The sequence below is a fragment of the Streptomyces sp. NPDC001513 genome (genome assembly GCF_042894695.1).
In the GTDB taxonomy this organism is placed as follows: Bacteria; Actinomycetota; Actinomycetes; order Streptomycetales; family Streptomycetaceae; genus Streptomyces.
The window spans coordinates 57672-115132 of the sequence record NZ_JBIAVU010000008.1; the positions used below are offsets into that span (position 1 = coordinate 57672).

General features: G+C 71.6%; 48 protein-coding genes and 1 riboswitch (2 of these 49 cut by a window edge). Of the genes, 24 read left to right on the top strand and 24 right to left on the bottom strand.

Features of this window, described 5'->3' with window-relative positions; genetic code table 11:
* Both ACFYZ4_RS18825 and ACFYZ4_RS18830 read left to right on the top strand, forming a co-directional pair.
* Positions 1-735, top strand: partial view of a DUF1156 domain-containing protein gene (locus ACFYZ4_RS18825; protein WP_390784391.1) — the 3' end only. It extends 2127 nt beyond the left edge of the window; only the last 735 of its 2862 coding nucleotides appear in the window; its start codon lies off the left edge, out of view; its stop codon occupies positions 733-735.
* Positions 735-4145, top strand: a complete 3411-nt coding sequence (locus ACFYZ4_RS18830; protein ID WP_390784392.1) for a Swt1 family HEPN domain-containing protein — start codon at positions 735-737, stop codon at positions 4143-4145. Before ACFYZ4_RS18825 ends, ACFYZ4_RS18830 begins: the two co-directional genes overlap by 1 nt.
* Positions 4146-4225: 80 nt before the next feature.
* Here ACFYZ4_RS18830 and ACFYZ4_RS18835 read toward each other — a convergent pair whose 3' ends face one another.
* The 3 genes from ACFYZ4_RS18835 to ACFYZ4_RS18845 form a co-directional block, all read right to left on the bottom strand.
* The gene (locus ACFYZ4_RS18835) at positions 4226-5671 is read right to left on the bottom strand and encodes an aldehyde dehydrogenase family protein (RefSeq protein WP_351288816.1); all 1446 of its coding nucleotides are present in this window, start codon (positions 5669-5671) and stop codon (positions 4226-4228) included.
* Between the two features lie 170 nt (positions 5672-5841).
* The gene (locus tag ACFYZ4_RS18840) at positions 5842-7422 is read right to left on the bottom strand and encodes a PucR family transcriptional regulator (protein ID WP_390784393.1); all 1581 of its coding nucleotides are present in this window, start codon (positions 7420-7422) and stop codon (positions 5842-5844) included.
* A gap of 220 nt (positions 7423-7642) precedes the next feature.
* A complete protein-coding gene (locus ACFYZ4_RS18845; protein ID WP_390784394.1) occupies positions 7643-10018 on the bottom strand; it encodes an ATP/GTP-binding protein in 2376 nt (791 codons plus the stop codon).
* 237 nt (positions 10019-10255) lie between these two features.
* Between ACFYZ4_RS18845 and gabT the strand changes: the two genes are divergently transcribed.
* From gabT to ACFYZ4_RS18865, 4 genes are all read left to right on the top strand, one after another.
* Complete coding sequence (gene gabT, locus ACFYZ4_RS18850) at positions 10256-11602, top strand: 4-aminobutyrate--2-oxoglutarate transaminase (protein WP_351288822.1); 1347 nt, start codon at positions 10256-10258, stop codon at positions 11600-11602.
* 154 nt (positions 11603-11756) lie between these two features.
* Positions 11757-12611, top strand: coding sequence for a phosphatase PAP2 family protein (locus tag ACFYZ4_RS18855; RefSeq protein ID WP_390784395.1), 855 nt, complete (start codon positions 11757-11759; stop codon positions 12609-12611).
* Entirely contained in the window at positions 12545-14980 is a 2436-nt protein-coding gene (locus tag ACFYZ4_RS18860) for an McrB family protein (protein WP_390784396.1), read from the top strand. Before ACFYZ4_RS18855 ends, ACFYZ4_RS18860 begins: the two co-directional genes overlap by 67 nt.
* Entirely contained in the window at positions 14961-16241 is a 1281-nt protein-coding gene (locus ACFYZ4_RS18865) for an McrC family protein (RefSeq protein WP_390784397.1), read from the top strand. Before ACFYZ4_RS18860 ends, ACFYZ4_RS18865 begins: the two co-directional genes overlap by 20 nt.
* Here ACFYZ4_RS18865 and ACFYZ4_RS18870 read toward each other — a convergent pair.
* The 8 genes from ACFYZ4_RS18870 to ACFYZ4_RS18905 all read right to left on the bottom strand — a co-directional run bounded on the left by ACFYZ4_RS18870 (position 16226) and on the right by ACFYZ4_RS18905 (position 25976).
* Entirely contained in the window at positions 16226-18031 is a 1806-nt protein-coding gene (locus tag ACFYZ4_RS18870; RefSeq protein WP_390784398.1) for a chitinase, read from the bottom strand. The two genes, ACFYZ4_RS18865 and ACFYZ4_RS18870, sit on opposite strands and share 16 nt — an antisense overlap.
* A gap of 85 nt (positions 18032-18116) precedes the next feature.
* Entirely contained in the window at positions 18117-18605 is a 489-nt protein-coding gene (locus ACFYZ4_RS18875; RefSeq protein WP_351288832.1) for a hypothetical protein, read from the bottom strand.
* Positions 18606-18770: 165 nt separating this feature from the next.
* Entirely contained in the window at positions 18771-20189 is a 1419-nt protein-coding gene (locus tag ACFYZ4_RS18880; protein ID WP_390784399.1) for an NAD(P)/FAD-dependent oxidoreductase, read from the bottom strand.
* Between the two features lie 23 nt (positions 20190-20212).
* Positions 20213-21019 (bottom strand): ABC transporter permease, encoded by an 807-nt coding sequence (locus ACFYZ4_RS18885; RefSeq protein WP_351288836.1) that lies wholly within the window; start codon positions 21017-21019, stop codon positions 20213-20215.
* The gene (locus ACFYZ4_RS18890) at positions 21019-21957 is read right to left on the bottom strand and encodes an ABC transporter permease (RefSeq protein ID WP_390784400.1); all 939 of its coding nucleotides are present in this window, start codon (positions 21955-21957) and stop codon (positions 21019-21021) included. Before ACFYZ4_RS18890 ends, ACFYZ4_RS18885 begins: the two co-directional genes overlap by 1 nt.
* Positions 21954-23102 (bottom strand): ABC transporter ATP-binding protein, encoded by a 1149-nt coding sequence (locus ACFYZ4_RS18895; protein ID WP_390784401.1) that lies wholly within the window; start codon positions 23100-23102, stop codon positions 21954-21956. The genes ACFYZ4_RS18890 and ACFYZ4_RS18895 overlap by 4 nt, the downstream gene beginning before the upstream one ends.
* 61 nt (positions 23103-23163) lie before the next feature.
* On the bottom strand, positions 23164-24414 hold the full coding sequence (locus tag ACFYZ4_RS18900; RefSeq protein ID WP_351288840.1) for a spermidine/putrescine ABC transporter substrate-binding protein: 1251 nt from the start codon (positions 24412-24414) through the stop codon (positions 23164-23166).
* A 47-nt stretch (positions 24415-24461) separates the two neighbouring features.
* Positions 24462-25976, bottom strand: a complete 1515-nt coding sequence (locus ACFYZ4_RS18905) for a gamma-aminobutyraldehyde dehydrogenase (RefSeq protein WP_390784512.1) — start codon at positions 25974-25976, stop codon at positions 24462-24464.
* Positions 25977-26170: 194 nt separating this feature from the next.
* Between ACFYZ4_RS18905 and ACFYZ4_RS18910 the strand changes: the two genes are divergently transcribed.
* The 3 genes from ACFYZ4_RS18910 to ACFYZ4_RS18920 all read left to right on the top strand — a co-directional run bounded on the left by ACFYZ4_RS18910 (position 26171) and on the right by ACFYZ4_RS18920 (position 29176).
* Positions 26171-26725 (top strand): NADAR family protein, encoded by a 555-nt coding sequence (locus tag ACFYZ4_RS18910; protein ID WP_390784402.1) that lies wholly within the window; start codon positions 26171-26173, stop codon positions 26723-26725.
* Positions 26722-27153, top strand: coding sequence for an NUDIX hydrolase (locus tag ACFYZ4_RS18915; protein WP_390784403.1), 432 nt, complete (start codon positions 26722-26724; stop codon positions 27151-27153). Before ACFYZ4_RS18910 ends, ACFYZ4_RS18915 begins: the two co-directional genes overlap by 4 nt.
* A 424-nt stretch (positions 27154-27577) precedes the next feature.
* The gene (locus ACFYZ4_RS18920; RefSeq protein ID WP_390784404.1) at positions 27578-29176 is read left to right on the top strand and encodes a TROVE domain-containing protein; all 1599 of its coding nucleotides are present in this window, start codon (positions 27578-27580) and stop codon (positions 29174-29176) included.
* Positions 29177-29192: 16 nt separating this feature from the next.
* Here the strand turns inward: ACFYZ4_RS18920 and ACFYZ4_RS18925 are convergent, their stop codons facing one another.
* A complete protein-coding gene (locus tag ACFYZ4_RS18925) occupies positions 29193-29936 on the bottom strand; it encodes a DUF4190 domain-containing protein (protein WP_390784405.1) in 744 nt (247 codons plus the stop codon).
* Between the two features lie 110 nt (positions 29937-30046).
* On the opposite strand from ACFYZ4_RS18925, the gene ACFYZ4_RS18930 reads away from it, so the two are divergent.
* The 5 genes from ACFYZ4_RS18930 (at position 30047) to ACFYZ4_RS18950 (ending at position 34997) form a co-directional block, all read left to right on the top strand.
* Positions 30047-31072 (top strand): adenosine deaminase, encoded by a 1026-nt coding sequence (locus tag ACFYZ4_RS18930; RefSeq protein WP_351588693.1) that lies wholly within the window; start codon positions 30047-30049, stop codon positions 31070-31072.
* A gap of 36 nt (positions 31073-31108) precedes the next feature.
* The gene (locus ACFYZ4_RS18935; RefSeq protein ID WP_351292916.1) at positions 31109-31798 is read left to right on the top strand and encodes a glycerophosphodiester phosphodiesterase; all 690 of its coding nucleotides are present in this window, start codon (positions 31109-31111) and stop codon (positions 31796-31798) included.
* A gap of 95 nt (positions 31799-31893) precedes the next feature.
* On the top strand, positions 31894-32970 hold the full coding sequence (locus tag ACFYZ4_RS18940; protein ID WP_384340985.1) for a sensor histidine kinase: 1077 nt from the start codon (positions 31894-31896) through the stop codon (positions 32968-32970).
* Entirely contained in the window at positions 32967-33647 is a 681-nt protein-coding gene (locus ACFYZ4_RS18945; RefSeq protein WP_351292914.1) for a response regulator transcription factor, read from the top strand. The genes ACFYZ4_RS18940 and ACFYZ4_RS18945 overlap by 4 nt, the downstream gene beginning before the upstream one ends.
* A gap of 150 nt (positions 33648-33797) precedes the next feature.
* Complete coding sequence (locus ACFYZ4_RS18950; protein WP_390784406.1) at positions 33798-34997, top strand: serine hydrolase domain-containing protein; 1200 nt, start codon at positions 33798-33800, stop codon at positions 34995-34997.
* Positions 34998-35000: 3 nt separating this feature from the next.
* Here the strand turns inward: ACFYZ4_RS18950 and ACFYZ4_RS18955 are convergent, their stop codons facing one another.
* The 3 genes from ACFYZ4_RS18955 to ACFYZ4_RS18965 all read right to left on the bottom strand — a co-directional run bounded on the left by ACFYZ4_RS18955 (position 35001) and on the right by ACFYZ4_RS18965 (position 38253).
* Positions 35001-35465, bottom strand: coding sequence for a hypothetical protein (locus tag ACFYZ4_RS18955; RefSeq protein WP_351292910.1), 465 nt, complete (start codon positions 35463-35465; stop codon positions 35001-35003).
* Positions 35466-35542: 77 nt separating this feature from the next.
* A complete protein-coding gene (locus ACFYZ4_RS18960) occupies positions 35543-36721 on the bottom strand; it encodes a spermidine/putrescine ABC transporter substrate-binding protein (protein ID WP_351292908.1) in 1179 nt (392 codons plus the stop codon).
* Between the two features lie 92 nt (positions 36722-36813).
* Positions 36814-38253: a gamma-aminobutyraldehyde dehydrogenase gene (locus tag ACFYZ4_RS18965; RefSeq protein ID WP_351292906.1), complete on the bottom strand. Its 1440-nt coding sequence runs from the start codon at positions 38251-38253 to the stop codon at positions 36814-36816.
* 168 nt (positions 38254-38421) lie between these two features.
* Here ACFYZ4_RS18965 and ACFYZ4_RS18970 point away from each other — a divergent pair, with 168 nt between their 5' ends.
* The 10 genes from ACFYZ4_RS18970 to ACFYZ4_RS19015 all read left to right on the top strand — a co-directional run bounded on the left by ACFYZ4_RS18970 (position 38422) and on the right by ACFYZ4_RS19015 (position 48281).
* Positions 38422-38925, top strand: coding sequence for an Lrp/AsnC family transcriptional regulator (locus tag ACFYZ4_RS18970; RefSeq protein ID WP_007266859.1), 504 nt, complete (start codon positions 38422-38424; stop codon positions 38923-38925).
* Complete coding sequence (locus tag ACFYZ4_RS18975; RefSeq protein ID WP_351292904.1) at positions 38910-40289, top strand: aspartate aminotransferase family protein; 1380 nt, start codon at positions 38910-38912, stop codon at positions 40287-40289. The genes ACFYZ4_RS18970 and ACFYZ4_RS18975 overlap by 16 nt, the downstream gene beginning before the upstream one ends.
* Before the next feature lie 203 nt (positions 40290-40492).
* Positions 40493-41278 carry an ABC transporter ATP-binding protein gene (locus tag ACFYZ4_RS18980; RefSeq protein WP_390784407.1) on the top strand — a complete coding sequence of 262 codons (786 nt, stop codon included), beginning with the start codon at positions 40493-40495 and terminating at the stop codon, positions 41276-41278.
* Positions 41260-42333 (top strand): hypothetical protein, encoded by a 1074-nt coding sequence (locus ACFYZ4_RS18985; protein ID WP_390784408.1) that lies wholly within the window; start codon positions 41260-41262, stop codon positions 42331-42333. Before ACFYZ4_RS18980 ends, ACFYZ4_RS18985 begins: the two co-directional genes overlap by 19 nt.
* A gap of 26 nt (positions 42334-42359) precedes the next feature.
* Entirely contained in the window at positions 42360-43457 is a 1098-nt protein-coding gene (locus ACFYZ4_RS18990) for an LOG family protein (protein WP_390784409.1), read from the top strand.
* An 80-nt stretch (positions 43458-43537) separates the two neighbouring features.
* Positions 43538-44443, top strand: a complete 906-nt coding sequence (locus ACFYZ4_RS18995) for a hypothetical protein (RefSeq protein ID WP_351588669.1) — start codon at positions 43538-43540, stop codon at positions 44441-44443.
* A 99-nt stretch (positions 44444-44542) separates the two neighbouring features.
* Positions 44543-45175, top strand: a complete 633-nt coding sequence (locus tag ACFYZ4_RS19000) for a hypothetical protein (RefSeq protein ID WP_351292894.1) — start codon at positions 44543-44545, stop codon at positions 45173-45175.
* 131 nt (positions 45176-45306) lie between these two features.
* The gene (locus ACFYZ4_RS19005; protein ID WP_351292892.1) at positions 45307-45570 is read left to right on the top strand and encodes a ferredoxin; all 264 of its coding nucleotides are present in this window, start codon (positions 45307-45309) and stop codon (positions 45568-45570) included.
* Complete coding sequence (locus ACFYZ4_RS19010; RefSeq protein WP_351292890.1) at positions 45567-46970, top strand: FAD-dependent oxidoreductase; 1404 nt, start codon at positions 45567-45569, stop codon at positions 46968-46970. The genes ACFYZ4_RS19005 and ACFYZ4_RS19010 overlap by 4 nt, the downstream gene beginning before the upstream one ends.
* 60 nt (positions 46971-47030) lie before the next feature.
* Positions 47031-48281, top strand: a complete 1251-nt coding sequence (locus ACFYZ4_RS19015; RefSeq protein WP_351292888.1) for a cytochrome P450 — start codon at positions 47031-47033, stop codon at positions 48279-48281.
* On the opposite strand, the gene ACFYZ4_RS19020 is transcribed toward ACFYZ4_RS19015, so the two are convergent.
* From ACFYZ4_RS19020 to rpsB, 9 genes are all read right to left on the bottom strand, one after another.
* Positions 48278-49336 (bottom strand): ABC transporter ATP-binding protein, encoded by a 1059-nt coding sequence (locus tag ACFYZ4_RS19020; protein ID WP_390784410.1) that lies wholly within the window; start codon positions 49334-49336, stop codon positions 48278-48280. The two genes, ACFYZ4_RS19015 and ACFYZ4_RS19020, sit on opposite strands and share 4 nt — an antisense overlap.
* Complete coding sequence (locus ACFYZ4_RS19025; protein WP_384340983.1) at positions 49336-50952, bottom strand: ABC transporter permease; 1617 nt, start codon at positions 50950-50952, stop codon at positions 49336-49338. The genes ACFYZ4_RS19020 and ACFYZ4_RS19025 overlap by 1 nt, the downstream gene beginning before the upstream one ends.
* A 95-nt stretch (positions 50953-51047) precedes the next feature.
* On the bottom strand, positions 51048-52130 hold the full coding sequence (locus tag ACFYZ4_RS19030; RefSeq protein ID WP_351292884.1) for a thiamine ABC transporter substrate-binding protein: 1083 nt from the start codon (positions 52128-52130) through the stop codon (positions 51048-51050).
* 85 nt (positions 52131-52215) lie between these two features.
* A riboswitch (TPP riboswitch) is annotated at positions 52216-52325 on the bottom strand.
* A 58-nt stretch (positions 52326-52383) separates the two neighbouring features.
* Positions 52384-53499: a 23S rRNA (adenine(2503)-C(2))-methyltransferase RlmN gene (gene rlmN, locus ACFYZ4_RS19035; protein ID WP_351292881.1), complete on the bottom strand. Its 1116-nt coding sequence runs from the start codon at positions 53497-53499 to the stop codon at positions 52384-52386.
* 130 nt (positions 53500-53629) lie between these two features.
* Positions 53630-54703, bottom strand: a complete 1074-nt coding sequence (locus ACFYZ4_RS19040) for a phosphatidate cytidylyltransferase (RefSeq protein WP_351292879.1) — start codon at positions 54701-54703, stop codon at positions 53630-53632.
* Complete coding sequence (frr, locus tag ACFYZ4_RS19045) at positions 54703-55260, bottom strand: ribosome recycling factor (RefSeq protein ID WP_031144133.1); 558 nt, start codon at positions 55258-55260, stop codon at positions 54703-54705. The genes ACFYZ4_RS19040 and frr overlap by 1 nt, the downstream gene beginning before the upstream one ends.
* A gap of 85 nt (positions 55261-55345) precedes the next feature.
* Positions 55346-56125 (bottom strand): UMP kinase, encoded by a 780-nt coding sequence (gene pyrH / locus ACFYZ4_RS19050; RefSeq protein WP_030016384.1) that lies wholly within the window; start codon positions 56123-56125, stop codon positions 55346-55348.
* A gap of 162 nt (positions 56126-56287) precedes the next feature.
* Positions 56288-57124, bottom strand: a complete 837-nt coding sequence (gene tsf, locus ACFYZ4_RS19055) for a translation elongation factor Ts (protein ID WP_351292877.1) — start codon at positions 57122-57124, stop codon at positions 56288-56290.
* A 135-nt stretch (positions 57125-57259) separates the two neighbouring features.
* A protein-coding gene (gene rpsB / locus ACFYZ4_RS19060) for a 30S ribosomal protein S2 (protein ID WP_351292875.1) crosses the window boundary here: on the bottom strand, positions 57260-57461 show its 3' portion. It continues 698 nt past the right edge of the window; the window shows 202 of its 900 coding nt (coding positions 699-900); its start codon lies beyond the right edge, outside the window; it ends in the stop codon at positions 57260-57262.

A 57461-nucleotide genomic window follows, 5' to 3' on the forward strand; every position in this document is an offset into this window, starting at 1 on the left:
CCCGCGACGGACCGCACGGGGTTCCTGGCGGCGCTGCACACCGAACTGGACGAGGCGCTGCCCCGGATCCGCGAGGGCGCCATCGCGCCGGCGGACCTGCGGCAGACGATCCTCGGCCCCGGCATGGCCGTGTTCTCCCGGTTCTCCCGGGTGCTGGAGGACGACGGCTCCACGATGTCGGTGAAGACCGCGCTGGCGCTGATCAACCAGACCTTCGACTCGCTGCAGAACGAGCACGACGCCGAGCTGGACGCCGACACCCGTTTCTGCCTGGACTGGTTCCGCTCCTACGGCTGGGACACGCGCCCCTACGGTGACGCCGAGTCGCTGGCCGTACCGCTGGGCCTGTCGGTGGACGGGATCGCCCGCGGCGGCACCCTCACCTCCGGCGCCGGCAAGGTCGCGCTGGTCAAACCGCAGGACATGGACCCGCGGTGGGTGCCGGCCCACGACGACCGGCTGTCGCTGTGGGAGGTCACCTGCCACCTGGCGCGCGCGTACGCGACCGAGGGGCGCGAGGAGGCCGCCCGGCTGATGTCCGAGGTGACGGGCAGGGTGGACCTCGACGAGGTCAACCGCCTGGCCACCCGCCTGTACGAACTGATGGAGTCTCAGGACTCCTCGACCGCCGGCCTGTTCAACGGGCTCGGCGGCGCGTGGGCGGACGTCTCCGCGACGTCGACCACGATCCGCCCGGCCGCTGTGGCCGAGATGCTCTTTGGGGAGGAGATCTGATGGCGCTGACGAACAACGAGAAGGTACTGCGCAGCTTCGAGCAGCTGCTGGAGGGCATGCGTCCGTGGGTCGACATGCGCATGTCGACCCAGGCGCCGGCCGGCAAGGACTGGATCGAGCTGATCTCGGCCGAGGACACGGCGAAGTTCGGTACGGCCAAGACGTACTCGCGGGAGGACGTGCGGTTCCTGCTGCGCGTCGTCACCGAACGCTGGAAGGTCTTCGAGAAGGACCTCTCCCGCCCGCAGTCCGCCCTCGCCTCCGAACTGCGGGAGACGGCGAACGCGGCGCACCACGGCCAGAAGTTCTCCTCGGACGACACCTACCGCGCCCTGGACACGATCGAGCGTCTGCTGACGGTGATCGGCGCCGGTGACGAGGCCGACGCGGTGGCGAAGATGCGCATGGAACACCAGCGGGAGGTCTTCGAGAAGCAGACCCGCAACCGGCTGATGCGCGAGGCGCAGGCGGTCAGGGTGGCCGGCATGCTGGCCGGTACGGCGATCAAGCCGTGGCGCGAGGTCATCCGGCCGCACGCCGACGTGATCCGCGGGCAGTTCTCCGCCGCCGAGTTCGCCGCCGACCTGTACGCGGTGGCCCATGGCCACACCGCGGCGCCGGAGTACCTGAACCCGGCCGAGTTCTTCTCCCGTACCTACCTCACCAGCGGTCTGTCCGACCTGCTGACCCGTGCGCTCAAGCGCCTGTCCGGGGACGCCGGCGCGAGCCCGGTGGTGAACCTGCAGACCCAGTTCGGCGGCGGCAAGACGCACTCGATGCTGGCCCTGTACCACCTGTTCTCCGAGGGGCTGGCCACGAGCGAGCTGTCCCAGGGCGTGCAGGACGTCGTGCACGCCGCCCTGCCCGCGGCCGAGGACGACCCGCTGCGGTCGCTGGACGTCCGTCGGGTCACCCTGGTGGGCACGAAGCTCTCCCCGAGCCAGCCGATCGTCAAGGACGACGGCACCCCGGTCCGCACGATCTGGGGGGAGCTGGCCTGGCAGCTCGGCGGGCGCGCGGCGTACGACCGCGTCGCGATGGCCGATGCCACCGGCACCGATCCGGGTGACGCCCTCGACGCCGTCGTGCGCGACGTCGTCGCCGACGGCAAGAGCGTGCTGATCCTCATCGACGAGTGGGTGGCCTACGCCCGCCAGCTCGTGGGGCGCGACGACCTGCCCGGCGGATCCTTCGCCACCCAGCACACCTTCGCCCAGCACCTGACCGAGATGGCCAAGTCCGTCCCGGGCGTCATGCTCGTGGTCTCCATCCCCGCCTCCGACTCCCTGGACAACGGCGGCGGCGGCTCGGCGCTGGAGGTGGGCGGCCCCAACGGGCACGTCGCCCTGGAGACCCTGCAGCACACCATCGGCCGCAACGCGGACGACTGGCGGCCCGCCAACAACATCGAGTCCTTCGAGATCGTGCGCCGGCGCCTGTTCGAAGAGCCCGATGCCGTGGCCCTGGCGGACATCTCCGCCGTGGCCAAGCAGTACGTGAAGTACTACCAGGAGAACACCGGGTTCTTCCCGCGCGAGACGACCACCGGCGAGTACGAGCAGCGCATCCGCGCGGCGTACCCGATCCATCCCGAGCTGTTCGACCGGCTCTACGAGGACTGGTCGACGCTGCCGAAGTTCCAGCGCACCCGCGGGGTGCTGCGCCTGATGAGCGTGGTCATCAACGCGCTGTGGGCGGCCCACGACACCACGCCGCTCATCACGCCGGGCGCGGTGCCCGTCCACGACACCCAGGTCTTCAGCGAGATCACCAAGTACCTGGACGACAACTGGAAGCCGGTGGTGGACAAGGACGTCGACGGCGAGGGGGCCACCCCGGTCCAGATCGACCGCGAGCGTCCCTCGTTCGGGCAGCGGGCGCTGACCCGGCGCGTCGCGCGGTCGGTGTTCATCGCGACCGTCCCGACGCTGCGTTCGGCGCACAAGGGCGTCGACATGCAGCAGCTCCGCCTGGGCACCGCGGTACCCGGCGACGTCATGACCCACATCGGTGACGCCCGCGCCCTGCTGGGCCAGCGGGCCACGTACTTCTACGAGGACGGCGACCGCTCCTGGTACGACCTGGCGGCCTCGGTCTCCCGGGTGGCGGCCGACCGGGCCGCCGGCTACGGCGAGGCCGACGTGCACGCCACGATCGTCGAACGCCTCAAGGCCATGGGCAAGGCGCCCAAGGCGTCCTTCGGTGCCGTGCACGCCGCGCCCCTCGACACCGGGGACATCCCCGACTCCGAGGTCCTCAAGCTCGTGGTGCTGCACCCGAGGTTCACCTGGGGCAAGGACGCCTCCACCGCCGCGGACTTCGCCGAGCGTCTCCTGAGGGAGTCCGGCAGCGGGCAGCGCCAGCGGCGCAACATGCTGGTCATGGTCGCCGCCGATCGCGAGACCTACCCCGAGCTCGACGGGGTGGTGCGCGAGTACCGGGCCTGGCAGTCCATCGCCGACGAGGCCGAGGAGCTCGAACTCAGCGCCCAGCAGCGCAAGCAGTCCGTCACCCGCGCCCGCCAGCTGGACGCGGCGGTCGACGACCGCATCCGCGCGGCCTTCACCGCGGCGCTGGTCCCGACCGAGGTGCCCGGCCAGAGGCCGACCATCTCCTTCACCCGTGTCGCCAAGGACGGCGGGCCCCTGGCCGAGCGCGTCACCGCGGCGCTCAAGGCCAAGGGGTGGATCACCCCCGTACTGGGGGCCACGCTCGTCCGCATGGCCCTCGAAAACGCCCTGGCCAACGCCTGGGGCAAGGGGCACGTGCGGTTCGGCGACCTGTGGTCCTGGTACACGCAGTACCCGTACCTGAAGCGCCTGCCCAACCGGCAGGTGCTCGAACAGGCCGTGCTCAGCGCCGCCGACGTCCTCCTGTGGCAGCAGGACGCCTTCGCCCTCGCCGACGGCTACGACGAGACCGCCGACGAGTACCGGAACCTGTGGATCCACGGCGACAGGACCGAACCCGGTTTCGTCACGGACGACACGCTCCTCGTCCAGCCGGGACGAGCGGTGGCCCAGCGCGCCCGGGTCGTCGCCACCCCGCCGGCCGAGCCGGTCCTCCCGGCGGAGGGCGCGGCCCACCACGGGACGGGTACCCCGCAGCCGGGCACCGCCGCTCCTCGCCCGGCGGGCACCGGCCCCCAGCCCCCGCTGCCGGCGGCCAGGAAGGCCGCGCGGAGGTTCTGGGGCGTCAAGACCCTCAACCCGAACCGCCCGGCCGCGGACTTCGCCACCATCCAGCAGGAGGTGCTCGCGCACCTCGAAGCGGCAGACGGCGTACGGCTGGAGGTCCGCATCGAGATCACCGCGACCACCGCCGACGGGTTCACGGAACAGCAGGTGCGCACCGTCCGCGAGAACGCCGTCCAGCTGAAGTTCGAGGACAGCGGCTTCGAGGAGAACTGACCGGGAGAACGGACACAAAAAGAGACGGCCGGAGCCCCCGCACAGTGGGCTCCGGCCGTCGGCCTTGTGGCCGTACGAGATCAGATGTCGAGGCCGGTGAGGACCAGGACCCGCTCGTACGTGTAGTCGTCCATCGCGTAGCGGACGCCCTCGCGGCCCACACCGGACTGCTTGACGCCGCCGTACGGCATCTGGTCGGCGCGGTAGGACGGCGCGTCGCCGACGATCACGCCGCCGACCTCGAGCTCGCGGTGGGCGCGGAACGCCGTCTGGATGTTCCGGGTGAAGACGCCGGTCTGCAGACCGAACTTCGAGTCGTTCACCGCGGCGAAGGCCTCGTCGGTGTTCTCGACGCGCCGGAGGGTCAGGACCGGGCCGAAGACCTCTTCGGTCGCCAGCTTGACGCCGTCGGGCACGTTCGCGATCACGGTGGGCTCGTACGAGGCACCCTCGCGCTTGCCACCGGCGAGCAGCTTGGCTCCGGCGGACACGGCCTCGTCGACCCAGGACTCGACACGCTGGGCGGCGGCCTCGGAGACGAGGGGGCCGACGTCGGTGGCGGAGTCGGACGGGTCGCCGGTGACCTGCGCCTGGACCTTCGCGACGACCTTCTCGACGAGGCGGTCGTAGACGGAGGCGTCGGCGATCACGCGCTGCACGGAGATGCAGGACTGGCCGGCCTGGTAGTTCGAGAAGGTCGCGATGCGGGTCGCGGCCCAGTCGAGGTCGGCCTCGGAGGACCAGTCGTCCAGGACCACGGCCGCGGCGTTGCCGCCGAGCTCCAGCGTGCAGTGCTTGTGGGGCACCGACTGCTGGATGGCGTAGCCGACGGTGTCGGAGCCGGTGAAGGAGATGACGGGCAGGCGCTCGTCCTTGACCAGGGCCGGCATCTTGTCGTTCGCGACCGGCAGGACCGACCAGGAACCGGCCGGGAGGTCGGTCTCGGCGAGCAGTTCACCCAGGATCAGGCCGGAGAGCGGGGTGGCCGGGGCCGGCTTCAGGATGATCGGCGCGCCGACGGCGATGGCCGGGGCCACCTTGTGGGCGCACAGGTTCAGCGGGAAGTTGAACGGCGCGATGCCGAGGACCGGACCCTTGACGAAGCGGCGGGTCAGCGCGAGACGGCCGACGCCACCGGCGTCGGTGTCGAGGCGCTGGGCCTCTCCGCCGTTGAAGCGGCGGGCCTCTTCGGCGGCGAAGCGGAACACGGACACCGCACGGCCGACCTCACCGCGGGCCCACTTGATGGGCTTGCCGTTCTCGGCGGAGATCAGCTGGGCGATCTCCTCGGTGCGCTCGGCGAGCCGCTTGGACACGTGGTCCAGGGCGGCGGCCCGTACGTGGGCGGGGGTCGCGGAGAATTCCGCCGTCACGGCGTACGCCGCCGCCACGGCCTCTTCGACCTGCTCGTCGGTGGGCACGCTGACGGTGCCGACGAGCCGGCCGTCCCACGGGGAGTGGACGTCGAAGCTGTCCTCGCCGGTGGCCTGGCGGCCGGCGAGCCAGAAGGCGTGGGTGGAAGTCATGCGAATCCCGGCCCTTCGGAAGTGTGCGGTGGGCTTGTCCCCTCCACCGTAGGACTCCGCCGGCGTTTCGGCGTTTGTCCCTGATGGAGCGGCGGGTCGTCGGGCTTCGCCGCTTTGTCACTGTCGCCCGGCCGGAAGGGGGAGCCGGGCGGTCGGGGTGGGCTGCCGGGCTACGACGGGGCCGAGGTGGCCTTGAGGGCGAGCCAGAGCTCCATGCGGACGTCCGGGTCCTCCAGGGAGCGGCCGAGGATCTCCTCGACCCGCTTCATCCGGTAGCGCAGGGTGTGCCGGTGCACGCCGAGGTCGGCGGCGGCCGCGTCCCACTGGCCGTGGCGCGAGAGCCATGCCTGCAGCGAGGCCACCAGGTCGCCGCGGCCGGTCGCGTCGTGCTCCCGCAGCGCGCGCAGGGTCCCGTCCGCGAAGGCCCGTACCGCGTCGTCGGCCAGCAGCGGCAGGACCGAGCCCGCCGCCATGTCCTCGTGCTCCACCATCGGCCGCCCGCGCCGGCGGGCCACGGCGAGCGCCTGGTCGGCCTGCTTGAGGGCCGCCGCCACGCCTTCCGGGCCGGCCGGGGCGGACAGGCCGACCACCAGTTCGTCCGGCTCGGGCCCGGCAGCGTCCCGGCCGCGCCGGGACTCCAGGGCCTCCGCGTGGTCCACGCACGCCTGTACGGCCGGTCCCGCGTCGGAGGCCAGCACCATCAGCCGCCCCGGTTCCGGGACCACCAGCAGCGCCTCCCCCGTGCGGGCGGCCGCCGACTCCACGGCGTCGGCGAGCAGCGCCAGGCCCTCCGGCTGCGCGGTCCCGGGCAGCGCCGGCTCGGCCACGATCAGCCGGAACGGCGCCTCCAGCAGGGTCCCGTACAGGTCCCCGGCCACCGACCGCGCGTGCTCCGCCTCGCCCGCCAGCAGCATCCGCAGCACCGCCGCCCCGAGCCGGGACTCGGCGTCGTGCAGCGAGCGCGACCGCTCGGTGGTGAGGGTCAGCAGGGCGACCGCGGAGTGGACGGCGTAGCGCTCAGCAGTGCCCAGCGGGGCCCCGGTGCCGACGGCGAGCGCGCCGCGCGCCCGCCGGCCCGTGCCCAGGGACTGGAGTTCGACGCGGTCCTCGGAGCCGCCGACCACGGCACTGGCGGGCGCCGGCCGCTCCCGCAGCCGCTCCACGTCGGGGGTCAGCCGGGCGGCGCGCCGCGCGGCCCAGTCGGGGGCGGCCGCGACGACGGCGCCCGAGGTGTCGTACAGCGCCGCCCAGCCGTGCACGTGCGCCGCCAGCTTCGCCAGCAGTTCGGCGGGCCCGTCGGCGGAGAGGGCGGCGCGGGTCAGCTCCCGCTGCGCCTCGAAACCGGCGGTCACGGCCCGGTACTGGTCCGCCGCGAGGGCCGCGGAGACGGCCTTGCTGATGGCCAGGAAGGGGGTCCGGCGCGGCACCTCCAGGAGCGGCATGTCCTCGGTGCGGGCCGCCTCGACCAGCGCCTCGGGGATCGCCTCGTAGTTCACGCCGATCGCGAAGCCGATGCCGACGACCCCGGCCGCGGCGAGCCGGCGTACGTAGCGGCGCATCTCCTCCGGGTCCTCCGCGTCCAGCTTCATCGCGGTGATCAGGAGCAGCTCGCCGCCCTCCATGTACGGGACGGGGTCGGCGAGCTCGCTGACGTGGGCCCAGCGCACGGGGGTGTCCAGGCGATCCTCCCCCGCCCGGACGCCGAGCTTGAGCGCCGAGTGCTGGACGAGTGAGGCGAGGGTGAGCGGCATCGGTTACCAGGGGCCTTAGCGGGAGGGGGCGGCGGGCACGGGGCGCTGGGGGCGGAAGGGGAGGAGCAGACGGGCAGACGAGCGGATCAGCAGATCAACGGATCAACGGATCAGCGAACCGGCGGATCAGCAGAGGAACAGAGCAGCCGCGGGCGATTTTCGCCTTGGCGTATGAACGGCTCCCCTCGATTCTGCCACCCCGTACGGGTCGGGGCGCGGGTCAGGCCGCCGGGCCGGACCCGCCCTCGGCCAGTCGCACCAGCAGCGGAGCCGCCCGTTCCCCCCGCACGGAGGTCAGCGACAGCACCGCGTGCCCGGGCGGCACGGCGTGCGCCAGGTCCGAGGCGGACCACCGCTCCCGCTCCACCTGCCGGACGGTCACCGCGTCGGTGGTGACCGCCTTGCCGGTGACGAGCTTGCGGAAGGCGTGCATGGCCCGGGTCAGCGGCTGGTCGGCGAAGACGGTGCGGTGGGTGACGTCGCGGGTCTCCACCCACTCGGTGCCCCAGGCCTCGGCGAACCGCTTGCCGTCCCAGGTGGTGACCCCGGAGAACGCCATGCGGCAGCCGACCGCCCCGAGCAGCGGCGTCCGCAGCGCCTCGGGTACGTCGTCCAGCGTGCGCAGCGTGAGCAGTACGCCGGCGTGCGCCGAGCGCAGCCGCTGGACGCCCCGCACGGTCTCCGGGGTCAGGGTCTGCGAGGCGTCGTCGAGGGCGAGGAAGGCGAAGAGGGAGCGGTCGGTGCGGGCGGCGGCCGCGGCGTTGAACTGGGCGAGCAGCAGCCGGGCCAGGATCCGGGAGGCGTCGGCGTGCCCGCGTTCGGGCAGGTCGACGCGGACGCGCAGGGGGTGTTCGAGAGCGCGCAGCGAGAACGGCTGTCCTTGCCCGGTGGTGTCGAAGAACCCGGCGAAGGCGGGCCGGTCCAGCAGGGCCACCCTGTCGGCGAGGGCGGGTCCCGGGTCGCCGTGGGCCCCGTGCTGGCGGGTCCGGGCGTCGAGCTCGCGCAGCATCGCGTGCTGCGCGGCGAGTTCGCGGCGCAGCGCGTCGAAGGCGGCGGGCACCTGGTCGAGCAGTTCGCGCAGCTCGGGCACGGCCGGGAAGCGGCCGTACGCCGCCCGGAACGGGCCGAGGAGCTGGGCGAGGGCGGTCGCGGCCCGGCGCACGTCGATCCCGGGGACGTCCCCGACGAAGGCGTCGGCGAGCAGGGTGGCGGCCTCGTCGGGGTCGGTGGCGCCGCCGTAGAGGTCGAGGTCGTAGACGGAGGCGGGGTCGCCAATGCGGACCACGACGTCGTAGCCGGTGTCCGGCCCGAGCTGGGCCCCGGCCGCGCCGACGGCGACGACGGCGGCCTGGCCGGCGAGCGCCTGCAGCATGAGGGACTCGACGACGGGCCGCACCAGGCGCTGGGTCTTGCCGCTGCCGGAGGGGCCGACGGCGAGGAGCGAGGTGCCGAGCACGTCGGGGTCGAGGGCGAAGCCGGTGCCGCGGCGGGCGTACGGGTTGCGCGCGCCGTCCTCGACGGTGCCGAGCAGCACCTGCCGGGCCAGCAGATCGTGCCGGGCGGCCCGCGCGGGCAGGTCCCGCGCGCCGGACGGGTGCACGCAGGCCCCGGCGCCCTTGTCCCGCACGGCCTCGGCGAAGGCCCGCATCCGGGAGGGGTCGACGCGCACGGAATCCCAGGCCCGCCGAATGCGCGCGTAGTCCACGTCGTTCATCCGCCCGCCCCCGACCTCCCCCTCCAGCCGATCAGCCACCTCCCCAAGCCCAGCCCCCCGCACCTGCGGCCACCGCGCGAGGTCCTCGGCCGGTTCCTCGGCCGAGGACGGCCCGGTGCGGTCCGGGGCCGCTCCAGCCGCCGAAGGGGCCGACCGGAGGCGGCGCAGCAACCGAACCGCGCCCCCGAGCCAGGCGAAGGCAAGGACGACGGCCACGTCGATCGCGGTCTTCGCCGCGTTGTCGAGCTCGAGGTTGGTCACCTGGTCGGTTTTTGTGTACGGCAGGAACGAGAAGACCAACTGGCGGATCGGCAGCTGGTGGTTGTCGACCAGCAGGAGGGTGACGTAGGCGAGCGGTACGACCGCCAGAGCCTGGACCCAGGGACCGCGCGCGACGACCAACCGGGTCCAGGCGGTGCGCCAGCTCCCGAGTCGGCCGAAGCCGTAGAGGAGCGCCGAGACGAAGAGCAGCTCGTAGATCGGCTTGGCCTGCATCCCGCCCGTCTCCATGATGGGCTCGCCGTTCGCGGAGTACCAGCTGTCGGGGGTGAAGAGGTTCAGCGGCGCGTCCCAGAACGGGATGTAGGTGTTGCGCATGAGGGACCAGACGAGGACGCAGGCCAGGAAGGAGATGACGGCGCCGCTGGCGAGGGCCCGGTCGGGGGTCCGCGCGGCTTCCACCGCCGCGCGCGGGGTGTGGCCGTACCTCCAGACGCCCGGCTCGGCGGCCGGGCGGGCGGTGCGCAGCCAGTCGGCGAGGGCGAGGGTCGGTCCCCGGCCGGGGGCATGGCTGGGCTTCGGAGGGTGCGTGGGGGGGCCGGCAGGTCTCGGTACGTGACCTGCACGGGTCGCCTGTCCCTCGTACGCACCGTCGGTGTCCATGAACCCCTGCCCCCTGCCCGTGCCCTGCGCTGCGGCGCTCAATCTAGTGCCCGGCAGGGGCCTTGGACCCGCACCTGGCGATGATCCACAAGATGCGCGACGCATCCTTCCTATGGCCGTCGCGGACAAGGACACGCGGAGATCACTACCGAACGGAGCATGCCGGACCCCCGCTCCCGGGCCTAGCCTGCGGACAAAGACACAAGTGCGTCCGAAAACACCCCCCAGGAGCCCTCTATGACCGCTGTCCCGCAGGAGCGCAAGATCGTCACCGCGATCCCCGGCCCCAAGTCGCAGGAACTGCAGGCCCGCCGCCTCCAGACCGTGGCCGGTGGCGTGGGCTCCGTGCTGCCCGTCTTCACGGCCCGCGCGGGCGGCGGCATCATCGAGGACGTCGACGGCAACCGCCTGATCGACTTCGGCTCCGGCATCGCCGTGACCTCGGTCGGCGCCTCCGCCGAGGCCGTCGTGCGCCGCGCCTCCGCGCAGCTCGCCGACTTCACCCACACCTGTTTCATGGTCACGCCGTACGAGGGCTACGTCGAGGTCTGCGAGGCCCTCGCCGAGCTGACCCCGGGCACCCACGCCAAGAAGTCGGCGCTGTTCAACTCCGGCGCCGAGGCCGTCGAGAACGCCGTCAAGATCGCCCGCTCGTACACCAAGCGCCAGGCCGTCGTCGTCTTCGACCACGGCTACCACGGCCGCACCAACCTGACGATGGCGCTGACGTCGAAGAACATGCCGTACAAGCAGGGCTTCGGTCCGTTCGCCCCCGAGGTCTACCGCGTCCCGGTCGCCTACGGCTACCGCTGGCCCACCGGCGCCGAGAACTGCGGCCCCGAGGCCGCCGCCCAGGCGATCGACCAGATCAGCAAGCAGATCGGCGCCGAGAACGTCGCCGCGATCATCATCGAGCCCCTCCTCGGCGAGGGCGGCTTCATCGAGCCGGCCAAGGGCTTCCTGCCCGCGATCGTGAAGTTCGCCAACGAGAACGGCATCGTCTTCGTCGCCGACGAGATCCAGTCCGGCTTCTGCCGCACCGGCCAGTGGTTCGCGTGCGAGGACGAGGGCATCGTCCCGGACCTGATCACCACCGCCAAGGGCATCGCGGGCGGTCTGCCGCTCGCCGCCGTGACCGGCCGCGCCGAGATCATGGACTCCGCCCACGCGGGCGGCCTGGGCGGCACCTACGGCGGCAACCCGGTGGCCTGCGCCGGTGCGCTCGGCTCCATCGAGACCATGAAGGAGCTCGACCTCAACGCCAAGGCGAAGAAGATCGAGTCCCTCATGAAGGCCCGTCTGACGGCCATGCAGGAGAAGTACGAGATCATCGGCGACATCCGCGGCCGCGGCGCCATGATCGCGATCGAGCTCGTCAAGGACCCGGTCTCCAAGACCCCGTTCCCGGAGGCGGCCGGCGCGCTCGCCAAGGCCTGCCACGCGGAGGGCCTGCTCGTCCTCACCTGCGGCACCTACGGCAACGTGCTCCGCTTCCTCCCGCCGATCGTCATCGGCGAGGACCTGCTGAACGAGGGCCTGGACCTCATCGAGGCCGCGTTCGCCGCCATCGGCACGGACGTCTGAGCGGACGTCTGAGCGGACGGCTAGAACGCCCGAGCGCAGCACGCCTTCCCTACCGGCGGTAACGGGCGGACGCTGTGAAGAAGCTGTGGGGGGCCGATGGCGGGAACGCGATCCTGCTGTCGGTCCCCCTTCTGCTGCCGTACGGTTTCTGCAGATGAGTGAGACACCCCGCTCACGGGAAACCGAGGGCGACACCAGTACCGGGCTTCCCCAGCACCGTATTGGGCATGCGTTCGCGCACACTCCTCACCGATCGGACAGCCGTTCGCCCCAAACCCCCCGGGGCGTGCGGCAACCCGGTCCGGGCGGCCGTCCCGGAACCACCCCCCCTGTTCCGGGACGGCCGGCCACTCCTCTCCTGATCGCCGCGCTCTGCGGCCTCCTCTTCTCCCTGGTCACCTGGCAGGTGCTGGTCTCCGGCCCGCTGCTGACGCCGGACCACGAGCTGAGCCGCGCCCTGGTGCGCACGGTCCCGGACTCCGTCACCGAGCGCCTCTCGGACCTCGGCAACATCCCGGTCGCCGTGCCCGTCCTCGCGCTCGCCATGGCCTACGCCGCCCGCCGCGGCCGCCTCCGCGCCGCCGGAGCCGCGGGCCTGGCCATGGCCCTGGTGCCGGCCCTCGTCATCCCGTTCAAGGAGTGGACCGCCCGGCCGGGCCCCCTGGAACCCTGGGCCGCCGGCTACTTCCCCTCGGGCCACACGGCCACCGCGGCCGTCGCCTACATCGGCGCGGCCCTGCTGGTGCGCCCGTACACCCGCCGCCCCTGGCCGATGGCCGTCGCCCTCGCCCTGACGGCCGCCACGGCCGCCGGCCTGATCCTGCGCGGCTGGCACTGGCCCCTGGACGTGGCGGCCAGCCTCCTGATGTGCACACCCCTGCTGCTCGGCGTGGCCCGGGTGGTGACGTACGGTCGTTCCGGTCGTCAACCGAGGGGGATCCGGTGGGGGAAGAGCAGGCTCAGCCGCGGAAGTACGCGCTCACGGTCGGGGGACGCCCGCACGAGGTGACCCTGTCGGGCGGCAGCATCCTGCTCCCCGTACACGGCCGCAAGATCCATCACGATCCGGCGTGCGGTCACCTGACGGACTCCGCCGAGCTGAAGACCTTCCCAGACGATCCCGAGGGCCTGCTCTGGTGGCGGCTGCTCGACGCGGCCGACCCGGCCGCGTTCGCGCGCGGGATCGGCCTGGTCAACTCCCAGAACCAGCCGCTCGACGGCCTCTGCTCCTGCGTCCTGCGCCCGGTGAGTGCCGCCCGGGCGGCACTGCTGCGCTACTGCCCCGTCGAGTGGGCGGCCGAGGTGTTCGACACCGAGCGCCACCGCGCCGCCGCCGAGGCCGCGGAGCAGGAGGCCGAACGCATCCGCGACCGGTTCCCGCTCGCCGACTGGGAGCAGCTGCCCCTGGAGCGCTACGCCCTCGGGCAGGGCAGCGGGAACGACACGTACTCGTACGTGATCGAGTACGGCAGCGCCCGGCTCGGCAGCATCACCGGCGGCTCGGCCATGAAGCACCTCGTCTACCGCCGCACCGACGGCTCCTGGTGGCACGACTCCCGCTACAAGGACGCCGGCGAGGCCTGGGCGGCCGTGCGCGCCGGGATCGTCGAGGCCGTCCGTGCCGCCCTCGACGGCCGCGTCGGCGACATCGACTCCATGCCCGCCGTCCGGGCCGGCAACACCGTGATCGCCAAGACCCTGCACGTCTACGCGAACGGGTCCGTGCTGCCCCTCTACGCGGACAACCTCGCCCGCCACTTCGTGGCGCTGCTGGCCGACGGGCCGGTACCGCAGATGCGCCCGTTCGAGCGGAAGGCCCATCTCAAGGAGCTGTTCGAGCGCACCGGCGTCTGCGCCGGCTGGTCGCCCGATCTCGCCGCCCGCTTCCTCCTGTGGTGGGCGCCGCCGCTGAGCGCGCCCCGGACCGTACGGATCGACACCGCGGGGCAGGTGTCGCAGTGGCAGTGGGCGGACTGGCTGGCGCACGGGCACCTCGCCGTCGCGATGGACGGGGAAGACGTGGGCGACCTGCACCGGTTCGCCGACCGTGAGGAGTTCGCCGAGGCCTGCGCCGGCCACCCGGGCCTGACGGACCTGTGGGAGCTGCTCGCCCTGCGCCCCGGCGACCGCGTCGTGGCGACCTCCGGCAACGTCCGGGTCCTCGCCGTCGGCCGGGTCACCGACGACGGGTACCACTGGGACCCCGACGGCGGCGAGCCCCGCCACACCGTCTCGGTGCAGTGGGACGAGACGTACGCGACGGTCCTGGAGCCGCCCGTGGCCTGGCGGCGGGGGTTCCTGGCGGAGGTCAGGTCGGCCGTGTGGGAGAGGATCGCGAAGGCCCGCTCGAAGAGCCTGGCCGCCGCCGGTCAGGAGGAGGCCGCCGAGCCGGTGGCGGACGGCGCCCCGCTCGACCCGGTGCTCCGGCGCATCGGGGACGCCCTCGACCGGCGTGGTCAGGCGGTCCTCTACGGGCCGCCCGGTACCGGCAAGACGTACGAGGCCCTGCGCTACGCCGTCCGCCGCATCGGCGAGCTCGCCGACGACCTCCCCGGGGTCCGGCCGTACGCCGAGCCCGGCGAGGAGGCCTTCCGGGCGACGCACCGGGCGCTCGTCGAGGCGGACCGGCTCACCATGGTCACCTTCCACCCCAACTACGGCTACGAGGACTTCATCGAGGGCCTGCGCCCCGTGAAGGGCGAGGCGGGCCTCGCGCTGGAGGTGCGGGCCGGCGTGTTCAAGCGGGTGTGCGCGCGGGCCGCGCAGGATCCCGGCCACACCTATCTGGTCCTCGTCGACGAGCTCAACCGCGGCAACCTGCCCAAGATCTTCGGTGAGCTGATCACGCTGCTGGAGAAGGACAAGCGGGGGTACACCGTCACCCTGCCGCTCAGCGGCGACCTCTTCTCCGTACCGCCCAACGTCCAGCTGCTGGGGACGATGAACACGGCCGACCGTTCGATCCGGATGCTCGACTCGGCGATCCGCCGCCGTTTCGCCTTCCTGGAGCTGCTGCCGAACACGGAACCGCTGACCGACGCCGTGGTGGGACAGCTCGACCTGAAGGTCTTCCTCACCGAGCTCAACGCCCGCATCCGCGCCGGCCTCGACCGCGAGAAGCAGATCGGCCAGGCCTTCCTGCTGCCCGGCGGGGAGCCGGTCGGCACCCCCGAGGAGCTGGCGGCCGTGATCCGCGACGAGATCCTGCCGCTGCTCCAGGAGTACGCGTACGACGACTACGGCCTGCTGGCGGGCTTCCTCGGCACCGCCGTGATCGATCCCGTGGCGCACACCCCCCGGGAGCTCGACGACGAGAAGCTCGTGTCCGCCCTGTACGAGGAACTCCAGGTCAAGGCCCATGCGACTCAGCCTGAATGAGTACGGCTCCGAGCTGTTCCCCGAGGCCCGCCTCACTGCGGCGGACCGGCTGCTGCTCGCCGACGGCGCACTCGACGGGATGCTGCGCGTCCGGGAGCCCGCCGCGGGCGGGATCGAGGTGGAGGCCACCTCCCACGTCGGGGTGGTGCGGCTGGCGGCGTGCGAGATCCGGGTCCTGCCCAAGTACCTCGGGAGCGGCCTCGACGTCCTGCGGATGCTGGACTACGCCCGGGGCGGGACCGGGCGCCTCCTGCCGTCCCACCAGGACCTGACGGCGGGCGACCCGGACCTCCGCGACCTGGTGGCCCTCATGGTCACCGAGTACGGCGAGGGGCTGCTGCGCCGGGGCGTCCGGCGGGACTACCTCACCCGGGAGGACGACCTGCCCGCCGTCCGCGGCCGGATGCTGGTGGACCGCCAGCTCCTGCGGCACCACGGCCGCCTCGACCGCCTCGCCTGCCGCTTCGACGAGCACGACGCGGACATCCCCGACAACCGGCTGTGCGCGGCCGCCCTGGAGCGGGCCGCCCGCACGGCCCGGCTCCCCCGGGTACGGGCCCGCGCGCGGCGGGCCGCCGCGCAGTTCGCGCCGCTGGCGCCGACGCCGCTCGGGGACCTGCGGACGCTCGTCGCCGGACTGGAGTACCACCGGCACAACGCCCATTACCGGGCCGCCCACCAATGGGCCGAGCTGCTGCTCTCCGGGGGCGGCGTCGAAGGGCTCTTCGCCTCGGGGCCGCTGTCGTCCCGGGCGTTCCTCGTGGACATGAACGGCCTCTTCGAGGAGTTCGTGACGCGGCTGCTCACCGAGGGCGCCGCGGCCGCCGGGCTCGGCCTGCGCGTCGACGCGCAGTCCCGGCACCGGCGGGTGCTCTTCGACGAGCGGACGCGCACCCCCTACAGCGAGGTGCGGCCCGACGTCCTGGTCCTCGGCGAGCGGGACGGGCAGCCCTTCCGGCTGCCGGTCGACGCGAAGTACAAGCTGTACGACGGCAAGAAGCTGTCGACCTCGGACCTGTACCAGGCGTTCCTCTACGCGCACGCGCTCGGGAGCCCCGCCTCGTGCGTCCTGGTCCACCCCGGCGGACCGGGGGCCGCCGGGGCCCGGGTCGCCGTACGCGCCTGGGACGGCGCCACCTCGGCACGGGTGCGGGCCGTGTCCCTGGACCTGCGCGACGCCCTCGCGGTGCTGGGCGGGCCGGAGCCGTCGGCGGCTCCGGCCCGGTTGTGGCGGGAGGTGCTGGGTCAGCCGCCGAAGTAGGCGTCGAAATTGCGGCTGAATTCCCAGCCGCCGAAGCGGTCCCAGTTGATCGACCAGGTCATCAGGCCGCGCAGGGCGGGCCAGGTGCCGTGGGTCTGGTAGCTCCCGCAGTCCGTCTTCTTCGTCAGGCAGTTCAGGGCCTTGTTCACCTCGGCGGGCGGGGTGTGGCCGTTGCCCGCGTTCGGCGTGGCCGGGAGGCCGATCGCGACCTGGTCCGGGCGCAGGGCCGGGAAGACGCGGGCGGTGTTGCCGGCGACGGGGAAGCCGGTGAGCAGCATGTCGGTCATGGCGATGTGGAAGTCCGCGCCGCCCATGGAGTGGTACTGGTTGTCGAGGCCCATGATCGGGCCCGAGTTGTAGTCCTGGACGTGGAGCAGGGTGAGGTCGTCGCGCAGGGCGTGGATGACCGGGAGGTACGCGCCGGCGCGCGGGTCCTGGCCGCCCCAGGGGCCGGAGCCGTAGAACTGGTGGCCCAGCTGGACGAAGAAGGTCTCCGGGGCCATGGTCAGGACGAAGCCCTGGCCGTACCTGGCCTTCAGGGTCTTCACGGCCGAGATCAGGTTCACCACCACGGGCGTGGTGGGGGCCCGGAAGTCGGTGTCCCCGGTGGCGAGGGAGAGGGAGTGGCCCTCGAAGTCGATGTCGAGGCCGTCGAGCCCGTACTCGTCGATGATCTTGCTGACGGAGGAGACGAAGGTGTCGCGGGCGGCGGTGGTCGACAGCTGCACCTGGCCGTTCTGGCCGCCGATGGAGATGAGGACCTTCTTACCGGCGGCCTGCTTGGCCTCGATCGCGGCCTTGAACTCGGCCGGGGATTCGACGTTCGGGCACTCGGCGACCGGGCAGAGCCGGAAGCGGATGTCGCCGGAGGTCACCGAAGTCGGCTCGCCGAAGGCCAGGTTGACGACGTCCCAGGAGGCGGGCACGTCGGCCATCCGGACGTAGCCGGAGCCGTTGGCGAAGCTCGCGTGCAGATAGCCGACCAGCGCGTGCGCGGGCAGGCCTCCCCCGCCGCCACCGCCACCGGCTGTCGTGGTCGCGGAGGCGGGGGCGCTCTGCGCGGACTCGCCCGCCGCGTTCACCGCGCTGACCCGGAAGGTGTACGTGGTGGACGCGGCGAGGCCGGTCACGGCCGTCGGGGCGGAGGTGACGGAGAACGGCGCGGCGCCGTCCCGGTGGACGGTGTACGAGGTGGCTCCGGGCACCGCCGGCCAGTTCAGGGAGACCGAGCTCGACGAGGTGGCGGTGGCGGTCAGGCCGGTGGGGGCGGCCGGGGGCTGGGGCTGGCCTGGGCCGCCGGGGTCGGGGCCGATCAGGGTGAGGTCGTCGGTGAGGTGGGCGGGCTGGCCGTACCAGCCGTGGGTGTAGACCGTCACCGAGGTCGTCGACGGGCCGGTGCGGAAGGTGGTGGTGAGCTGCTTCCAGGCGCCCGGGGTCTGCGTCCAGGCCGACACGTCGGTGGTGCCGGTGCCGCTCGCGCCGAGGTAGACGTACGCGCCCTGCACCCAGGCGGCCAGCGTGTACGGGGAGTCGGGCTTGACGGTGACGCTCTGGGAGCAGCGGGCGTTGTCCTGTCCGGCCGGGGTGGCCCGGAGGGCGGAACCTCCGCCGTGGACGGGGGTGGTGACGACGGCTCCGCTGCCCGCCGAGCAGCTCCAGCCGTCGAGGCCGGCCTCGAAGCCGCCGTTGCGCACGAGATCGGCGTCGGCCGCGGCGGCGGGCGGTCCGGCGGCGAGGAATGCGGCCGCCGCCAGGGCGGCGGCCGTGAGGAGGGACCAGGTTCTGCGCACAACTGCCTCCGGGGCATGGGGGGATGGAGCCAGGCTGTGGAAACGGGAACAGCGGCGCCCAAGATGGTCCAGACCAATACCCTTGTCAAGATGTCCGGCCCTCCCCCTCTCCGGCCGACGCCGCGGCGGACACGGCGACCGTCGCCACCGCCTCGTGCATCGCGAGCTCCAGCACGGCCGGGTCGGTGAGGGTCCCCTCCCCGTCCGGCAGTACCGCCCAGCGCACCCCGCCGGTGGCCCGGCCGGGATACGGGACGACGATCCAGCTCCCGCGCCCGGCCCCGCGTACACCCGTGCCGATCCAGCGGGACGCGGTGCCCGCAGGCACGAAGAAGCCCATCCGGGAGTCGCCGAAGTCGGCGAGCACCGGGCCGGGCCGGTCGATGATGAGCCGCAGTACGTCGAGGGTGACCTGCCCCAGGTCCCCGGGCAGGACGAGCACGTCCCACAGCCGGCCGGCGGGCAGCAGGGCGACCCCGAGGGGGTTGCGCTCCCACTCCCACCGGCAGGCATCGGGGTCCGGCGCCACCGATACCAGCCATTCCACTGCCGTCTTGGCCCCCGGGAACGTCATCGCCCGGCCTCCGTTCGTCTCGTGCGCGGTGAAGGGTTCTCACCGGGAGAGAGCGGGGCCGGGCGCAACTATGACGCGGGTTTCCTTACTCCAAGGCAGTGAACCGGGTCACACGGTGACCGGCGGATGTGCGCCGGGGGCGCGTGCGATCGGGCGACGTGCCGTTCAGCTGTCGAAGCCGAGGCCGAAGCGGTCCAGCGTGCGGAGCCACAGGTTGCGGTGCCCGCCGCGGCGGTCGGCGCGGGCCAGCGACCACTTCGTGAGGGTGATCCCGGTCCAGGCGAAGGGCTCGGGCGGGAACGGCATCGGCTTGGACTTCACCATCTCCAGCCGGGTGCGCTCGGTGGAGAGTCCGTCCAGCAGGTCCAGCATCACCTCCGCGCCGAAGCGGGTGGCGCCCACCCCGAGCCCGGTGTAGCCGGCCGCGTAGGCCACCTTCCGGGAGTGCGCCGTGCCGAAGAAGGCGGAGAAGCGCGAGCAGGTGTCGATGGCGCCGCCCCAGGCGTGGCTGAACTTCAGCCCCTCCAGCTGCGGGAAGGCGGTGAAGAAGTGCTCCGCGAGCTTGAGGTACGTCTCGGGGCGGTGGTCGTACTCGGAGTCGAGCTTCCCCCGGTAGGGGTAGATCGCGTCGTAGCCGCCCCACAGGATCCGGTGGTCCTTGGTGATCCGGAAGTAGTGGAACTGGTTGGCGCTGTCGCCGAGCCCCTGCCGGTTCTTCCATCCGATCGCGGCGAGCTGGGCCTCGTCCAGCGGCTCGCTCATCAGCGCGTAGTCGTAGACCGGAACCGTGAAGGGGCGGATCCGCCTGACCAGCGAGGGGAAGATGTTGGTGCCCAGGGCGACCCGGCGGGCGAGGATCGTGCCGTAGGGGGTCTGGACGGCCATCCCGGTCCCGACCGCGGACATCTTCAGGCCTGGCGTGTTCTCGTAGATCCGCACCCCGAGGCCGAGGCAGGCCTGCTTGAGGCCCCAGGCCAGCCTCGCCGGGTTGAGCATGGCGACGCCGTCGCGGTCCCAGAGGCCCGCGAGGAAGGTCGGCGAGTCGACCTCGGCGCGCAGGGCGTCGGCGTCCAGCCATTCGGAGCGGCCGGCCAGGCCGAGGCGCTGCGCCTCCTCGTGGAGTTCGCGCAGCTCCTCCACCTGGTGGGGTTCGGTGGCGACGTCGATCTCGCCGGTCCGCTCGAAGTCGCAGTCGATCCCGTAGCGGGCGACGGCCTCCTCGATGGCGTCGAGGTTGCGGGCGCCCAGCTCCTCCAGCTTGGCCAGCTCGTCGGGCCAGCGGGCGATCCCGTTGCCGAGTCCGTGGGTGAGGGAGGCGGCGCAGAATCCGCCGTTGCGCCCGGAGGCGGCCCAGCCCGCCTCCTTGCTCTCGATGAGCACGACGTCCCGTTCGGGGTCGCGCTCCTTGGCGATCAGCGCGGTCCACAGACCGCTGTAGCCGCCGCCGACGACCAGCAGGTCACAGCGCTCGTCCGAGGTCAGCGCCGGCTGCGGCGCGGGCTTGCCGGGGTCGTCCAGCCAGTACGAGACCGGCTTCGCTTCGGAAAGGGATTTCGCAACACTACGCATGGCGACTGGGGCCATGGCTTCCAACTCCCTACAGGGGTCTACTTCGGTTGTGCCTTCTTGCGGCGGTTGCCGACCATCTGGCCGACGAGGACCACCAGCACCGCGATGACGAACATCGCCGTGCCGATGACGTTGATCTGCACAGGCGTACCGCGCTGGGCCGATCCCCACACGAACATGGGGAAGGTGACGGTGTTGCCCGAGTTGAAGTTGGTGATGATGAAGTCGTCGAACGACAGCGCGAAGGAGAGCAGCGCGCCCGCCGCGATACCGGGGGCCGCGATCGGCAGCGTGACCCGTACGAAGGTCTGCACCGGGCCCGCGTAGAGGTCACGGGCGGCCTCCTCCAGCCGCGGGTCCATGGACAGGACACGCGCCTTGACGGCGGCGACGACGAAGCTGAGGCAGAACATGATGTGGGCGATCAGGATCGTCCAGAAGCCCAGCTGGATGCCCATGTTGAGGAAGAGCGCGAGCAGCGAGGCCGCCATCACGATCTCGGGCATGGCCATGGGCAGGAAGATCAGCGAGTTGACCGCGGCGCGCCCCCGGAAGCGGTAGCGGACCATCGCGAAGGCTATGGCGGTGCCCAGGGCGGTCGCGGCGAGGGTGGACCACAGGGCGATCTGGAGCGACAGCGAGAGGGAGCCGCACATGTCGGCGACCCCGCAGGGGTCCTTCCACGCGTCGAGCGAGAACTCCTGCCAGGCGTAGTTGAACCGCCCGGTGGGGTTGTTGAAGGAGAAGACGGTGACGACGACGTTCGGCAGGATCATGTACGCGAGCGTGCCGAGGCCCGCGATCACGACCAGATTGCGGCGGAGCCACGTGAGGGGATTGCGCATCAGACCAGGTCCTCCGTCCCCGCTCGGCGGATGTAGATGGTGACCATGATCAGCACGATGGCCATGAGGATGAAGGACAGCGCGGCCGCCGTCGGGTAGTCGAGGATCCGCAGGTACTGCGACTGGATGACGTTGCCGATCATCCGGGTGTCCGTGGAGCCGAGCAGTTCGGCGTTGACGTAGTCGCCGCTCGCCGGGATGAAGGTGAGCAGGGTCCCGGAGACCACGCCCGGCATGGAGAGCGGGAAGGTCACCTTCCGGAAGACCGTGGCGGGGTGGGCGTACAGGTCCCCGGCCGCCTCGTGGAGGCGGGTGTCGATGCGCTCCAGCGAGGAGTACAGCGGCAGGATCATGAAGGGGAGGAAGTTGTACGTCAGACCGCAGACGACCGCGAGCGGCGTGGCCAGCACCCGGTCCCCCTCGGTCATGCCGAGCCAGCTGGTGACGTCGAGGAAACCGATGTCGTTGAGGACGGCGACCACCGGTCCGCCGTCGGCCAGGATCGTCTTCCAGGCCAGCGTGCGGATCAGGAAGCTGGTGAAGAAGGGGGCGATGACCAGGACCAGCAGCAGGTTGCGCCAGCGGCCCGCCTTGAAGGCGATCAGGTAGGCCAGCGGGTACCCGAGCAGCAGGCACAGCGCGGTCGCGGTGCCGGCGTAGAGCAGGGAGCGCAGGAACTGCGGGTAGTACTCGGTGAAGGCGTCCCAGTAGGTCCCGAAGTGCCAGGTGACCTTGAAGCCCTCTTCGAGGGAGCCGGTCTGCACCGAGGTGGAGGCCTGGTAGACCATCGGCAGCACGAAGAAGACCAGCAGCCACAGGATGCCGGGGAGCAGCAGCCAGTACGGGATCAGCCGCTTGCGCACGGACGGCTTGTGCACCGGGGGTTCGGCGGCGGCGGACGCCTGCGGCGGCGCCGTGTCGATGGCGGGGCCGGTCACGCGATCTCCTCGACGGTCTCGATGCCCGCGTCGATGTCCTGCGCGGCGTCGAGGCCGAACGTGTGCTCCGGGTTCCAGTGCAGGATCACGTCGGCGCCCGGGACCAGGCGGGCGTCCCGCTCGATGTTCTGCGCGTACACCTCCAGCTCGGGGCAGACCCGGCTGTCGATGACGAACTGGGTGGAGACTCCGATGAAGGAGGAGTCGGCTATCTTGCCGGCGACCTTGTTGCGGCCGCTCGCGATGGTGTGCTCGTCAGCGGCCGGGACCAGGGATATCTTCTCCGGGCGCACGCCGACCAGGAGCTTTCCGCCGGCGCGGGGCGTGGTCGAACATCGGGCGGCGGGCAGCCGCAGGGTGGTGCCGGAGGCCGAGACGACCACGTCGGACCCGGCGGACTCGACGTCCGCCTCGATGAGGTTCGAGGTGCCGAGGAAGTTGGCGACGAAGGTGGTGCCCGGGTTCTCGTACAGCTCGGCGGGGGCGCCCAGCTGCTCGACGCGGCCTCCGTTCATCACGGCGACCGTGTCGGCCATGGTCATGGCCTCCTCCTGGTCGTGCGTGACGTGCACGAAGGTGATGCCGACCTCGGTCTGGATCCGCTTGAGCTCCAGCTGCATCTGGCGGCGCAGCTTGAGGTCGAGGGCGCCGAGCGGCTCGTCGAGGAGCAGCACCTGCGGGTGGTTGATCAGGGCGCGGGCGACGGCGACGCGCTGCTGCTGGCCGCCGGACAGCTGGTGCGGCTTGCGCGCGGCGAACTGACCGAGCTGGACGAGCTCCAGCATGTCGTCGACCTGCTTCTTGACCGACTTGATGCCGCGGCGGCGCAGTCCGAAGGCGATGTTCTCGTAGATGTTCAGGTGCGGGAACAGCGCGTAGCTCTGGAAGACCGTGTTGACCGGGCGCTTGTACGGCGGCAGGTCGGTGACCTCGCGGTCGCCGAGGTGGACCGTGCCGGTGGAGGGCTCCTCCAGGCCGGCGATCATGCGCAGGGTGGTGGTCTTCCCGCAGCCGGAGGCGCCGAGCAGGGCGAAGAAGGAGCCCTGGGGGATGGTGAGATCCAGCGGGTGCACGGCGGTGAAGGTGCCGTAGTGCTTGCTGATCCCGGAGAGGCGGACGTCGCCGCCCGCGGTCTTGTCAGTCATGGAGAGGTCCCGGGGGTGGGTGGGCGGAGCGGGCAAGGGAGGGTTCGCGGGGCGCGTACGGCTACGCGCCGATGAGCTTGGCGAACTTCTCTTCGTACGCGGTCTCTTCCTCGCTGGTGAGGGAGCGGAAGGCGCGGGCCTTGGCGGCCATCGCCTTGTCCGGGACGATCAGGGGGTTGTCCGCGAGTTCGGGATCGATCTTGGCCAGCTCGTCCTTGACGCCCTCGACCGGGCAGACGTAGCTGATGAAGGCGGCCAGCTGGGCGGCGACCGCGGGCTCGTAGTAGTAGTCGATGAGCTTCTCCGCGTTGGCCTTGTGCCGGGCCTGGGCGGGGACCAGGAGGTTGTCGCTGGAGGTGATGTACCCGGGGGCGGGGATGGCGTACTTGATGTCCGGGTTGCCGGCCTGCAGCTGGATGACGTCGCCGGCCCAGGCGAGACAGGCGGCGAGGTCGCCCTTGTCGAGGTCCGCCGTGTAGTCGTTGCCGGTGAAGCGGCGGATCTGCTTGGTGTCCACGCCCTTCTGGAGGCGGCCTATCGCCCCGTCGAAGTCCGCGGTGGTGAAGTGGGCGGGGTCCTTGCCCTGGTCGAGCAGGGTCATGCCGACGGTGTCGCGCATCTCGGTGAGGAAGCCGACGCGGCCCTTGAGGGTGGGGTCGTCGAGCAGCTGGGTGACGGAGTCGACCTTCTTGCCGCCCGTCGCCTTCTCGTTGTAGGCGATGACGGTGTCGATGCCGGTCCAGGGGTAGCTGTACGCCCGTCCCGGGTCCCAGTCCGGGGTGCGGAACTGCGGGATCAGGTTGGCGTAGGCGTGCGGGAGGTGCGAGGGGTCCAGCCGCTGCGCCCAGCCCAGCCGGATGATGCGGGCGGCGAGCCAGTCGGTGACGACGATCAGGTCGCGGCCGGTGTCCTGGCCGGCCGCGAGCTGCGGTCTGATCTTGCCGAAGAACTCGACGTTGTCGTTGATGTCCTCGGTGTACTTGACCTTGATCCCGGTCCGCTGGGCGAACTCCTCCAGCGTGGGACGCGACTTCTCGTCCTCGCTGGTGTCCATGTACTCGGTCCAGTTGGAGAAGTTGATCTCCTTCTCCTCGGCCGAGTGGTCGTCGGAGGCCACCGCCGCGTCGCCCGCGCGCTTGGCGGGCGGGATGCCGCACCCGGCGAGGGTGGACAGGCCTCCGAGGGTGAGCGCTCCGACTCCGGAGGCGCGCAGCAGCGAGCGGCGGGTGAGGGCGCCGCGCCCACTGGTGAGGCTGCGCCGCATCGCGGCGAGTTGCGCCGCCGAGAGGCGGTCGGGCTCGAACTGCTCCATGCGCTGTGCCCTTTCGGGAGGTGTACCGCTGGTCGGGCGGTGGGTTCTTATCGGTCCCCGAAGATCGTGCGGTGCCAGTCCTTCGCGGCCACCGCGGTGTTGTCGTACATCACGTGCTTGACCTGCGTGTACTCCTCGAAGGAGTAGGCGGACATGTCCTTTCCGAAGCCGCTGGCCTTGTAGCCCCCGTGGGGCATCTCGCTGATGATCGGGATGTGGTCGTTGACCCAGACGCAGCCCGCCTGGATCTCACGGGTGGCGCGGTTCGCCCGGTAGAGGTCGCGGCTCCAGGCCGAGGCCGCGAGTCCGTACGGGGTGTCGTTGGCCAGCGCGATGCCCTCGTCGTCGGTGTCGAAGGGCAGGACCACGAGGACCGGGCCGAAGATCTCGGACTGGACCACCTCGCTGTCCTGGGCGGCGCCGGAGATGAGGGTGGGCCGGTAGTACGCGCCGTCGGCCAGCTCGCCCGCCGGGATCTCGCCGCCGGTGACGACGGTGGCGTAGGCGCGGGCCCGCTCGACGAAGCCGGCGACCCGGTCGCGCTGGGCGTGCGAGACCAGCGGGCCGAGGTCGGTGGTGGGCGCGAAGGGGTCGCCGAGGCGGACTGTCTCCATCAGCTCGGCCACCCGGGCGACGAAGGCGTCGTGGAGGGGGCGCTGCACGTAGGCGCGGGTGGCGGCGGTGCAGTCCTGGCCGGTGTTGATGAGGGAGGCGGCGACCGCGCCGTGCGCGGCGGCCTCCAGGTCGGCGTCGTCGAAGACGAGGAAGGGGGCCTTGCCGCCGAGCTCCAGGTGGAGCCGCTTGACGGTGGCGGTGGCGATCTCGGCGACCCGCTTGCCGACGGCGGTGGAGCCGGTGAAGGAGGTCATCACCACGTCGGGGTGGCCGACCAGGTGCTCGCCGGCCACGCGGCCGGCGCCGGTGACGATGTTGATCACGCCGTCGGGCAGGCCCGCCTCCTTGGCCGCCTGCGCGAACATCAGGGCGGTCAGCGGGGTGAGCTCGGCGGGCTTGAGGACGATCGTGTTGCCCGCGGCGATCGCCGGGAGGATCTTCCAGGCGGCCATCTGGAGCGGATAGTTCCAGGGCGCGATGGAGCCGACGACCCCGATGGCCTCGCGGCGTACGTAGGAGGTGTGGTCGCCCGAGTACTCGCCGGCGGCCTGCCCCTGGAGGTGGCGGGCGGCTCCGGCGAAGAAGGCGGTGTTGTCGATGGTCCCCGGCACGTCGAACTCCGTGGACAGCCTGATCGGCTTGCCGCACTGGAGGGACTCGGCGTACGCGAAGTCCTCCGCCTGCTCGGCCAGCACGGCGGCCAGCCGGTGCAGGGCGTCCGAACGCTCGCCGGGGGTGGCGCCGGACCATGCCGGGAAGGCACGCTTGGCAGCGGCGACCGCCTCGTCGACGTCCGCGGTACTCGCCAGTTCGTAGGTGAGGACCTCGTCGCCTGTCGCCGGATCGACCACCGTGTGTGACTGTCCGGAGGTGCCGGGCCTGATCTGCCCGTCGATGTACTGCGCGCCGTCTGCGAAGCGGTCCTTGACCTGGAAGCGGTTGCCCATCACGCTCTCACGCTCTCCGTAGCTACAGTTCGAGCTACAGCTCGAATTGAGTGCCGATCCTGACAGAGGCGGTGCCCTCGGCCAAGTGATTCCGTTGTTGCCTTTTGATTACGCGACGGAATCGGTCGACCATGTGTCGAGGCACACCGGAAATCCCGTACGAAGTGTCAGTGGCGACTGCCAGACTCGCGTGCATGGAGATGATCGAGGGCCTGATCAAGCAGGTCAGCCGTGGTGAACGGGTGAAGTACCTGCCGTTCTGGGGGCACCGGCCGCTGCCCGACGGCAGGCTCGGTCCGAGCTGCCTGAGCCAGTGGTGGCCGTCCGCCTTCACTGTAGGTGACGTCCGTTATGCGACGGCCGAGCACTGGATGATGGCCGGCAAGGCCCGGCTGTTCGGGGACGCCGAGGGCGAGCGGGCCGCGCTGGCGGCGAAGAGCCCGGCGCAGGCGAAGAAGGCCGGGCGGCTCGTGCGCGGCTTCGACAACGCGATATGGGAGCGGGAGCGCTTCGCCCTGGTGGTGGAGGGCAGCGTGCACAAGTTCGGCTCCGACCCGGCGCTGCGCTCGTACCTGCTGGGCACCGGGAGCCGGGTGCTGGTGGAGGCGAGCCCGATGGACCGGATCTGGGGCATCGGACTGGCCGCCGACGACGATCGCGCCCTGGATCCGGCGCGCTGGCGCGGGCTGAACCTGCTGGGCTTCGCCCTGATGGAGGCCCGGGAGCGACTGCGCGGGGACGCCGCGTGACGGAGCGGCGCCGGGTCGCCGCGGTCATCGTCCGCGACGGCTGCGTGCTGATGGTGCGCGAGCGCGGCAGGGGGGCCACGGGGCGGCACGACGGGCCGGAGTACTGGACCCTGCCCGGCGGCGGCCTGGAGGCGGGCGAGGAGCCCGAGGAGGCGGTCCGGCGGGAGGTGGCCGAGGAGACCGGCCTGCGCGCCCTGGGCGTGCGGTACGCGTACGAGGCGCCCTACCCCTCGGGCCGGACCTCCTGCTTCCGGGTGGACGTGGCGCCCGGGGAGCCGGTCCTGGGCGTCGACGCGGACCTGGAGTGCGACTGCCCCCGGATGGTCGGGCTGATCTGGGTCCCGCTCTCGCGCGGTACGGACGGCGCGTCGGTCATGGTGCCCACGCTGCTCAGTAATTGCGTGGTGGATCCCGGCCCCGCCGCCTAACGTGATCCATGTCCAGGTGCGAAGGCGAGACCTACTTCGAATCCAAATCGGGCGGTCGCGGGTTCGAGTCCCGTCACCGGTGTCATGCCGGTGTAGCTCAGTTGGCAGAGCACCATGTGGTTTCGCCGACCTTGTTCTCTGGACACCTACGTCACGCACCTCCCGGTGCGCGGGCAGCGGCTCCTTCTTTTGCAAAGAATCTCCAAGCCGCCGCCACCTTGATCTCGGGAGGCCGCGTGCGGGATGCCCGGTGCGCAGGCGACGGCTACTTCCGGATCGGGAGGTGGCGGGTTCGAATCCCGCCCGGCTCAGGCCGGTAGCTCAGCTGGACAGAGCACCCGACTTTGTCCGTCGCCGACCTCTGATCTCGGGCATCCCGCACGTCACGCCTCCCCCGCTTCCTTTGAATTCGGGGGGATTCACCATGGCTCGCTTCAACCTGCGCGCGTCCAAGTCCGCGACCGCGTCGGCCGCTTCGCCCACGTCGCCCGTACGCTCGGCCGACCGGGCCCGCACCGGCCAGGGCGGCCCCGGCCACCTGCGCGATCCCCGCTCCGAGCTGTTCCTGCTCGCCGTCGCCAACTTCGTGACGCAGCGCACCGCGTACGAGAGCGGCGAGGCCCGCGACGACCGCTTCGCCGCGCTCGTGCGCACCCTCGCCGTCGAGGATCCCGCGTGGACGGCCGGCCTGCTCGGCTGGCTCCGCGGGGACGCGAACATGCGCACCGCCTCCCTCGTCGGCGCCGCCGAGTACGTCAAGGCCCGGCTCGACGCGGGCGCCACCGACGGGCCTTCGAACCGCCGGGTCGTGGATTCCGTACTGCGGCGCGCGGACGAGCCCGGTGAGCTGCTGGCCTACTGGACGGCGACGTACGGCCGGGCCGTGCCCAAGCCCGTCAAGCGCGGCATCGCCGACGCCGTGCGCCGGCTCTACTCCGGCACCTCGCTGCTGAAGTACGACACGGATTCCAAGGCCTACCGCTTCGGTGACGTCCTCAACCTCGTGCACGCCTCCCCCGACCCGGCCAAGCCCTGGCAGGGCGAGCTGTTCCGCTACGCCCTCGACCGCCGGCACAACCCGGACGGCGCGCAGGTCCCGGCCGGCAACCGCACCCTCACCGCCCACCGGGCGCTGATGGGGCTGCCGGTCTCCGAGCGGCGTGGTGTGGTCCTCGCCCCGGACGGCGCGGAGCGGCTCGCGGAGGCGGGCATGACCTGGGAGGCGCTGGCCGGCTGGCTGCAGGGACCGATGGACGCGGCCGCCTGGGAGGCGGTCATCCCGTCGATGGGTGCGATGGCGCTGCTGCGCAACCTGCGCAACTTCGACCAGGCCGGGGTCTCGGACGCGGTGGCCGCTCAGGTCGCGGCGAGGATCTCCGACCCGGAGGTCGTCGCCCGGTCGCGGCAGTTCCCCTTCCGCTACCTGGCCGCCCATCAGCACGCCCCGTCGCTGCGCTGGGCGTACCCGCTGGAGCAGGCGCTCGGCCACTCGCTGGCCAACGTACCGGCGCTGCCCGGCCGGACGCTGGTCCTCGTCGACCGGTCCGGGTCGATGTGGTCCCCGCTGTCGGACCGCTCGAAGCTCAACCGGGCGGACGCGGCGGCCGTGTTCGGCGCGGCGCTGGCGCTGCGGGCCGAACACGCCGACCTGGTCCAGTTCGGCACGACGAGCAAGGCCGTCCGGTACGGCCGGGGCGAGTCCGTGCTGAAGGTGCTGGAGCGCTTCGGGGACCTCGGCGGCACCTACACGGCCCAGGCCGTGAGGGAGCACTACCGGGACCACGGCCGGGTGCTGATCGTCACCGACGAGCAGGCCGCCTCGTACGGCCACGGCGGCGATCCGACGGCGGAGGTGCCGGCCGCGGTTCCGGTCTACACGTGGAACCTGGCCGGCTACCGGGTCGGGCACGCGCCGTCGGGCGGCGGGAACCGGCACACCTTCGGCGGGCTCACCGACGCGGCCTTCCGGATGGTGTCCCTGATCGAGGACGGCCGCAACGCGGACTGGCCCTGGGCCTCCTGAGCCGTCCGCGCCCCGGTCAGACCTTCTCGTGGACCTGGGAGTTGTCGTACGGGCTGTCGTACGGGGAATCGTCGATCGGCCCCAGGTCCATGAGACTGGCGAACGCGGCCACGAGTATCAGCACGCCGAGCAGGATGCCCACGGCGCCCAGGATGATGCCCGCGAGCGCCATCCCGCCGTTGTCGGCCTCGCCGCGGTTCGCCTTGCCCTTGCCGAGGGCGCCGAAGACGACCGCGGCGATCCCGATGGCCACGCCCGCGAAGCTCAGGAAGCAGCCGAGGACCGAGATGATGCCGAGGACGAGCGCGGCTATGCCGAAGCCGTTGCTGGGCTGCGGCCCGTACGGCGCGTAGGAGCCGTGGCCCGGGTATCCCTGCGGGCCGCCCGGATACCCCTGCGGGCCGCCGGGGTATCCCTGCGGGCCCGGGTAGCCCTGGTATCCGGCGGGGCCGGGGTAGCCCGCGTCGCCGGGGTATCCGTAACCGGGTTGCTGGACCGGATATCCGTACGCCGCGGACGCGGGGCCGGCCGGCGGCGCGTCCGCGGCAGGCGTCGGCATCGGCGTCGGAGCGGTCGGCGGCAGCTGGTCTCCCGGCATTCCGGCGAGCGTCTGCTGGTCGTGCACGGACGGCGGGCCCGACACGCCCGGCGTGCCGTTGGTGTCCTGCGTGCCCGGCGTGCCCTGCGGCTTGCCCAGCTCCACTGCGGGCCGCTCCGGCGGCGCCCACGGGTCGCTCGGCTCGGGACTGCTGTCGTTCATACGGCGCCCCCCTCTCGTACAGCCATGCTAAGCGCTGCCACCGACAGTCACGGGCCTGCCTACGATGAATCCCGACCTGCCCGCAACCGCGTCCTCCCGGAGGCAACCCCATGACCGACCTGCACCCCTTCATCGCGGGGCTGCCCAAGGCCGAACTCCACGTCCACCACGTCGGCTCGGCATCCCCGCGCATCGTGGCCGAGCTCGCCTCCCGGCACCCCGACTCCAAGGTCCCCACCGACCCCGAGGCCCTCGCCGACTACTTCACCTTCACCGACTTCGCCCACTTCATCGAGGTCTACCTGTCGGTCGTCGACCTGGTCCGTACCCCGGACGACGTACGCACCCTCACCTTCGAAGTCGCCCGTGACATGGCCCGGCAGAACATCCGCTACGCCGAGCTGACCATCACCCCGTACTCCTCCACCAGCCGCGGCATCGACGAGCGGGCCTTCATGGAGGCCATCGAGGACGCCCGCAAGGCCGCCGAGGCCGAACTCGGCGTCATCCTGCGCTGGTGCTTCGACATCCCCGGCGAGGCCGGCCTCGAAGCCGCCGCCGAGACCGCCCGGCTCGCCGTCGACCTGCACCCCGAGGGCCTCGTCTCCTTCGGCCTGGGCGGGCCCGAGATCGGCGTCCCGCGCCCGCAGTTCAAGCCGTACTTCGACGCGGCGCGCGCCGCCGGCCTGCACAGCGTGCCGCATGCCGGCGAGACCACCGGTCCGGAGACCGTCTGGGACGCCATCCGCGAGCTCGGCGCCGAGCGCATCGGCCACGGCACCAGCTCCACGCAGGACCCGGAGCTCCTCGCCTACCTCGCCGAGCACCGCATCGCACTGGAGGTCTGCCCGACCTCCAACATCGCCACCCGCGCGGTCACCGACCTCGACCAGCACCCCGTCAAGGAGATGGTCGCGGCGGGCGTGCTCGTCACCATCAACAGCGACGACCCGCCGATGTTCGGGTCCGACCTCAACAACGAGTACGCGGTGGCCGCCCGGCTCCTGGACCTCGACGAGCGCGGTCTCGCGCAGCTCGCGAAGAACGCCGTCGAGGCCTCCTTCCTGGAGCCGGCCGGCAAGGCGCGGATCATCGCGGAGATCGACGCGTACACCGCCGAATGGCTGGCGCGCTGACGTCCAATTGACGTCCGCGGCACGGAGAATGGGGCCATGCGCACCCTGACTGCCGTCGGCCACCGCGGCGATCCCTACCGTGTCCGTGAGAACACCCTGCCCTCGATCCGCTCCGCCTTCGCCCGCGGGGCGGACGCGGTCGAGATCGACGTCCGGCTGACCCGTGACGGGGTGCCGGTCCTGCTCCACGACGACACGCTCCAGCGGCTGTGGGGCCATGACGTACGCCTCGGCGACGTCACGGCCCCCCAGCTCAAGGAGTTGACGCAGGGCGGCGTTCCCACGCTGCGCGACGCCCTGATGGCCGCGGGGGCGGGGCGGCTGATGCTCGACCTCCCGGGTGCCACGTCCGAGTCGGTGCGCACGGTGGTGGGCCTGGTCCGCGAGTGCGGCGCGCGCGAGCGGACGTACTACTGCGCGGGCCCCGACTCGATGCTGGCGGTCCGCGCCGCCGATCCGGGCGCGGAGATCGCGCTGACCTGGACCACGCTGTCGCCGCCGCGGCGGGTGCTGATCGACGCCGTGGCGCCGCGCTGGCTCAACTACCGCTTCGGGCTGGTGAGCCGGGAGCTGACGGACGCGCTCCACCGGGACGGCCTGCTGGTCTCGGCCTGGACCGCGGACACCAAGTGCACGATGAAGCGGCTCGTCAAGGCGGGGGTCGACGCGGTCACCACGAACCGGGTGGACGTCCTTGCGCGCGTTCGGGCCGAGTCCGGACGGTGATACGCGCGCTGGGCCGGCGGGTCGGGCGGCTGCGCGCAGCCCCTCCGTGGGTCGTGGACCTGGGCCTGACCGTGCTGGTACAGCTGGCCGTCACGATGCCGTTCGTGCTGCCGCGGGAGCCCGGGCTGCCGCCGGTGACCTGGGCCTCGTACGCGGCCACCACGCTGGGAGTGGCGCCGCTGGCGTGGCGGCGGCGCCGGCCCGTGCTCGTCCTGGTGGCGATCCTGCTGATCGGCGGCGTGTACAAGGTGACGATGGACGGGCCCGGCCAGCCGCTTCCGTACGCCGGGCTGATGGCCTTCTTCACGGTCGCCCTGCAGTGTCCCGGCCGGGTGCGGGCGGTGGTCGGGGCGGGCTCGGTGGTGGCCGTCGCCGCGTCCGTGGGGCTGGAGACGGGCACGGCCAGGGAGCTGTCCTTCACCCTGTTCTGCGCGGGCGCCGCCTACGCGCTGGGCCGGCTCCAGTTCACCCGGCAGGCCTATACCGCGGCCGTGGAGGACCGGGCGGCGCAGCTGGAGCGGGCGAACCGGATCGAGGCGGAGCAGGCGGCGGCGCGCGAACGGGCCCGGATAGCGCGGGAGATGCACGACATCCTCTCGCACGCCGTCAGCATCATGATCGTGCAGGCGGAGGCCGGTCCGGTGGCGGTGCGCAGGGCGCCGGAGCGGGCCGAGGCGGCCTTCGAGGCGATCGCCGAGACCGGGCGGGACGCGATGGCGCAGCTGCGCACCATGCTGGGGGTGCTCCGTACGGACGAGGCGGCTCCGCGTGCGCCGCAGCCCGGGATCGGGGCGCTGCCGGCGCTCCTCGACCGGGTGCGGGCCGGCGGGATCCGGGTGTCGTACGAGCGGTCGGGCGAGGTGCGCGAGCTCGCGGCGGCGCTGGAGGCGACGGTGCACCGGGTGGTGCAGGAGGCGCTGACGAACGTGGTGAAGCACGCGGGCGCCTCGGCGGTGGAGGTCCGGCTGGAGTACGGGGCGCGGGCGCTCACCGTCTCGGTGACGGACGACGGGCGGGGGCCCGGGCCGGGCTCGGGCGGGCACGGTCTGATCGGGATCCGCGAGCGGGCGGCGGCGCACGGCGGGACGGCGCGGACGGGTCCGGGGCCGGACGGGCGCGGGTTCTCGGTGCGGGCCGTCCTTGTAACCTCACCGCTGGAGGTGGGGAGTTGACGATCCGTGTGGTGGTGGCCGACGACCAGGAACTGGTGCGCAGCGGGTTCGCGATGATCCTGGACGCCCAGGAGGACATCGAGGTCGTGGCGGAGGCGGGGGACGGCGCGGCGGCGGTGGAGGCGGTGGCCCGGCTCGCTCCGGACGTGGTGCTGCTGGACATCCGGATGCCGGTGCTGGACGGGATCGAGGCGTGCCGGACGATCTCGGCGCGCAGCGCGTGCCGGACGGTGATGCTGACGACCTTCGATTCGGACGAGTACGTGTACGAGGCGCTGCACGCGGGGGCGAGCGGGTTCCTGCTGAAGGACGTGCGGCGGGACGATCTGGTGCACGCGGTACGGGTGGTGGCGGCGGGCGAGTCCCTGCTGGCGCCTTCGGTGGCGCGGCGGCTGATCGAGGAGTACACGGCGGTGACGGCGCGGCCCTCCCTTTCGGCGGACCGGCTGGAGGTGCTGACGGCGCGGGAGCGGGAGACGCTGCTGCACCTGGGGCGGGGGCTGTCGAACGCGGAGATCGCGGCAGCGCTGGTGGTGAGCGAGCACACGGTGAAGTCGCACGTGGGGAACGTGCTGGCGAAGCTGGGGCTGCGGGACCGGATCCAGGCGGTGATCTGCGCGTACGAGACGGGCCTGATCGCGGCGGGTACTCCCGCGGGTACTCCCTCTGGGGAGTGAGGGGACGGCGTGTCGTCTCCCTCCCGGAGGTGAGTTGTCGTACCGGTGAAGACCCCTCTTGATGGTGATCCGCAACTACGCCTCTGACCTGGAGCATTGAGGTCATCGGGGCGGATGGTCCCGGTGACCTCACAGGGGGAGCACACCACCATGAACGCACGTACGCGCACGCTGATCGCCGCCGCTCTGGTCCTCGGGATCGCGTCCGGTCCGGTCGTCGCCCACGCCGTTTCGGTTCCCGCGCCGGCGGGGGGCACGGCGGGCGTCTCGGCGCCCCTCGTCCCGGCCCCGCCGAATGCCTCGGCGCTGGAGCGGGCGATCACCGGTCTCGGAGCGGAGCACAAGGACGCGACTGCCGCGCTGGTCCGCGTCGGGGGGACGAGCGGCAGCTGGCGGGGCAGTTCCGGTGTCGCGGACATCGTCACCGGGCGGCCGGCCGTCGAACAGGGGAGGTTCCGGGCGGGGTCGGTGACCAAGACCTTCACCGCGGCGGTGGTGCTCCAGCTGGCGGCCGAGCGCCGGGTGGATCTGGACGGGCCGGTCCGGCGGTACCTGCCCGAGACTGTCTCCGATGCCTACGGCACGGTCACGGTCCGGCAGTTGCTCAACCACACCAGCGGCATACCGGCGGCGGACGGCCCGGGCGACTCGTTCGAGGCGCAGTGGGAGCACCGCTTCGATGTGACCGACCCGCACGACCAGCTGGCCAATGCCCTCGCGAAGAAGCCGGAGTTCACCCCGGGCTCGGCCCAGCACTACCTGAACATCAACTACACCTTGCTGGGCGCGCTCGTCGAGAAGGTGACGGGCACCTCGTACGAGGAGGCGGTCGGCCGGCGGATCCTGAGGCCGCTCGGTCTGCGTCAGACCTCCTTCCCGTCCCGGACGCAGACGAGGATCCTCGGTCCGCACAACCGTGGGTACCAGGCACTCCCCAAGGCGGACGGCTCCCGGGAGCTGCGGGACGTGACCGACTGGAACTCCTCGGACCGCTGGGCGGCCGGGGACATCATCTCGACCACGGCCGATCTGGAGCGGTTCACCAAGGCCCTGTTCAGCGAGCGGATCGTGCCGGCGGCCCAGCTGGAGGAGATGTTCACGGTGCCCGCGGTGAAGAACTTCACCAACGGGAAGGACGCCACGCTGACCGCGGGACTGTCCAGGATCGTCCTGCCGGACGGCACCGTGGCGTGGGGCAAGTCCGGCGGTCGGTACGGGTACAACACCGGCATAGGTGCGACCCGGGACCTGTCCCGCACCCTGGTCTACTCGGTCAACTCCACGAACGCCAAGGGCGAGGACACGAACCCGGTGGTCTTGGGCATCGTGATGGCGGCCTTCGCCCGGTAGGCATCAAGCAGGCATCGCCTCAAGGCGCTTGATCATGCGGCGGAGCACCAGCAGGGGGATGACCCCGAAGACGCCGAACGACATGTCGATGACGCTCCACCAGATGGGGATGCCCCGGATCGGGCCGCAGATCAGGGCCAGGGGTATCACTCCGGCGCAGGCGATCATGCCGGCTTCGACGATCCAGATGTTGCGGACGGGGTCGCGGTGGACGCCGTAGAAGAAGACGGCGATGACGAGGTGGGCGAAGGCGAGCCAGTCGGTTCCGTAGAGGAGGAAGGGGTAGTCGGCATCGGCCCGGTCCAGGCCGTCGCCCACCCGTCGCACCCAGTCGTTGTCCACGAGGGAGTTGAGCCAGTGGAGTTCGGTGACCAGGGGGAAGGCGGTGAGGCCGCTGAGCACCAGGCAGATGAGGAACAGGGTCAACCAGGCACGGATCCGCCGCTGAAGGGCGCTTCTCTCGCTCATGGGGGTAAGCGTACGCAGTTTTCTGAACACGTTCAGCCAAATTGCTGAACGCGTTCAGTTCCGTGGCCGGACCGTGATCAGAGTCCGACGATCGCGTTCCAGCGCCTGGCGAAGGAGCGGCGCTCGGCCGAGGAGATGTCCCGGGACACCACGAGCCGCTTGCGCATCTCGTCGTCCGGGAAGATCAGCGGGTTCTCGGCCAGCTCGGCGGTCTCCTTGTCGTCGGAGCCGGCCAGGACCTCCCGGGCGGCCGGGACCGGGCAGACGTAGTTGACGGAGGCGGCCAGCGAGGCGGCCACCGCCGGGTCGTAGTAGTAGTCGATCAGGGCCTCGGCATTGGCCTTGTGGCGGGCCAGGTTGGGGACGAGCAGGCTCTCGGCCCAGAGTTCGGCCCCCTCCTCGGGGACCACGAACTCGATGTCCGGGTTGTCGGCCTGGAGCTGGATGACATCACCGGAGTAGGCCTGGCAGGCGAGGACGTCGCCCTTGCTCAGATCGGAGGTGTAGTCGTTGCCGGTGAAACGGCGGATGTGCTTCTTCTTCACCATGCTCTCGACCTGGTCGCACATCCGGTGGAAGTCGGACTCGGTCCAGCGGGTGACGTCCACGCCGTTGCCCTGCATCAGCAGGGAGAAGGACTCGTCGAGGCCGGAGAGGAGGGTGACGCGGCCCGCCAGGTCCGGGTGCCAGAGGTCCTTGACCGACTTGATCTCCCGGCCCAGGGCCTTGCGGTTGTAGGCGATGCCGGTGATGCCCGACTGCCAGGGCACGGTGTGCAGCCGGCCCTCGTCGAAGGCGGGGGAACGCAGCTGGGGGTCGAGGTGCCTGGACACGTTGGGCTGCGCCGAGCGGTCCAGCTTCTGGGCCCAGCCCAGGTGGACGAAGCGGGCGGCCATCCAGTCGCTGACCACGACCAGGTCGTGGCCGGTCTCCTGGTGATTCATCAGGGCCGGGCTGATCTTGCCGAAGAACTCGTCGTTGTCGTTGATCTCCTCGGTGTACCGGACCTCGATGCCGGTCTGCTCCGAGAAGGCCTCCAGCGTCGGCCGGCGCTCCTCGTCCTCCTCGTCGGTGTCGATGTAGAGCGGCCAGTTGGAGAAGGCGACGCTCCGGTCCCGCTCGGACCGGTCCGGTCCCGTACGCCGTTCCTCGGGAACGTAGGCGGCCGGCACACCGCAGCCGACGAGGGCGGCCGACAGGCCCGCGGCACCGAGGCCGTACAGCGCCGCACGGCGGGAGAAGGCGAGTTCAGGCATGGGCACAGCCTCGGGGAACGCGGAAGGGCGGGCAATAGACATGTTGTCTACTGCCCGCCCCATCAACGCTGTGCTGTGATCGATGCGGCCGATCAGCCGTCGAGCGAGGTCATCACGTGCTTGATGCGCGTGTAGTCCTCGAAGCCGTAGGCGGAGAGGTCCTTGCCGTAGCCGGACTTCTTGAAGCCGCCGTGCGGCATCTCGGCGACGAGCGGGATGTGGGTGTTGATCCACACGCAGCCGAAGTCGAGGTTCTTGGACATCCGCATCGCGCGGCCGTGGTTCTTGGTCCACACCGAGGAGGCGAGGGCGAACTCGACGCCGTTCGCGTACTCCAGGGCCTGGGCCTCGTCCGTGAAGGACTGGACGGTGATGACGGGGCCGAAGACCTCGTTCTGGATGATCTCGTCGTCCTGCTTGAGGCCGGAGACCACGGTCGGGGCGTAGAAGAAGCCCTTCTCGCCGACCCGGTGGCCACCCGCCTCGACCTTGGCGTGGGCGGGGAGGCGCTCGATGAAGCCCGCGACCTGCTTGAGCTGGTTCGGGTTGTTCAGCGGGCCGTACAGCACGTCCTCGTCGTCCGGCTGGCCGGTCTTCGTGTCCGCGGCGGCCTTGGCGAGCGCGGCCACGAACTCGTCGTGGATCGACTGGTGCACGAGCACGCGGGTGGCGGCGGTGCAGTCCTGGCCGGCGTTGAAGTAGCCGGCCACCGCGATGTCCTCGACGGCCTTCGGGATGTCGGCGTCCTCGAAGACCACGACCGGGGCCTTGCCGCCGAGCTCCAGGTGGACGCGCTTGACGTCCTTGGAGGCGCTCTCGGCGACCTGCATGCCGGCGCGCACCGAGCCGGTGATGGAGGCCATCGCCGGGGTGGAGTGCTCGACCATGGCCTTGCCGGTCTCGCGGTCGCCGCAGATGACGTTGAAGACGCCCTTGGGCAGGACCGAGTCGATGATCTCCGCCATCAGGACGGTGGAGGCCGGGGTGGTGTCCGAGGGCTTGAGCACGACGGTGTTGCCCGCCGCGATGGCCGGGGCGAACTTCCACACGGCCATCATCATCGGGTAGTTCCACGGCGCGACCTGGGCACAGACGCCGACCGGCTCACGGCGGACGATCGAGGTCATCCCCTCCATGTACTCGCCGGCCGAGCGGCCCTCCAGCAGACGGGCGGCGCCCGCGAAGAAGCGGATCTGGTCCACCATCGGCGGCAGCTCCTCGCTGGCCGTGAGGCCCAGCGGCTTGCCGGTGTTCTCCGACTCGGCGGCGACGAGCTCGTCCGCGCGCGCCTCGAAGGCGTCCGCGATCTTCAGCAGCGCCTTCTGGCGCTCGGCGGGGGTGGTGTCGCGCCAGCCCGGGAAGGCCGCCGCGGCGGCGGCCATGGCGGCGTCGACGTCGGCCTGGCCCGAGAGCGGGGCCGTGGCGTACGCCTCGCCGGTGGCCGGGTTGACCACCTCGGTGGTCCGCCCGTCGGCGGCGTCCTTGAACTCCCCGCCGATGTAGTTGCGCAGACGACGCAGTTCGGTGGTCACTACAGCCACACTCCTGATCACATGTCCAACGATTGAGACAAAAGCCAAGCCTAGCTCCTAGGCGGAGGCTTTCGACAGACCCAGAGGCCACCAACTACGAAATCAGTGAGATCCGAGTGCCCAAACAACGGATTTCATCGATTCCGTCTTGCGGAACAGACGACCCTCGTGCACAGTGAGGTCGTGGTCAGTCGAAGCGCAGATTCCAGGAACAGACAACCGTCCCCTTCGGTCGATGCTGTGTCCCTGGCGATCATCGAGCAACTGCAGGAGGACGGCCGCCGTCCCTACGCATCGATCGGCAAGGCCGTCGGCCTCTCCGAAGCTGCCGTGCGCCAGCGCGTGCAGAAGCTGCTCGACCAGGGCGTCATGCAGATCGTCGCCGTCACCGACCCGCTCACCGTGGGTCTGCGACGCCAGGCCATGGTCGGCATCAACGTCGAGGGCGACCTCGACCCGGTGGCCGATGCGCTGACCGCCATGGCCGAGTGCGAGTACGTGGTGATGACCGCCGGGTCGTTCGACCTGATGGTGGAGATCGTCTGCGAGGACGACGACCACCTGCTCGAAACGATCAACAAGAAGATCCGCACGCTCCCCGGCGTGCGATCAACCGAAAGCTTCGTTTACCTGAAGCTGAAGAAGCAGACCTACATGTGGGGAACCCGATAACCGTGAGCCAGGACCTCTCCAAGACCGCGTACGACCACCTGTGGATGCACTTCACCCGCATGTCGTCCTACGAGAACTCCCCCGTCCCCACCATCGTCCGGGGCGAGGGCACCTACATCTGGGACGACAAGGGCAAGCGCTACCTCGACGGCCTCGCCGGCCTGTTCGTGGTCAACGCCGGTCACGGCCGCAAGGAACTGGCCGAGGTCGCGTACAAGCAGGCCCAGGAACTCGCGTTCTTCCCCATCTGGTCGTACGCGCACCCCAAGGCCGTCGAGCTCGCCGAGCGCCTCGCCCACTACGCCCCCGGCGACCTGAACAAGGTCTTCTTCACCACCGGTGGCGGCGAGGCCGTCGAGACCGCCTGGAAGCTCGCCAAGCAGTACTTCAAGCTGCAGGGCAAGCACACCAAGTACAAGGTCATCTCGCGTGCGGTCGCCTACCACGGCACCCCGCAGGGCGCCCTGTCCATCACCGGCCTGCCGGCCCTGAAGGCCCCCTTCGAGCCGCTGGTCCCCGGCGCGCACAAGGTGCCGAACACCAACATCTACCGCGCCCCGATCTTCGGCGACGACCCCGAGGCCTACGGCCGCTGGTGCGCCGACCAGATCGAGCAGGAGATCCTCTTCGAGGGCGCCGACACCGTCGCCGCCGTCTTCCTGGAGCCGGTGCAGAACGCCGGCGGCTGCTTCCCGCCGCCGCCCGGGTACTTCCAGCGGGTCCGCGAGATCTGCGACGAGTACGACGTCCTGCTCGTCTCCGACGAGACGATCTGCGCGTTCGGCCGTCTGGGCACGATGTTCGCCTGTGACAAGTTCGACTACGTGCCGGACATGATCACCTGCGCCAAGGGCATGACCTCGGGCTACTCCCCGATCGGCGCCTGCATCATCTCCGACCGCCTCGCGGAGCCCTTCTACAAGGGCGACAACACCTTCCTGCACGGCTACACCTTCGGCGGCCACCCGGTCTCCTCGGCGGTCGCGCTGGCCAACCTCGACATCTTCGACAAGGAAGGCCTCAACCAGCACGTGCTGGACAACGAGGACGCCTTCTTCTCGACGCTGAAGAAGCTGCACGACCTGCCGATCGTCGGCGACGTCCGCGGCAACGGCTACTTCTACGGCATCGAGCTCGTCAAGGACAAGGACACCAAGGAGTCCTTCACGGACGAGGAGACGGAGCGCGTGCTCTACGGCTTCCTCTCCAAGGCGCTCTTCGAGAACGGCCTGTACTGCCGGGCCGACGACCGCGGTGACCCGGTCATCCAGCTCGCGCCGCCGCTGATCGCGGACCAGGGCACCTTCGACGAGATCGAGGGCATCCTGCGCTCGGTGCTCACCGAGGCGTGGACGAAGCTGTAAACAGGCCCGCCCGGCCGGCCAGGATGTAAATCGTCCGAGGCTGCAATAGTCCGATCACATGGCCCGGATCCCCCGTTCGAGTGAGAACGCGGGGGTTCGGGCCGTGTGCTGTCACCATCCAAGACGTTCATCTCTTTACATCTCAGTGCGGCGCCAGTGACCGAACCGGCTCCGCTTCGTTCCCCCGGACGGAGGTGTACGCCATGGTGGCTCCACCGGACAATGCCCCGCCTGACAATGACGTCCTCTGGGCACGGTCCCTTCACTACTCCCACTGGGGGTCCCCGCGGACGAAGTCCGGGGGAGGATCCCCCGCCCTCGTCGGGGTCTCCGTGGGAGTCCGCCAGGGCGAGATCCTGGCCCTGACCGGTCCCCTCGGCAGCGGCAAGACCACCCTGCTCCGCTGCCTGTCCGGGCAGCTGCGGCCCGAGCAGGGCGAGGTCTGGTTCAACAGCGTCCCCGTGCACACCATGGGCGCGCTGGCCCGCGAACGGCTGCGCCGCGACCGCTTCGGCTGGATCGGCCCGGAGCCGCAGCTGCTGCCCGAGCTGAAGGTCTGGGAGAACGCCGCCCTGCCGCTGCTCCTCGCCGGCACCTCCCACCGCGCCGCCAAGAACGCCGCCTGCGAATGGCTGGACCGCCTCGACATCGGCGGTTTCGCCCGCAAGCGCCCCGCTTCCCTCACCCGGGCCGAGTGCCAGCGGGTCGCCCTGGCCCGCGCCCTGGTCAACGAGCCCGCGGTGATCTTCGCCGACGAGCCCACGGCCCCGCTGCACCGCGCCGAGCGGGCCCTGCTGCTCCGGTCCCTCACCACCGCGGCGCGTTCCCACGAGGTCACCGTGCTGCTGGCCACCCACGACGAGGCCACCGCGGCCGTCGCGGACCGCCGGCTGGCCCTGCTCGACGGCCGTCTCGCGGGGGCCGCGGCCGTCTCCTCCCCCGCCGACGACACCCCGGAGGGCCAGGCCGCGTGCTCGCTCTCCGCCTAGCCCGCGGCTCCCGGCCGCTCGTCCAGCTGCGGCGGCTCCTCGTCGCCGCCGCCTCGGCCGGGACCGGGTTCCTGCTGCTCTCCGTACTCGCCGGGGCCGTGGCCCGGCCCGCCGGATCGTTCCCTCGCCTGCTCTGGGCCCTGATCCCGGTGGCCGTCACCGTCCACTTCGCCGTGGCCGTGGCCCGCGCCGACCCGGCGAACCGCCCCCGCGCGGGCCTGGACGACGTCGGGCCGGGACCCGTACGGCTCCTCCTCGTCGCCGCGATCTCCACCGCCGTCGCCTGCACCCTGGGCAGCGCCCTGGCCCTGGCCGTCTTCCTCCACCTGCGCGGGGACCTGGCCGGGCTGCCGTTCGACGGAGCCGGGGCCAAGCTGCTCCACGCCGACCAGCCGCTGCCCGTGGCGGCCGCCCTCACCCTGCTGGCCGTGGTCCCGGTGGCCGCCGCGGCCGCCACCGCCCTCGCGCTGCGCCCGCACCGGCCGCTCGCCCCGCAGACCGGGCTGCCCTGGGGGATCGCGCTGACCGCCTGCGGGTTCGCCGCCGAGGCCTACGCGGGCCGGAGCGCCCCCGGGATGCTCGCCGGCTGGTCACTGACCGCGATCGGCCTCGCCCTCGCCGGGCCGGGGTTCGCCTACGCCTCCGGGAGCCTGGTCCAGGCCGTGCGCCCGGGCGCGCTGCGGCTGCTGGCCGGGCGGGTCCTCCAGGAGGAGGCTCCCCGGATCGGCCCGCCGCTCGGCGTGCTGTGCTCGGTCGGCGCGGGCGCCCTCACCGCCGTGGCCCTGCGCGAGCAGGGCGGGCCGCTCGTCCCGCTGGGCCCGCTGACCGGGCCGGCCGCCGCGCTGGTGGCCCTGTGCGCGGGCGCGACCCTTCTCACATCCGCGGTGGAGGCGCGCCGCAGCCGGGGCGCCGCGCGGGAGGCCCTGCTCGACCTGGGCGCTCCCGCCAAGGTCCTGCGTACGGCGGCGAGTCTGCGGGCCGGCGCGCTCGTGGCGGTGTGCGTTCCGCTCAGCTGGGGTGTGGCGCAGCTGACGTCGCTGGCACTGACCCGCTGACGCGAGCAGCCCTTAGTGTGGGCCGAATGGTCAACGGATACATCGACACCGAGATCGAGACGCTCGCCGAATTCGACCAGGTCGTGGCACGCGGCTCGCTCAGCGGCTACCGGATCCAGTCGGTCAACCTGCTGGAGCGGACCTTCGCGCTGCTCTCCGCAGACACCTCGGCAGCCGTGTTCCTGGGCTGCGCGATGGAGCCCGATGCGTCGGTGAAGGTCCGCGCCGACGGCGCGCTGGTCTTCCCGCCCGTCCCGGACCTGCCGTTCAACCCGTACCGGGGGCTGCTCTACACGCCGGAGGAGCTCTTCGCCGGACTGCCCGACGGGTACGAGGCCACCCCCGACGCCCTGGCCTACGCCTGGTTCCAGGAGACCAAGGCCGACGGCGACATCTACTCCTCCATGCTCCGCTCCATCCACGACGACGCCGTCTCCGACGCCCTCGACGAGCACCTCGTCGGCGCCAGGGTCGTCGGCGTGATGGGCGGCCACGCCATGTCCCGCGGCGGTACGGACTACCGCGGCGCGGCGGAGCTGGGCCGGGCCCTGACCCGGTCCGGGCTGACCGTGGCCACCGGCGGCGGCCCCGGCGCGATGGAGGCCGCCAACCTGGGCGCCTACCTGGCCCCGGCCCCCGACGAGGCCCTCGCGGAGGCCCTGGAGCTGCTGGCCAAGGCCCCGTCCTTCGCGCCGTCGGTGTCCGACTGGGCGCGCGCGGCCTTCGCCGTACGGGACCGCTGGCCCACCGGCGGCGACTCGGTGGGCATCCCGACCTGGTTCTACGGGCACGAGCCGCCGAACGCCTTCGCGGGGCACATCGCGAAGTACTTCGCGAACGCCACCCGCGAGGACGGGCTGCTGGCCCGCTCCACCGCGGGCGTGGTCTTCCTGCCCGGCGCGGCGGGCACGGTCCAGGAGGTCTTCGACAATGCCACGCCGAACTACTACGGGTCCCGGGGCGAGCCGGCGCCGATGGTCCTGGTCGGCCACACCCACTGGACCGAGCACCTCCCGGTCTGGCCGCTGCTCCGGGCGCTCGCCCGCGGCCGCGCCATGGAGTCCCGGATCGCGCTGGTCGACTCGGTGGACGAGGTCCCCGGCGTCCTCGCGTCAATGAGCTGAGCTCCGGAAGCAACTTCGCAGCCCGTTCGCACGTCTGGCAGAGGTACCGCAAAACCTGCCAGACGTGAACGGAGCCCTTGGTGCTCATAGGCCTGCTGACCGCTGTCGCGGCGTCCATCTGCTACGGCACGGGATCCGTGCTGCAAGCCGTCGGATCGCGCCGCGCCGCCCGGATGTCCCCCACCGCCGCCGGGGTGACCGCCCATGGCGGACCCAATCTGTCGTCCACCGCGAAAGCGGCGATGACCTGGGAGTTCATCGTCGGCACCATCCTGGACTTCGTGGGCTTCGGGCTCGGCGCCCTGGCCGCCCGCCTCCTTCCCCTGTTCCTCTCCCAGACGGTGATCAGCGCCAACCTGGTGATCACGGCAGTGCTGAGCGTGAAGATGCTGGGCATCCGGCTGAGCCGGAAGGAGTGGACCTCGATCGGCGTCGTCTGCACGGCGCTGGTGCTGCTCGCCACGGCGGCGGGCCACGAGGGCGGCCACCACGCACCCATGTCCACGCACTGGTGGCTGCTCGGGATCACCCTGCTGCTGATGGTCGGCGGCACGGTCGCGGTACGCCTCCTCGGCGGCGGGGCGGCGATCCTGGCGGGCCTGCTCTCGGGCCTGGGCTTCGGCGCGCTCGGCGTCGGCGTCCGGATCCTCGACGGCGTGGACCCGTTCGACCTCGGCACCTTCCTCTCCGACCCGGCCCTCTACGCCATTCTGGTGGCGGGCATCGGCGGCATGTACCTGCACACGATCGCCCTCCAGATCGGCTCGGTGAACGGCGCCACGGCCGCCCTGGTCGTCGGCGAGACGGTGCTCCCGGGCGCGATCGGCGTGCTCTGGCTCGGTGACGCCTCCCGTCCGGGCCTCGCCTGGCTGGCGGTCCTCGGCTTCGTCCTGGCCGTCGCCGGCGCGGTGGCCGTCGCCTGGTACGGCAAGCACGAGGGCGCCGAGGAGCAGGCCCCGGCGCCGGTGCCGGAGGCCGTCGGCTGACCCGGGCCCGCCGGACGGGCATTCACCCGGTCGGCCGCCCCCGGTGGTGGCGCGGCGGCGGCTGCCGCTTGCTGGACCGGGGGAGAGAGCGAGGGGCTTATGGAGCCCACGACCGATCCGCTGAAGACACCGCGCGCCGCCGGAATGGCCGGAGTGGCCTTCGCCCTGCTGCTCGGGGTGGCGATCGTCCTGATGCGGATCTCCCTCCCCGGCGACGCCGCCGACGCGGCCATCGACCCGGACAAGCGCTGGGCGGTCCAGGTGGCCCTGGAGATCGTGCCCTTCGCGGGCATCTTCTTCCTCTGGTTCATGGGCGCCCTGCGCGCGCACACCGGTGAAGCCGAGGACCGGTTCATCGCCACCGTGTTCCTCGGCAGCGGATTCGTCTTCGTGGCCACGCTGTTCGCCTCCGCCGCGGCCGCCGGCACCGTGCTCAACGAGGGCACGCCCTCCGACTTCGGCCGCCACTACGCCTATACGCTCCTCGCGACCTACGCCATGCGGATGGCGGCCGTCTTCGTCCTCGCGACGTCGACCATCGGGCGGCTGCTCGGGGTCTTCCCCCGCTCGCTGGCCGTACTGGGCACCGTCGTCGGCCTGGTCCTGATCGTGGTGGGTTCGGGCGTGCCCTGGTCCGAGATGCTGTTCCCGGCCTGGGCCCTGGTCATCAGCGTGCACATCCTGCGCGCCCGGCGCGGCACTGCCCGCACGGGCCGGTCCGGACCGCCCTGAACCCGCGCTGACCTGGGGGTGCGTACTCCGGCAGGCGGCCTGCGGGTCCCGCGTGCATGCTGGGGTGCAGGGGAGGATCCGGGGATTTCGGGGGTGACGGGACACCCAGCCGAGGGAAAGGCAGAACCGTCATGAGGCTTGTCGTCGACCTCAACCGATGCCAGGGATACGCCCAGTGCGCGTTCCTCGCTCCCGACGTGTTCGCCATGCACGGCGAGGAGTCGCTGCTCTACAACCCGGAAGCGGCCGCCGAGCAGCGCGAGAACGTCGAACGCGCCGTGGCCGCCTGTCCGGTCGGTGCGATCCTCCTGGAACTGACCGACGAGGACATGGCGAACGTGCCGGCCCCCGATGCCGTCGCCGGATCCGGCTCCCGTTCCGGAGGCGCGCGGTGAGCGGTGAAGGAACACGTGACGGAGCCCTTGAGCGGCTCAAGCGCGAGGGCCGCATCGTCGTCGTCGGCGCTTCGCTGGCCGGGCTGCGGGCGGCCGAGACCATGCGTGCGAAGGGCTTCGCCGGTTCGCTGACGATGATCGGCGACGAACCGTACGAGCCCTACGACCGGCCCCCGCTGTCCAAGCAGGTCCTGCTGGGCCACGCGGTGGCCGACCACACGGCGCTCCCCCGCCGCCGCGCGATCGACGCCGAATGGCGCCTCGGGGTCCCCGCCACGGGACTGGACATGGCCGCCCGCCGGGTCCGTCTCGGCAACGGCGACGAGGTCGAGTACGACCGGCTGCTGATCGCCACCGGAGTCCGGGCGCGGCCCTGGCCCAACGCGGAGGAGGGCGCCCTCAAGGGAGTCTTCGTCCTGCGCACCCGCGACGACGGCGAAGGCCTGCAACAGGCCCTCGCCGCCGGCCCCCGCCGGGTGCTCGTCATCGGAGCCGGCTTCACCGGGTCCGAGATCGCCTCCGCCTGCCGGGAACGCGGCCTGGACGTCACCGTCGCCGAACGGGGCGCCGCGCCGCTGGTCGGCGCGCTCGGCGGAGTGATCGGCGAGATCGCGGCCGGGATGCACCGCGAGAACGGGGTGGACCTGCGCACCGGGGTCATGGTGACCGGGCTGGAGGGCGACCCCGCCGGACGGGTCCGCGCCGCCCACTTCTCCGACGGGTCCACCGTCGAGGCCGATGTGGTGGTCGTCGGGCTCGGCGCGCAGCGCAACACCGAGTGGCTCGCCGGGTCCGGACTGGGTGCCGGCCCGCGCGGCATCGCCTGTGACGCGGGCTGCCGGGCCTTCGACATCCGCGGCATAGTCACCGATGACATCTACGTGGCGGGTGACGTGGCCCGTTCCCCGCACGCCCTGTTCGGCTACCAGTTCCTCTCCCTGGAGCACTGGGGCAATGCCGTCGCGCAGGCCGACACCGCCGCGCACAACATGCTCAGCGAGAGCGCGGACCGCCGCCCCCACCTGTGGGTCCCGGCGTTCTGGTCCTCGCAGTTCGGGGTGAACATCAAGTCCGTCGGGGTACCGCCGATGGGGACCGAGCTCCTCGTCACGCAGGGCTCGCTCGCGGAGCGCCGGTTCGCGGCCGTGTACGGGTACCAGGGGCGCGTGATCGCCGCCGTGACCTTCGACAACTGCCGGTGGCTGCCGTTCTACGAGCACCAGATCGAGACCACCGCGCCGTTCCCCCCGGAGTTCTCCACGGTGGACCGCAGGCCGGAGGGAAGCAAGCCGGTACCGGCGGACTTCCCGGACCCCTCGGTGCCGACGCACGCGCCGACCATCACCCTCAGCGGGTACTCGCCGGCCGACCGGAAGATGACCTTCGTTCCCGGGCGCTGACGGCGTCCGAGACCGCACCGCGCCCTCCCCCGAGGATCACGAGGATCACGAGGACCCGTCATGACACAAGCCCTCCTGCGGGAGATCATCGACTACGCGAACCGCGCGAATCCGTATCCGCTGTACGAGGAGCTCCGCAAGACCCCGGTGTCCCACGACGGGGACGGCCCGTACGTGATCAGCACGTACTACGAGATCCAGAGCCTCCTGCACGACCCGCGGATCAGCTCCGACGCGAAGAACCTGAAGTCGACCGGGGACGACCCGCTGGGCCAGGCCGAGGACGAGGGGACGGGCACGGCGCTGCCGCCGGCCTTCCTCAAGCTCGACCCGCCGGACCACGACCGCCTGCGGCGGATGACGAACCGGCCGTTCGGGCCGCCCCACGCCCCCCACCGGGTGTACGACATGCGCGACGAACTCGGCGGCCTCGTCACCGGGCTCATCGACTCGATCTCCGAGACGGGCAACCTGGACCGGGTCGACCTGGTGGACCAGTTCGCGTACCCCTTCCCGGTCACGGTCATCTGCCGGCTGCTCGGCGTGCCCCGCGAGGACGAGCCGAAGTTCCACGTCTGGGCGGATACCCTCGCCGCGAGCCTGGACCCCGACCCGGACGCCGATCCCACCCAGCACGGCAAGGGCGCCATGGACGCCCGTATGGAACTGGGCATGTACCTGGCCGGGTTGATCGAGGAGCGCCGCAAGAAGCCGGGCACCGACATGCTGTCCCAGCTGGCGACCGACGACGGCCCGGACGGGTCGATGACCACCATGGAGGCGCTCAGCACCTCCGCGCTGCTGCTGATCGCGGGCCACGAGACCACGGTCAACCTGATCACCAACGGGATGCTGACCCTGCTGCGCCACCCGGACGTCCTCAAGAGGCTCCGCGAGGACCCCGGTCTGTCCGTCCCGATCGTCGAGGAGCTGCTGCGGTACGAGCCGCCCGTGCAGCTGCTCCCCCAGCGCACCACCCTCTCCGACATCGAGGTCGCCGGCGTCACGATCCCCAAGGGCGCCTCCCTGTGGCTGATCCTGGCCTCCGGGAACCGTGACCCGAAGCGGTTCGAGAACCCGGACCGTTTCGACCCCGACCGCAAGGACATCCAGCACCTCGGCCTCGGCAGCGGCATCCACAGCTGCTTCGGGGCACCGCTGGCCCGGCAGGAGGCGCAGCTCGCGCTGAGCGAACTGGCCCGCCGGCTGGAGAACCCGCGGCTGCTGGAGGACCCGCCGCCGTACCGTCAGAACGCGGTCCTGCGCGGTCCGCGCCACCTGCCGATCGCCTGCGACGGCATCCGTCCCTAGGCCGTCTCTTCCGGGCGGCTCCCCGATCGGGCCGGGTCCGCCGGGAGTACGACGACCTCGGACGGGGTGAAGGTCACCGCGACCCGGTCCCCCGCGGCCGGCGCCCCGTCCAGCCCGCACTCCGCCTCCAGGTCCGGCCCCGCCTCGGGCCGCAGCCGCAGCGCGACGTGCGTGCCGCGGAACGTGCGGGACACCACCTCGCACCGCAGGCCGGCCGCGCAGAGCACCACCCCCGCCGGGCGGATCAGCAGCCGCTGCTCCCCCTCGGGGGATCCCTCGGGGACCGGGACCTTGCCCCACGGGGTCCCGGCCGCCCCGCCCGAGACCACGGCCCGGACCACGTTCTCGAAGCCGAGGAACCGCGCGACGAACTCCGACGCGGGCCGCTGCCACACCTCCAGCGGGGTCCCGGCCTGCGCGATCCGGCCGTCCCTCATCACGATCACCCGGTCGGCCAGCGCGAAGGCCTCCCCCTGGTCGTGGGTGACGGCGAGCACCGTCGTGCCCAGCCGGGAGAACAGCTCCTGGAGTTCCACCACGAGCCGCTCCCGCAGCCCGCGGTCCAGCTGTCCCAGCGGTTCGTCGAGCATCAGCAGCCGCGGCGACGGCGCCAGCGCCCGGGCCAGCGCCACCCGCTGCTGCTCGCCGCCCGACAGGGAGGCCACCGCCCGGCCCTCCGCCCCGGGCAGCCCGACCAGCTCCAGCAGCTCCGCGACCCGGGACGCGTACGAGGCGCGCGCGCCACCGCGCATCCGCAGGCCGAAGGAGACGTTCCCGCCGACGTCGCGGTGCGGGAAGAGCTGGTGGTCCTGGAACATCAGGCCCACGCCCCGCCGGTGCACGGGCACGCCGGACTGGTCGTCCCCGCCCAGCCGCACCCGGCCCGCGGACACCTGCTGGAGCCCGGCGATCACCCGCAGCAGCGTGGACTTGCCGCTTCCGCTCGGCCCCAGCACGCACACGATCTCGTGCTCGGCGACCTCCAGGTCCACGGAGTCGACGACCGCGCGCTCACCGAAGCGGACCGACACCCCTTCCAGCTGAAGCAGTGTCATCAGAACTCCCCGGAGGTCTTGTCGGGTCGCAGTCGCTCCAGCACCAGCAGGGACACCGCGCACACCAGCATCAGGATCGTGCTCAGGGCCATCGCCTGCCCGTAGTTCATCTCGCCGGCCCGCCCCAGCAGCCGCGCCACGGCCACCGGCAGCGTCGGCCGGTCCGCCCGCGCGATGAACACGGTCGCGCCGAACTCGCCCAGCGAGACGGCGAAGGCGAATCCGGCGGCGATCAGCAGCGCCCGCCGCACCAGCGGCAGGTCCACCTCCCGCCAGGCCCGCAGCGGCGACGCGCCGAGCACCGCGGCCGCCTCCCGCAGCCGCCCGTCGACCGCGCGCAGCACCGGCAGCATCGTCCGTACGACGAAGGGCACGCCCACCAACGCCTGCGCCAGCGGCACCAGGATCCACGAGGTCCGCAGGTCCAGCGGCGGCTTGTCGAGGGTGATCAGGAAGCCGAAGCCCACCGTCACGGCGGACACCCCGAGGGGCAGCATCAGCAGCGCGTCGAAGCCGCGTACGAAGCGGCCCGCGCGCCGGGTCAGCGCGGCGGCCGCGAGTCCCCCGATGAACAGGGCGATCGCGGTGGCGGCGAGCGCGTACCGCAGGGAGTTCCCGATCGCCTCCAGCGGCGGCACCAGGAAGGTTCCGCCGCCGGCGCCCGCGTCCTGGAGCGCGCGGTAGAAGCCGAGGCCGTATCCGCCGGGGGCGTCGAAGGACCGCTCGACCAGCACGCCCAGCGGGAGCACGATCAGCAGCGCCACGGTCAGCAGCACCGCGCCCAGCAGCGTGCGCTGCGCCCAGCCGCGCGGCCGGTGCGTGGTCCGGCCCGGGTCCACCAGCCGCAGTGCGGTCTCCCGTCGGCGCACGGTCCGGGCGTGCACGGCGAGGATCCCGCCGATCGCCGCGAACTGCACCATCGTCAGCACGGCGGCCGTCGGCAGGTCCAGGAGCTGCGCGGTCTGCCGGTAGACCTCCACCTCCAGGGTGGAGTACGCGGGCCCGCCCAGGATCAGTACGACGCCGAAGGAGCTGAAGGTGAACAGGAAGACCATCAGCGAGGCGGCGGCCACCGACGGAACCAGCGCGGGCAGGGTCACGCGCCGCCAGGCGGCGAACCGGCCGGCGCCCAGCACCCGGGCGGCCTCCTCCTGGCGCGGGTCCAGCTGGGCCCACAGCCCGCCGACCGTGCGGACGACGACCGCGTAGTTGAAGAAGACGTGCGCGAGGAGGATCGCCCAGACGGTGGTGTCGAGCCGGACCCCCATCGTTTCGTCCATCAGCCCGCCGCGCCCCAGCAGGGCGAGGAAGGCGGTGCCGACGACCACGGTCGGCAGTACGAAGGGAACGGTGACCACGGCCCGCAGCAGCTGCTTGCCGGGGAACTCGAAGCGCGCGAAGACGTACGCGCCGGGGAGTGCGATCAGCAGCGTGAGCGCGGTGGAGGCGAGCGCCTGCCAGGTGGTGAACCACAGCACGTCGGCGATGTCGGGCCGGCTCAGCACCTCGCCGATCCGGCCGAACTGCCAGCCCTCGTCGGTCTTGAGGCCGCGGCCGACGATCGCGGCGACCGGGTAGGCGAAGAACAGCCCGAAGAAGGCCAGGGGCACGGCCATCAGGGCGAGCCGGACGGCGGTCGCCCGGCCGCCCTCGCGGGGGCCGGGGCCCGGCGCGGCGCCCCCCGACGCCGCGCCCGACCCCTTGGTACCGCTTACTTCACGACGAGCGAGGTCCATGCCTTGACCCACTGCTCACGGTTCTTGGCGATGGTCTCGGGAGCCACGTTCTCCGGCTTCTCGACCACCACTCCGTGCTTGGTGAACAGCTCCGGCAGGGAAGCGTCCTTCGTCACCGGGTTCACGAACATCTGGAGCGGCATGTCCTCCTGGAACTTCTTGCTGATCAGGAAGTCCACGAGGGCCTTGCCGCCCGCCTCGTTCTTCGCGCCCTTGAGCAGGCCGGCGAACTCGACCTGGCGGAAGCAGGTGCCGGTGGCGACGCCCGTGGGGGCCTCGGCCGGCTGCGGCTCGCCGTACAGCACCTCGACCGGCGGGCTGGAGGCGTAGGAGACGACCAGCGGGCGGTCGCCCTTGGCCTTCTTGCCGCCCGCGGAGCCGGAGAACCGCTCGTTGTAGGCCTGCTCCCAGCCGTCGACGACCTCGACGCCGTTGGCCTTGAGCTTGCTCCAGTAGTCCTTCCAGCCGTCCTCGCCGTACTTGCCGACGGAGGCGAGCAGGAAGCCGAGGCCGGGCGAGGAGGTCGCGGCGTTCTCGGTGACCAGCAGGTCCTTGTACTCGGGCTTGACCAGGTCGTCCAGCGTCTGCGGCGGGGCGATCTTCTTGTCGGCGAAGTAGGCCTTGTCGTAGTTGACGCAGATGTCGCCGGAGTCGATGGGGGTGACCCGGTGCTCCTTGTCGAGCACGTACTCGGGCTTGACCGCGTCCAGGCCCTTGGCCTCGTACGGCGTGAAGATGCCGTTGTCGAGGGCGCGCGAGAGCAGGGTGTTGTCGACGCCGAAGAACACGTCGCCGCGCGGGGAGCCCTTGGTGAGGATCTCCTGGTTCAGGGCGGCGCCGGCGTCGCCGGACTTCAGCACCTTGACGGTGTAGCCGCTCTGCTGCTCGAACTCCTTGAGGACCGTGTCGGTCACGTTGAAGGAGTCGTGGGAGACGAGCGTGACGGTCTTGTCGGTCGTGCCCGCGGACTTGTCGTCGGAGCCGCCGCATGCGCTCAGCGTGGTGACGCCCAGCGCGGCCGCGAGCGCGGCGCCCGCGATCTTCTTGGTGGTGCTCACTGGTGAATTCCTCCTGGGATGTCCAGGAGAAGACGCGGCCCTGTCCGGCGCTCTGTGGGAGCGGACGCCGGGCAGGGCGCAACAGCTTGAGTGGTGACCGAACTTCCTACCCCGAATGACCGGGGCGAGGTTCAGAGGGTCTGCGGATGACGGATACCGCACTCTCAGCGCTGTGGCGCTCCCCTGTCGGAATATGAAATTGGTTCGGCCACAGGGTACCCCGTGGCCGAATATGACCTCCGCTGACCGGAACCTAGCGCTCCGAGGCCGCGAGCTGGCCGCACGCGCCGTCGATCTCCTGGCCGCGGGTGTCACGCACGGTCACGGGCACGCCGTGGCGGGCGATGGCCTCCACGAAGGCCTTCTCGTCCTCGGGCCGCGAGGCGGTCCACTTCGAGCCGGGCGTGGGGTTCAGCGGGATCAGGTTGACGTGGACGCGCTTGCCCTTGAGCAGCTTGCCCAGCAGGTCGCCACGCCAGGCCTGGTCGTTGATGTCGCGGATCAGGGCGTACTCGATGGAGATCCGGCGGCCGGACTTCTCCGCGTACTCCCAGGCCGCGCCGAGCACCTCGCGGACGTTCCAGCGGGTGTTCACGGGGACCAGCGTGTCGCGCAGCTCGTCGTCGGGCGCGTGCAGCGAGACGGCGAGACGGCACTTGAAGCCCTCGTCGGCGAACCGCAGCATGGCCGGGACCAGGCCGACGGTGGACACGGTGATGCCCCGCTGCGACAGGCCGAGGCCGTCGGGCTCGGGGTCGGTGAGCCGGCGGATGGCACCGACCACGCGGTTGTAGTTGGCGAGCGGCTCGCCCATGCCCATGAAGACGATGTTCGACAGCCGCGCCGGGCCGCCGGGGACCTCGCCGTCGCGCAGCGCGCGCATGCCGTCGACGATCTGGTGCACGATCTCGGCGGTGGAGAGGTTGCGGTCGAGGCCCGCCTGGCCGGTGGCGCAGAACGGGCAGTTCATGCCGCAGCCGGCCTGCGAGGAGATGCACATGGTGACCCGGTCGGGGTAGCGCATCAGCACGGACTCGACGAGCGTGCCGTCGTGCAGCTTCCACAGGGTCTTGCGGGTGGTGTCGTCGTCGCACGAGATGTGCCGGATGACGTTCATCAGGTCCGGCAGCAGCTCCTGCTGGAGCTTCTCCCGCGAAGCCGCCGGGATGTCGGTCCACTCGGCCGGGTCGTGCGCGTAGCGCGCGAAGTAGTGCTGGGAGAGCTGCTTGGCCCGGAACGGCTTCTCGCCGATCGCGGCGACCGCCTCACGGCGCTCGGCCGGGGTCATGTCGGCGAGGTGCCGGGGCGGCCGCTTCGCTCCGCGGGGGGCGACAAAAGTGAGCTCACCCGGGACAGGACGGGGGGCCATGCGGTACTCCTCAGTACGACGAGGTGGGGGTCACCCCGCGCATGCAGGGCCGGTCTGCGGCTCGGCCGCGAGACGGAAAGGGCGCGCCGCGTACACGCGGCGCGCCCTCCAGGATAACCCGAGCCCTGTCTCAGCCGGTGCCGACGAAGGCGGCGAGCAGCAGCCACACCACGGGAGCGGTCGGCAGCAGCGAATCGAGCCGGTCCATGATGCCGCCATGGCCCGGCAGCAGGGTGCCCATGTCCTTGATGCCCAGGTCCCGCTTGATCATGGACTCGCCCAGGTCGCCCAGTGTGGCGCTGACCGCGACCGCGAGGCCGAGCAGGAGGCCCTGCCACCAGGCGCCGCCCTCGATCAGGAACTCCATGCACAGCGCGCCGGCCGCCATCGCGAAGGCCACCGCGCCGAAGAGTCCCTCGCGGGTCTTTCCGGGGCTGATGCGCGGCGCGAGCTTGGTCTTCCCGAAGCGCCAGCCGACCGCGTAGGCGCCGGTGTCGCTGACCACGGTCAGGAGCAGGAAGGTGATCACGCGCTCGGGGCCGTCGTCGGCGGTGAGCAGCATCGCGACGAAGGTGGCGAGGAAGGGCACGTAGAACGCCGCGAAGGCGCCCGCCGTGACGTCCTTGAGGTAGTCCTCGGGCGGTTCGGTCATCCGCCACACCAGGACCGCCAGCACGGTCAGGGCCATGGCGACCCAGGCGCCCTCGGCCCCCCGGACGTACCCGGCGATGACCATGGCCGCGCCGCCGACCGCGAGCGGGACCAGCGGGGCCTTGATGTCCTTCTTCTCCTGCAGCCGGGAGGTCAGCTCCCACAGGCCCACGACGACCGCGACGACGATGACGCCGACGAAGACGGCCTTGACGATGAGCAGCGAGGCGAAGATCACCGCGCCGAGACCGACGCCGACCCCTATGGCGGCACGCAGGTCCCGGCCCGCGCGCTTCTTGGGCGGCGGCGAGGCGTCCTGCGGCTGCGGGGCATGCGGAGGCGGGGGGCTGGGCATGGGCTCCTGCGGCGGCGTATCGGCGCGGAAGAGGGGGCCGCCGTCCAGGGCGGCCCCCCGATCGCGTGCTTCCCGGTCGTCGAAGTCACGGCCGGCGGCATCGGGCACGATGGGCATGGGCCGAGTGTGCGGGCCCACCTGCGCATCGTATGCGGGACCCGCCGGAACCGGCTCCGGCTGCCAGGAAGTGTCGTTCATCAGACTTCGAGGAGCTCGGCTTCCTTGTGCTTGAGGAGCTCGTCCACCTGCGCGACGTACTTCGCGGTGGTGTCGTCGAGCTCCTTCTCCGCGCGACGGACCTCGTCCTCGCCGGCTTCCTTGTCCTTGACGAGCTTGTCGAGGGCGTCCTTGGCCTTGCGGCGCACGGCGCGGATGGAGACCTTGGAGTCCTCGGCCTTGGTGCGGGCGACCTTGATGTACTCCTTGCGGCGGTCCTGCGTCAGCTCGGGGAAGGTCACCCGGATGATGCTGCCGTCGTTGCTCGGGTTGACACCGAGGTCGGAGTCGCGGATGGCCTGCTCGATGTTGCGCAGGGCGCTCTTGTCGAACGGGGTCACGATCGCCATGCGCGGCTCGGGCACCGAGAAGGACGCGAGCTGGTTGATGGGCGTGATGGCACCGTAGTAGTCCGCCACGATCTTGTTGAACATCGCCGGGTGCGCACGGCCGGTGCGAATCGCGGCGAAGTCTTCCTTGGCGACGACGACGGCCTTTTCCATCTTCTCCTCGGCCTCGAGGAGGATCTCTTCGGTCACCACGTGCTCCTGCATGTCTTGAATGGATGGTTCAGGCGGGCGGGGCCGGCGGGGCCGGTCCGGGCTCGGTCCGGCGGCGGACCGCTCAGGCCCGGGTTTCCTGGTCGCTGACGAGCGTGCCGATCTTCTCACCCTTGACGGCGCGGGCGATATTGCCCTCGGCGAGCAGCTCGAACACGAGGATCGGCAGCTTGTTGTCGCGGCAGAGCGTGATCGCGGTGGCGTCGGCGACCTTGAGGTCGCGGGAGAGGACCTCGCTGTACTCCAGCGCGTCGAACTTCACCGCGTCCGGGTTCTTCTTCGGGTCGGAGTCGTAGACCCCGTCGACGCCGTTCTTGCCCATGAGCAGGGCCTCGGCGTCGATCTCCAGGGCACGCTGGGCGGCCGTGGTGTCGGTGGAGAAGTACGGCATGCCCATGCCCGCGCCGAAGATGACGACGCGACCCTTCTCCAGGTGGCGCACGGCACGCAGCGGGATGTACGGCTCCGCGACCTGGCCCATGGTGATGGCGGTCTGCACGCGGGAGTCGATGCCCTCCTTCTCCAGGAAGTCCTGGAGCGCGAGGCAGTTCATGACGGTGCCCAGCATGCCCATGTAGTCGGACCGCGCCCGGTCCATGCCGCGCTGCTGGAGTTCGGCGCCGCGGAAGAAGTTGCCGCCGCCGATCACGACGGCGATCTCCGCGCCGTCGCGGACCACCGCGGCGATCTCGCGCGCGATGGCGTGGACGACGTCGGGGTCGACGCCCAGTCCTCCGCCACCGGAGAAGGCCTCGCCCGACAGCTTCAGCATGAAGCGGCGGCCCTTCTTGTCCTGGTCGCTCTTGTCGTCGGATGCGGTGTGGGGGTCCACGCCCTGATTCATGGAGATCTCCTCGTGCACATACGAAGAAGGCCATTGCCGGTGGGTCCTTGCGGTTCCCTCTACGGCAATGGCCTCCTCGTCAGATCTGCGGTCGCCTCGCGCAAGCGCGGACGACTGCTTCAGACCCTACCGGGGTCCGGTGTCCGTCGCGTACGGACGGACTCAGATGCCGACCTTGATGCGGGTGAAGCGCTTCAGGGTGACACCGGCCTCGTCCAGAACCTTCTGGACGGACTTCTTGTTGTCCAGGGCGTACGCCTGGCCGAGCAGCGTGGCGTCCTTGAAGAAGCCGTTGACGCGACCCTCGACGATCTTCGCGATGGCAGCCTCGGGCTTGCCCTCCGCGCGGGTGACCTCTTCGGCGATGCGACGCTCGGACTCGACCTTCTCGGCCGGGACGTCCTCGGCGGACAGCCACTGCGGGGCGAACGCGGCGATGTGCTGCGCGACGCCGCGGGCGACCTCGGCGTTCTCCTTGTCGAGCTCGACCAGGACGCCGATCTGGAACGGCAGGTCGGGCATCGTGCGGTGCATGTACGCGGTCACGTAGCCGCCGTTGAACTGCGCGAAGCGGTCCAGGACGATCTTCTCGCCGAGGTTGGCGTTGGCCTCGTCGACGAAAGCGGTGACGGTCTTGCCGGGCTCGATCTCGGACGCGAGGAGCGCCTCGATGTCGGCCGGGGAGGTGGCGGCCACGTGGGCGGCCAGCTGGTTCGCGACGGCCACGAACTTCTCGCCCTTGGCGACGAAGTCGGTCTCGCACTTCAGCTCGACGATGACACCGGAGGTGTTGTCGTCGGCGATGAGGGAGACGACCGCGCCGTTCTCGGCAGAACGGCCTTCGCGCTTGGCGACGCCCTTCTGACCCTTGATGCGGAGCGCTTCCTGGGCCTTGTCGACGTCACCGTCGGCGTCCACGAGCGCGTTCTTGCAGTCCAGCATGCCGGCGCCGGTGAGCTCGCGGAGCTTCTTGACGTCAGCGGCGGTGTAGTTCGCCATGAGTCTGTGATTCTCTCTCGAAGTCGTAGATCTACGGGTGAACGGCGGAGGTGCCGCGCTCGTGGCGCGGCTCCCCCGCCGTCATCGTCCGTGCTGTGAGTGCCCGGCGTGTGAACGCCGGGCGCTCTCAGTGGGTCAGGCCTGCTCGGCGTCGGCGGCCGGGGCCTCAGCCTCGGCGGCCGGGGCCTCGACGACCTCGGCGACGACCTCGGCGGCGGCCTCGGCCGGAGCGGCCTCAGCGGCGTCGTCGGCCTTCTTGTCGCCCTCGAGCAGGTCGCGCTCCCACTCGGCGAGCGGCTCGGCGGCGGCCTTCTCGCCCGGCTTCGAGTCGCCGGTC

What these genes read in the sequence shown, in the direction of transcription:
- ACFYZ4_RS18885 (WP_351288836.1), bottom strand. Translation starts at nt 21,019, where the DNA reads ATGCGCAATCCCCTCACGTGGCTCCGCCGCAATCTGGTCGTGATCGCG.
- pyrH (WP_030016384.1), bottom strand. Translation starts at nt 56,125, where the DNA reads ATGAATCAGGGCGTGGACCCCCACACCGCATCCGACGACAAGAGCGAC.
- ACFYZ4_RS18845 (WP_390784394.1), bottom strand. Translation starts at nt 10,018, where the DNA reads ATGGACACCGACGGTGCGTACGAGGGACAGGCGACCCGTGCAGGTCAC.
- ACFYZ4_RS18910 (WP_390784402.1), top strand. Translation starts at nt 26,171, where the DNA reads ATGGAGATGATCGAGGGCCTGATCAAGCAGGTCAGCCGTGGTGAACGG.
- gabT (WP_351288822.1), top strand. Translation starts at nt 10,256, where the DNA reads ATGACCGCTGTCCCGCAGGAGCGCAAGATCGTCACCGCGATCCCCGGC.
- ACFYZ4_RS18960 (WP_351292908.1), bottom strand. Translation starts at nt 36,721, where the DNA reads ATGCCTGAACTCGCCTTCTCCCGCCGTGCGGCGCTGTACGGCCTCGGT.
- ACFYZ4_RS18980 (WP_390784407.1), top strand. Translation starts at nt 40,493, where the DNA reads ATGGTGGCTCCACCGGACAATGCCCCGCCTGACAATGACGTCCTCTGG.
- ACFYZ4_RS19040 (WP_351292879.1), bottom strand. Translation starts at nt 54,703, where the DNA reads ATGAACGACACTTCCTGGCAGCCGGAGCCGGTTCCGGCGGGTCCCGCA.
- ACFYZ4_RS18920 (WP_390784404.1), top strand. Translation starts at nt 27,578, where the DNA reads ATGGCTCGCTTCAACCTGCGCGCGTCCAAGTCCGCGACCGCGTCGGCC.
- tsf (WP_351292877.1), bottom strand. Translation starts at nt 57,124, where the DNA reads ATGGCGAACTACACCGCCGCTGACGTCAAGAAGCTCCGCGAGCTCACC.
- ACFYZ4_RS18935 (WP_351292916.1), top strand. Translation starts at nt 31,109, where the DNA reads ATGCGCACCCTGACTGCCGTCGGCCACCGCGGCGATCCCTACCGTGTC.
- ACFYZ4_RS18840 (WP_390784393.1), bottom strand. Translation starts at nt 7,422, where the DNA reads ATGCCGCTCACCCTCGCCTCACTCGTCCAGCACTCGGCGCTCAAGCTC.
- ACFYZ4_RS19020 (WP_390784410.1), bottom strand. Translation starts at nt 49,336, where the DNA reads ATGACACTGCTTCAGCTGGAAGGGGTGTCGGTCCGCTTCGGTGAGCGC.
- ACFYZ4_RS19025 (WP_384340983.1), bottom strand. Translation starts at nt 50,952, where the DNA reads ATGGCCGTGCCCCTGGCCTTCTTCGGGCTGTTCTTCGCCTACCCGGTC.
- ACFYZ4_RS18950 (WP_390784406.1), top strand. Translation starts at nt 33,798, where the DNA reads ATGAACGCACGTACGCGCACGCTGATCGCCGCCGCTCTGGTCCTCGGG.
- ACFYZ4_RS18835 (WP_351288816.1), bottom strand. Translation starts at nt 5,671, where the DNA reads ATGACTTCCACCCACGCCTTCTGGCTCGCCGGCCGCCAGGCCACCGGC.
- ACFYZ4_RS18855 (WP_390784395.1), top strand. Translation starts at nt 11,757, where the DNA reads ATGAGTGAGACACCCCGCTCACGGGAAACCGAGGGCGACACCAGTACC.
- ACFYZ4_RS18865 (WP_390784397.1), top strand. Translation starts at nt 14,961, where the DNA reads ATGCGACTCAGCCTGAATGAGTACGGCTCCGAGCTGTTCCCCGAGGCC.
- ACFYZ4_RS18940 (WP_384340985.1), top strand. Translation starts at nt 31,894, where the DNA reads ATGCCGTTCGTGCTGCCGCGGGAGCCCGGGCTGCCGCCGGTGACCTGG.
- ACFYZ4_RS19015 (WP_351292888.1), top strand. Translation starts at nt 47,031, where the DNA reads ATGACACAAGCCCTCCTGCGGGAGATCATCGACTACGCGAACCGCGCG.
- ACFYZ4_RS18930 (WP_351588693.1), top strand. Translation starts at nt 30,047, where the DNA reads ATGACCGACCTGCACCCCTTCATCGCGGGGCTGCCCAAGGCCGAACTC.
- ACFYZ4_RS18990 (WP_390784409.1), top strand. Translation starts at nt 42,360, where the DNA reads ATGGTCAACGGATACATCGACACCGAGATCGAGACGCTCGCCGAATTC.
- rlmN (WP_351292881.1), bottom strand. Translation starts at nt 53,499, where the DNA reads ATGGCCCCCCGTCCTGTCCCGGGTGAGCTCACTTTTGTCGCCCCCCGC.
- ACFYZ4_RS18955 (WP_351292910.1), bottom strand. Translation starts at nt 35,465, where the DNA reads ATGAGCGAGAGAAGCGCCCTTCAGCGGCGGATCCGTGCCTGGTTGACC.
- ACFYZ4_RS19000 (WP_351292894.1), top strand. Translation starts at nt 44,543, where the DNA reads ATGGAGCCCACGACCGATCCGCTGAAGACACCGCGCGCCGCCGGAATG.
- ACFYZ4_RS18925 (WP_390784405.1), bottom strand. Translation starts at nt 29,936, where the DNA reads ATGAACGACAGCAGTCCCGAGCCGAGCGACCCGTGGGCGCCGCCGGAG.
- ACFYZ4_RS18895 (WP_390784401.1), bottom strand. Translation starts at nt 23,102, where the DNA reads ATGACTGACAAGACCGCGGGCGGCGACGTCCGCCTCTCCGGGATCAGC.
- ACFYZ4_RS18880 (WP_390784399.1), bottom strand. Translation starts at nt 20,189, where the DNA reads ATGGCCCCAGTCGCCATGCGTAGTGTTGCGAAATCCCTTTCCGAAGCG.
- ACFYZ4_RS19005 (WP_351292892.1), top strand. Translation starts at nt 45,307, where the DNA reads ATGAGGCTTGTCGTCGACCTCAACCGATGCCAGGGATACGCCCAGTGC.
- ACFYZ4_RS18830 (WP_390784392.1), top strand. Translation starts at nt 735, where the DNA reads ATGGCGCTGACGAACAACGAGAAGGTACTGCGCAGCTTCGAGCAGCTG.
- ACFYZ4_RS18905 (WP_390784512.1), bottom strand. Translation starts at nt 25,976, where the DNA reads ATGGGCAACCGCTTCCAGGTCAAGGACCGCTTCGCAGACGGCGCGCAG.
- ACFYZ4_RS18875 (WP_351288832.1), bottom strand. Translation starts at nt 18,605, where the DNA reads ATGACGTTCCCGGGGGCCAAGACGGCAGTGGAATGGCTGGTATCGGTG.
- ACFYZ4_RS18900 (WP_351288840.1), bottom strand. Translation starts at nt 24,414, where the DNA reads ATGGAGCAGTTCGAGCCCGACCGCCTCTCGGCGGCGCAACTCGCCGCG.